Annotated in this window: 50 protein-coding genes and 1 tRNA gene (1 of these 51 running past the window's edge); 41 read left to right on the top strand and 10 right to left on the bottom strand. The window is 59.9% G+C overall.

The window, feature by feature from the left end; genetic code table 11:
* The 5 genes from KDL09_RS01170 to nadB form a co-directional block, all read left to right on the top strand.
* A partial coding sequence (locus tag KDL09_RS01170; RefSeq protein ID WP_294380483.1) for a LysM peptidoglycan-binding domain-containing protein occupies positions 1-428 on the top strand: 428 nt, incomplete at its 5' end.
* An 18-nt stretch (positions 429-446) separates the two neighbouring features.
* Positions 447-1607, top strand: a complete 1161-nt coding sequence (locus KDL09_RS01175; RefSeq protein ID WP_294380486.1) for a putative peptidoglycan glycosyltransferase FtsW — start codon at positions 447-449, stop codon at positions 1605-1607.
* 14 nt (positions 1608-1621) lie between these two features.
* Positions 1622-2734, top strand: a complete 1113-nt coding sequence (gene murG, locus KDL09_RS01180; RefSeq protein WP_294380488.1) for an undecaprenyldiphospho-muramoylpentapeptide beta-N-acetylglucosaminyltransferase — start codon at positions 1622-1624, stop codon at positions 2732-2734.
* 130 nt (positions 2735-2864) lie between these two features.
* Entirely contained in the window at positions 2865-3983 is a 1119-nt protein-coding gene (locus KDL09_RS01185; RefSeq protein ID WP_294380490.1) for an aldo/keto reductase, read from the top strand.
* Positions 3984-4031: 48 nt separating this feature from the next.
* Positions 4032-5636 (top strand): L-aspartate oxidase, encoded by a 1605-nt coding sequence (gene nadB, locus KDL09_RS01190; protein WP_294380493.1) that lies wholly within the window; start codon positions 4032-4034, stop codon positions 5634-5636.
* Positions 5637-5728: 92 nt separating this feature from the next.
* On the opposite strand, the gene KDL09_RS01195 is transcribed toward nadB, so the two are convergent.
* Positions 5729-5935: a hypothetical protein gene (locus KDL09_RS01195; RefSeq protein ID WP_294380495.1), complete on the bottom strand. Its 207-nt coding sequence runs from the start codon at positions 5933-5935 to the stop codon at positions 5729-5731.
* Between the two features lie 145 nt (positions 5936-6080).
* On the opposite strand from KDL09_RS01195, the gene KDL09_RS01200 reads away from it, so the two are divergent.
* Entirely contained in the window at positions 6081-6806 is a 726-nt protein-coding gene (locus KDL09_RS01200; RefSeq protein ID WP_294380497.1) for a hypothetical protein, read from the top strand.
* On the opposite strand, the gene KDL09_RS01205 is transcribed toward KDL09_RS01200, so the two are convergent.
* On the bottom strand, positions 6807-8576 hold the full coding sequence (locus KDL09_RS01205) for an Hsp70 family protein (RefSeq protein ID WP_294380499.1): 1770 nt from the start codon (positions 8574-8576) through the stop codon (positions 6807-6809).
* 23 nt (positions 8577-8599) lie between these two features.
* Here KDL09_RS01205 and trpD point away from each other — a divergent pair, with 23 nt between their 5' ends.
* The 5 genes from trpD to KDL09_RS01230 all read left to right on the top strand — a co-directional run bounded on the left by trpD (position 8600) and on the right by KDL09_RS01230 (position 13334).
* On the top strand, positions 8600-9637 hold the full coding sequence (gene trpD / locus KDL09_RS01210) for an anthranilate phosphoribosyltransferase (protein WP_294380502.1): 1038 nt from the start codon (positions 8600-8602) through the stop codon (positions 9635-9637).
* A 60-nt stretch (positions 9638-9697) separates the two neighbouring features.
* Entirely contained in the window at positions 9698-10579 is an 882-nt protein-coding gene (locus KDL09_RS01215) for a hypothetical protein (RefSeq protein ID WP_294380504.1), read from the top strand.
* 38 nt (positions 10580-10617) lie between these two features.
* On the top strand, positions 10618-12087 hold the full coding sequence (gatB, locus tag KDL09_RS01220) for an Asp-tRNA(Asn)/Glu-tRNA(Gln) amidotransferase subunit GatB (RefSeq protein ID WP_294380506.1): 1470 nt from the start codon (positions 10618-10620) through the stop codon (positions 12085-12087).
* A 100-nt stretch (positions 12088-12187) separates the two neighbouring features.
* On the top strand, positions 12188-12340 hold the full coding sequence (locus KDL09_RS01225) for a small basic protein (protein WP_294380508.1): 153 nt from the start codon (positions 12188-12190) through the stop codon (positions 12338-12340).
* A 10-nt stretch (positions 12341-12350) separates the two neighbouring features.
* Positions 12351-13334, top strand: coding sequence for a pseudouridine synthase (locus KDL09_RS01230; RefSeq protein ID WP_294380510.1), 984 nt, complete (start codon positions 12351-12353; stop codon positions 13332-13334).
* Here KDL09_RS01230 and KDL09_RS01235 read toward each other — a convergent pair.
* A complete protein-coding gene (locus tag KDL09_RS01235) occupies positions 13216-14106 on the bottom strand; it encodes a diacylglycerol kinase family protein (protein WP_294380512.1) in 891 nt (296 codons plus the stop codon). The genes KDL09_RS01230 and KDL09_RS01235 overlap by 119 nt on opposite strands.
* Before the next feature lie 139 nt (positions 14107-14245).
* On the opposite strand from KDL09_RS01235, the gene KDL09_RS01240 reads away from it, so the two are divergent.
* From KDL09_RS01240 to KDL09_RS01250, 3 genes are read left to right on the top strand one after another with little or no spacing between them, the layout of a single operon-like run.
* The gene (locus KDL09_RS01240; RefSeq protein ID WP_294380513.1) at positions 14246-15982 is read left to right on the top strand and encodes a molybdopterin-dependent oxidoreductase; all 1737 of its coding nucleotides are present in this window, start codon (positions 14246-14248) and stop codon (positions 15980-15982) included.
* A 33-nt stretch (positions 15983-16015) separates the two neighbouring features.
* Positions 16016-18457, top strand: a complete 2442-nt coding sequence (locus KDL09_RS01245) for a U32 family peptidase (protein WP_294380516.1) — start codon at positions 16016-16018, stop codon at positions 18455-18457.
* Between the two features lie 33 nt (positions 18458-18490).
* The gene (locus KDL09_RS01250) at positions 18491-20110 is read left to right on the top strand and encodes a hypothetical protein (protein ID WP_294380518.1); all 1620 of its coding nucleotides are present in this window, start codon (positions 18491-18493) and stop codon (positions 20108-20110) included.
* A gap of 2 nt (positions 20111-20112) precedes the next feature.
* Here KDL09_RS01250 and KDL09_RS01255 read toward each other — a convergent pair whose 3' ends face one another.
* On the bottom strand, positions 20113-20682 hold the full coding sequence (locus KDL09_RS01255; RefSeq protein WP_294380521.1) for a Maf family protein: 570 nt from the start codon (positions 20680-20682) through the stop codon (positions 20113-20115).
* Positions 20679-20924 carry a YgdI/YgdR family lipoprotein gene (locus tag KDL09_RS01260; protein WP_294380523.1) on the bottom strand — a complete coding sequence of 82 codons (246 nt, stop codon included), beginning with the start codon at positions 20922-20924 and terminating at the stop codon, positions 20679-20681. The genes KDL09_RS01255 and KDL09_RS01260 overlap by 4 nt, the downstream gene beginning before the upstream one ends.
* A 134-nt stretch (positions 20925-21058) precedes the next feature.
* On the opposite strand from KDL09_RS01260, the gene mtnP reads away from it, so the two are divergent.
* Positions 21059-21931, top strand: a complete 873-nt coding sequence (gene mtnP, locus KDL09_RS01265; RefSeq protein ID WP_294380526.1) for an S-methyl-5'-thioadenosine phosphorylase — start codon at positions 21059-21061, stop codon at positions 21929-21931.
* A 111-nt stretch (positions 21932-22042) separates the two neighbouring features.
* Positions 22043-23332 carry a hypothetical protein gene (locus KDL09_RS01270; RefSeq protein WP_294380527.1) on the top strand — a complete coding sequence of 430 codons (1290 nt, stop codon included), beginning with the start codon at positions 22043-22045 and terminating at the stop codon, positions 23330-23332.
* On the opposite strand, the gene KDL09_RS01275 is transcribed toward KDL09_RS01270, so the two are convergent.
* Positions 23329-24171, bottom strand: coding sequence for a transglutaminase-like domain-containing protein (locus KDL09_RS01275; protein ID WP_294380529.1), 843 nt, complete (start codon positions 24169-24171; stop codon positions 23329-23331). The genes KDL09_RS01270 and KDL09_RS01275 overlap by 4 nt on opposite strands.
* 231 nt (positions 24172-24402) lie before the next feature.
* Between KDL09_RS01275 and KDL09_RS01280 the strand changes: the two genes are divergently transcribed.
* Entirely contained in the window at positions 24403-25578 is a 1176-nt protein-coding gene (locus KDL09_RS01280) for a glycosyltransferase family 4 protein (RefSeq protein ID WP_345781061.1), read from the top strand.
* Here KDL09_RS01280 and purT read toward each other — a convergent pair whose 3' ends face one another.
* A complete protein-coding gene (purT, locus tag KDL09_RS01285; protein ID WP_294380533.1) occupies positions 25579-26760 on the bottom strand; it encodes a formate-dependent phosphoribosylglycinamide formyltransferase in 1182 nt (393 codons plus the stop codon). It lies immediately after the preceding gene.
* Between the two features lie 50 nt (positions 26761-26810).
* Here purT and KDL09_RS01290 point away from each other — a divergent pair, with 50 nt between their 5' ends.
* The 14 genes from KDL09_RS01290 to KDL09_RS01355 all read left to right on the top strand — a co-directional run bounded on the left by KDL09_RS01290 (position 26811) and on the right by KDL09_RS01355 (position 41250).
* Positions 26811-27602 carry a ComF family protein gene (locus tag KDL09_RS01290; RefSeq protein WP_294380535.1) on the top strand — a complete coding sequence of 264 codons (792 nt, stop codon included), beginning with the start codon at positions 26811-26813 and terminating at the stop codon, positions 27600-27602.
* A gap of 144 nt (positions 27603-27746) precedes the next feature.
* Positions 27747-28583 (top strand): acetyl-CoA carboxylase, carboxyltransferase subunit beta, encoded by an 837-nt coding sequence (accD, locus tag KDL09_RS01295; RefSeq protein ID WP_294380537.1) that lies wholly within the window; start codon positions 27747-27749, stop codon positions 28581-28583.
* Between the two features lie 105 nt (positions 28584-28688).
* Complete coding sequence (locus KDL09_RS01300) at positions 28689-31454, top strand: 2-oxoglutarate dehydrogenase E1 component (RefSeq protein WP_294380538.1); 2766 nt, start codon at positions 28689-28691, stop codon at positions 31452-31454.
* Between the two features lie 41 nt (positions 31455-31495).
* Positions 31496-32596 carry a dihydrolipoyllysine-residue succinyltransferase gene (sucB, locus tag KDL09_RS01305; RefSeq protein WP_294380540.1) on the top strand — a complete coding sequence of 367 codons (1101 nt, stop codon included), beginning with the start codon at positions 31496-31498 and terminating at the stop codon, positions 32594-32596.
* A gap of 73 nt (positions 32597-32669) precedes the next feature.
* Complete coding sequence (locus KDL09_RS01310; RefSeq protein ID WP_294380541.1) at positions 32670-33569, top strand: DUF502 domain-containing protein; 900 nt, start codon at positions 32670-32672, stop codon at positions 33567-33569.
* Positions 33570-33576: 7 nt separating this feature from the next.
* A complete protein-coding gene (locus KDL09_RS01315) occupies positions 33577-34062 on the top strand; it encodes an 8-oxo-dGTP diphosphatase (protein ID WP_294380543.1) in 486 nt (161 codons plus the stop codon).
* Between the two features lie 44 nt (positions 34063-34106).
* The gene (locus tag KDL09_RS01320; RefSeq protein ID WP_294380544.1) at positions 34107-35528 is read left to right on the top strand and encodes a sulfatase-like hydrolase/transferase; all 1422 of its coding nucleotides are present in this window, start codon (positions 34107-34109) and stop codon (positions 35526-35528) included.
* 270 nt (positions 35529-35798) lie between these two features.
* Positions 35799-35869: transfer RNA gene (locus KDL09_RS01325), tRNA-Gly, on the top strand.
* Positions 35870-36032: 163 nt separating this feature from the next.
* On the top strand, positions 36033-36467 hold the full coding sequence (locus tag KDL09_RS01330) for a hypothetical protein (protein WP_294380546.1): 435 nt from the start codon (positions 36033-36035) through the stop codon (positions 36465-36467).
* A gap of 52 nt (positions 36468-36519) precedes the next feature.
* Positions 36520-37722 (top strand): outer membrane beta-barrel protein, encoded by a 1203-nt coding sequence (locus KDL09_RS01335; protein WP_294380548.1) that lies wholly within the window; start codon positions 36520-36522, stop codon positions 37720-37722.
* A 120-nt stretch (positions 37723-37842) separates the two neighbouring features.
* Positions 37843-40041: a polysaccharide biosynthesis tyrosine autokinase gene (locus KDL09_RS01340; RefSeq protein ID WP_294380550.1), complete on the top strand. Its 2199-nt coding sequence runs from the start codon at positions 37843-37845 to the stop codon at positions 40039-40041.
* Between the two features lie 20 nt (positions 40042-40061).
* On the top strand, positions 40062-40625 hold the full coding sequence (locus KDL09_RS01345; RefSeq protein ID WP_294380552.1) for a polysaccharide biosynthesis/export family protein: 564 nt from the start codon (positions 40062-40064) through the stop codon (positions 40623-40625).
* 63 nt (positions 40626-40688) lie between these two features.
* The gene (locus KDL09_RS01350) at positions 40689-40943 is read left to right on the top strand and encodes a polysaccharide biosynthesis/export family protein (RefSeq protein ID WP_345781062.1); all 255 of its coding nucleotides are present in this window, start codon (positions 40689-40691) and stop codon (positions 40941-40943) included.
* Between the two features lie 55 nt (positions 40944-40998).
* Positions 40999-41250: a hypothetical protein gene (locus KDL09_RS01355; protein WP_294380555.1), complete on the top strand. Its 252-nt coding sequence runs from the start codon at positions 40999-41001 to the stop codon at positions 41248-41250.
* Here the strand turns inward: KDL09_RS01355 and KDL09_RS01360 are convergent.
* Together KDL09_RS01360 and ilvD are read right to left on the bottom strand one after the other, a co-directional pair.
* A complete protein-coding gene (locus tag KDL09_RS01360) occupies positions 41227-42501 on the bottom strand; it encodes a GDSL-type esterase/lipase family protein (RefSeq protein WP_294380557.1) in 1275 nt (424 codons plus the stop codon). The genes KDL09_RS01355 and KDL09_RS01360 overlap by 24 nt on opposite strands.
* 78 nt (positions 42502-42579) lie before the next feature.
* Positions 42580-44295, bottom strand: coding sequence for a dihydroxy-acid dehydratase (ilvD, locus tag KDL09_RS01365; RefSeq protein WP_294380559.1), 1716 nt, complete (start codon positions 44293-44295; stop codon positions 42580-42582).
* Positions 44296-44455: 160 nt separating this feature from the next.
* On the opposite strand from ilvD, the gene KDL09_RS01370 reads away from it, so the two are divergent.
* The 7 genes from KDL09_RS01370 to KDL09_RS01400 all read left to right on the top strand — a co-directional run bounded on the left by KDL09_RS01370 (position 44456) and on the right by KDL09_RS01400 (position 52430).
* Entirely contained in the window at positions 44456-45199 is a 744-nt protein-coding gene (locus KDL09_RS01370; protein WP_294380561.1) for a cytochrome c, read from the top strand.
* A gap of 80 nt (positions 45200-45279) precedes the next feature.
* A complete protein-coding gene (locus KDL09_RS01375; protein WP_345781063.1) occupies positions 45280-46728 on the top strand; it encodes a sulfatase in 1449 nt (482 codons plus the stop codon).
* A gap of 31 nt (positions 46729-46759) precedes the next feature.
* On the top strand, positions 46760-47773 hold the full coding sequence (locus tag KDL09_RS01380; RefSeq protein ID WP_294380565.1) for a DUF1593 domain-containing protein: 1014 nt from the start codon (positions 46760-46762) through the stop codon (positions 47771-47773).
* A gap of 13 nt (positions 47774-47786) precedes the next feature.
* The gene (locus tag KDL09_RS01385; protein WP_294380567.1) at positions 47787-48740 is read left to right on the top strand and encodes a DUF1080 domain-containing protein; all 954 of its coding nucleotides are present in this window, start codon (positions 47787-47789) and stop codon (positions 48738-48740) included.
* On the top strand, positions 48737-49606 hold the full coding sequence (locus KDL09_RS01390) for a hypothetical protein (protein WP_294380568.1): 870 nt from the start codon (positions 48737-48739) through the stop codon (positions 49604-49606). The genes KDL09_RS01385 and KDL09_RS01390 overlap by 4 nt, the downstream gene beginning before the upstream one ends.
* 46 nt (positions 49607-49652) lie before the next feature.
* Complete coding sequence (locus KDL09_RS01395; RefSeq protein ID WP_294380570.1) at positions 49653-51110, top strand: alkaline phosphatase D family protein; 1458 nt, start codon at positions 49653-49655, stop codon at positions 51108-51110.
* 48 nt (positions 51111-51158) lie between these two features.
* Positions 51159-52430, top strand: a complete 1272-nt coding sequence (locus KDL09_RS01400; RefSeq protein ID WP_294380572.1) for a DUF1552 domain-containing protein — start codon at positions 51159-51161, stop codon at positions 52428-52430.
* Positions 52431-52441: 11 nt separating this feature from the next.
* Here the strand turns inward: KDL09_RS01400 and KDL09_RS01405 are convergent, their stop codons facing one another.
* Complete coding sequence (locus tag KDL09_RS01405) at positions 52442-53878, bottom strand: DUF1501 domain-containing protein (RefSeq protein ID WP_294380574.1); 1437 nt, start codon at positions 53876-53878, stop codon at positions 52442-52444.
* Between the two features lie 145 nt (positions 53879-54023).
* On the opposite strand from KDL09_RS01405, the gene KDL09_RS01410 reads away from it, so the two are divergent.
* The 3 genes in view from KDL09_RS01410 to KDL09_RS01420 are tightly spaced (at most 33 nt apart) and all read left to right on the top strand, a layout consistent with a single transcriptional unit that may run on beyond the window.
* Complete coding sequence (locus tag KDL09_RS01410; protein ID WP_294380576.1) at positions 54024-56213, top strand: DUF1549 domain-containing protein; 2190 nt, start codon at positions 54024-54026, stop codon at positions 56211-56213.
* A gap of 32 nt (positions 56214-56245) precedes the next feature.
* Positions 56246-57517, top strand: a complete 1272-nt coding sequence (locus KDL09_RS01415) for a DUF1501 domain-containing protein (protein WP_294380578.1) — start codon at positions 56246-56248, stop codon at positions 57515-57517.
* Between the two features lie 33 nt (positions 57518-57550).
* Positions 57551-57671, top strand: the start of a protein-coding gene (locus KDL09_RS01420) for a hypothetical protein (RefSeq protein WP_294380580.1). It continues 677 nt past the right edge of the window; only the first 121 of its 798 coding nucleotides appear in the window; its start codon is at positions 57551-57553; its stop codon lies off the right edge, out of view.

Genomic DNA, 57671 nt, shown 5'->3' on the forward strand with positions numbered 1-57671 from the left:
CCGCAGCTTTGCCGCCACCCTCCAATCCACGTGTGGTGTCCCTGCTGCAGGAGAAGGCGCCGGCGGCGGCAACCGAGAAACCCGTCGTTTCCAAATCTCGGGAAGAACCCAAGCCCATCGTCAAAGCGGAGCCCAAGCCGCTCGCGAAACCGACTCCGGTGCCACCTCCGACACAGATGCTGAAGAAGATCGCCGAGACTCCTCCTGCACCCAAGAAGGCCGAACCTGCGAAAAAGGCTGCGGACACGCCCCCCAAGACCGTGGCCAAAACAACTCCGGCGCGCACGCATGTGCTGAAGTCGGGCGAGACGCTTTACCGTCTCTCGACGAAGTATGGAGTTTCCGTCGCAGCGATTCAAAAGGCCAACAACATCAAAAACCCCAACGCTATGCGTGAGGGAATGAAACTGACGATTCCAGCCAAGTAATTTCGCCATCGCAGTCCCATGGCCAGGCACTCTGTCATTCTGCTGATCCTTTCGGTTTTGTCGTTGATCGCACTGGGAGTCACCATGCTCGCGAGCACGACTTTCGAAATCGCACAGGAGGGTGGAGAGGACTATGTGACGCTGTGGCGGCAGCTTGGCTGGCTTGCGGTTTCGATGGTCGCTTGTGTGGTCATGGCGCTGATCGACTACAATGTGTGGATGCGCTGGCGCTGGCACATTCTGATCGCCTGCACGGTTCTTCTGGTGCTGTGCTACGTGCCGATGATTGGCGTGAAGATCAATGGATCGAAACGCTGGATCGGCCTGCAGGCGCTCGGCGTCTCGGGCTTTCGTCTGCAGCCTTCCGAGTTCGCCAAAATCGCGTTGATCATCGCCCTGGCGGGATGGTTCGGGACACATGAGGCTCTTACCCGCACGTTCTGGCGCGGCTTTGTGCTGCCGGGTTTGATTTTGCTGGGCGTCGTGGCACTGATCGGCTGCGAGTTTGATCTTGGCAGCGCTCTGCTGGCTTCGGCGGTGGGTCTTGGGGTGATGTTTGTGGCGGGAACCAAGATGCGGTATCTCGCGATCATTGTCGTGCTCTGCGGCGGCGGACTCGCGGCGGGCATCAAGTTCCTACCAAACCGGTTTGAGCGCATCATGGTCACATTTGACCTCGAAAATCACAAGGAGGACCTGGGACTGCAGCAATGGGTGTCGAAGCTGGCCTTCGGTTCCGGCGGTCTCGAAGGGCGCGGTTTGGGTGAAGGGCGCATGAAGCTGTCCTACCTGCCGGAGGCGCACACGGATTTCATTTTCCCCATGGTCGGCGAGGAACTGGGCATGCGAGGCACGGCCGCCGTGGTGCTGGCCTTTGCGGTGCTGGTGATGGCCGGGATGGTCGTCTCCGCGTACGCACCGAATCGATTTGGCAAGCTTTTAGGTGCCGGAGTGACTTTTTTGCTCGGAATGGAAGCGCTCTTGAACATGGGCGTGACCACTGCTTTGCTGCCCAACAAGGGGTTGCCGCTGCCTTTCGTAAGTTACGGAGGGTCCAGTCTCGTCGCCGCGATGGTCGCGGTGGGCATCCTGATCAACATCCATCGCCAGGGCGTGCATCTGACGTGGGATCAACTTCCGGTGATCCGCAGAAAGCGCCGCTGGACTCCACAGCTTTAGCCTTTTGAATCTTAGTGAAACAGAAAAATTTGAAGTCCATCCACGTGCTTATCGCGTGTGGTGGCACCGGGGGGCATTTGTTCCCCGGCATTGCCGTCGGTGAGGTTCTGGCCTCACGCGGTCACGACGTGACCCTTCTGATCAGCGAAAAAAAAATCGACACCCTGGCCGCCTCCGGGCATCCGGAACTGCGGTTTGAGAAAATGCCATTCCTCGCCATGCCGAAGCCATGGTCGCCGAAGATGATCGGCTTTCTCAAAGGACTCTGGAAAGGGACGAAGGCCTGCCGGAAAATCATTCGTGACCACGAGGTCGATGTGGTGCTCGGCATGGGTGGCTTCACTTCGTTTGCGCCGTTGTATGCCGGGCGCAAGGAAGGCTGCACCACGCTCATCCACGAGAGCAACGCCATCCCGGGCAAGGCCAACAAACTCAACGCACGCTACAGTGACATCGTCCTTTGCGGGCTTGAAGCCTGCAAGCAGCACTTCCAGAAGCACGATGATGTGCGCGTGGTTGGCACGCCGATCCGCAGCAGCATGCGCAAGCAGAACGGCGATGATCCGCGGGCCTTCTTCAAGCTGGACAAGGACAAACGCACCCTGCTCGTGATGGGAGGCAGCCAGGGCGCGCGTGGTGTGAACCGTGCCGTGGGCCAGGCGCTCGAACAGTTTGAAAAGATGGGCATTCAAGTGCTGCACATCGCCGGACCGACCGACTACGAGGAAGTGCGCGATGTTTACGCGAAGATCCCGCTGCTCAAGCAACACGTCGCCGCGTTCTGCCATCGCATGGACCTCGCTTACCGCGTGGCCGATCTTGCCATTGCACGTTCTGGAGCCTCGTCGATGTCGGAACTGGCCTACTTTGGTGTGCCGAGCCTGTTGGTGCCGTATCCGTATGCCGCAGAGGATCATCAGACACGCAACGCCGAGATTTTTGACAAGGCCGGTGCGGCGAAAATGATGAGGGAAAGCGACTTGAACGCCGACACGCTCGCCGATGCCGTTCGCAGTGTCTTCAACGACTCGCGCAAGGCGGGTGAAATGAAGAAGGCCGCTCAGAAACTCGCCGTGAAGAACTCCGCCGAGAAGATCGCGGATCTGTTGGTCAAAGCAGTTGCCTGATAGCCTGTTTTCCCACGACTCCGCCAATTTTGCCAAATCTTGTGCCCCGCGTCCGGGACCAGTGATCCCTGTTTGAAAGGCCCGGCGTACTCGGTATGTATCCGCCCCTCAAAACCCAACTAGACATCTTATGAACCTGACACGGACGGCCTACGGAACCTGGAGCGGCGGACGCTTCATGCACTATGGAGAGCAGCTCACCGAGGAGCACTACATGCAGCTCATGCGCGATTCGTTTGAGAAGGGTGTCCGTACCTTTGTCACGGCCGATGTCTACGGCGTCGGGCGCGCCGATGCGCTGTTGGGAGAGGCTCTTAAAGGCATTCCGCGTGAAGAATACTGCCTCGCGGGGATCGTCGGACATGACATTTACGACGGCATTCGCCAAGGATCACGTGGTTACCCGCGGTTCACTGATCCAACGCTGCGCGGGCCGGACAAGTATTACGACTACCTCAAAATGGCGGCGGAGAAGAGCCTGGAGCGCTGCCAGACCTCGAAGTTTGACCTGCTCATGCTGCACAATCCGGACAGCATCGCCTACACGAGTGAGAAAGTGTGGGATGCTTTCACCGCGTTGAAGACGGAAGGCCTGACCGACCGCCTCGGCATCGCCCCCGGACCTGCGAATGGTTTCACGCTCGACATGATCGAGTGCTTCGAACGTTTCGGCGATCGCATGGACTGGGCGATGATCATTTTGAATCCGTTCGAGCCCTGGCCCGGCCAGCATGTGCTCGGAGCGGCGGAGAAGAACGGCATCGATATCCTCGCGCGGGTGGTGGACTACGGCGGCCTGTTCCACGATGACGTCAAACCCGGTCATAAATTCCGCGACGGCGACCACCGCACCCATCGTCCGGGAGACTGGATCGAGCACGGAGTCGAGAAGCTCGAAAAAGTACGGCCTTTCGCCGAGAAGCATGGTCTCACCATGCTCCAGCTTGCCTGTCAGTGGACTTTGGGAAACAAGGCGGTCAAGAGCGTGGTTCCCACGCTCATCCAGGAGCACGGAGAAGGTGCGCGCACCATCGAGAGCAAGCTCGACGAGCTTGCCGCCCTGCCCGAACAGCGTCTCAGCGCCGAGGAAATCGAAGCCATCCGTCAGATCGGCGATAACACCGGCTGCATGGCCCTCAAAGGCGCCAGCCAGCGCCACGAAGGCCAGGAACCGCGCGCCGATGAATGGCCGATGCGCCCGGATCTGCTCGACCTTGCGACGCGCTGGAGTTTGGGCACTTCGTGGTAGTGCATTTGCATCTTGGCGGTTCCGCGCTGAAAGAGTCACCCATCACTCATGATCGAGGCAGACTTTATCATTGTCGGAACCGGAGCGGGCGGACTGGTCGCGGCGTTGCATGCTTCGGAGCATGGCCGGGTGGTGATGATCACGAAGCGCGGTGTGCTCGATTCCAATTCGAACTGGGCGCAGGGCGGCATTGCCTGTGTCACGGCAGAGGATGATTCGATCGAGAAGCATGTGAGCGACACGCTCATCGCCGGTGCCGGTTTGTGCAAAGAGCAGGCCGTGCGGATGATCGTGAGCGAAGGTCCCGCGCGGATCGCGGACCTCGTGAAATGGGGGGTGCATTTCGACCAACGCGAGGCGGTGGACGGCCATCTGGAGTTTGATCTGACTCGTGAGGGCGGCCACACGGCGAGACGCGTGCTTCATGCAGCGGATGCCACCGGACGTGAAATCACGGAGAAACTGCTCGCCGCCGTTCGTGCCAACCCGAACATCACGATCTACGAGAATCATTATGCCATCGATATTCTGACCACGGCCAAACTGGGGCTGGTCTCGGAGGATCGCGTGCTCGGGCTGTATGTGCTCGATGAAAACAGCGGCGAGGTTCACACCTTCCGCTCGGACCGTGTCATTCTCGCCACCGGCGGCTGCGGGCGCGTTTATTTATACACGACCAATCCACGTGTGGCGACGGGCGACGGTGTGGCGATGGCCTGGCGTGCGGGTGCAACGATTTCGGACATGGAGTTCATCCAGTTTCATCCGACGTGTCTCTACCATCCCCAGAAGCGCTCTTTTCTCATCACCGAAGCGATGCGCGGCGAAGGTGCGCGGCTCATTGACAAGGACGGTGAAGAATTCATGCAGCGCTATGACTCCCGTGGATCGCTGGCGCCGCGCGACATTGTCGCACGGGCGATCGACCACGAGATCAAGCGCACCGGTGGTCCCTGCGTGTACCTCGACATCAGCCACCGGCCTGCTGAATTCATCGCTCATCACTTCCCGAACATTCAGAGGGCCTGCCTGGAGGTCGGCATCGACATTACGAAGGAACCGATTCCTGTCGTGCCGGCGGCGCATTATCAGTGCGGCGGTGTGCTCACCGATGTGAATGGGGCCACCAGCGTGCGTGGCTTGTGCGCCGTGGGCGAGGTCGGCTGCACCGGCCTGCATGGAGCGAACCGTCTGGCGAGCAACTCGTTGCTCGAGTGCTGCGTCACCGCTCAGCGCGCCGTGGCGCATCTGCTCAAAAAGATGCCTCTCGGAAAGAAGGCCGAGCAAACCTACGAGCTGCGGCCCTGGCAGGTCAGTGGTGTGGTCGAAAATGATGAACTTGTGGTCATCTACCACAACTGGGACGAAATCCGTCGTCTGATGTGGGACTACGTCTCCATTGTGCGCACGAACAAGCGCCTCCAGCGTGCCGCCGCCCGTTTGCGCAATCTCAAGCGAGAAGTGCAGGAGTTTTACTGGAATAACCGTGTCACTAGCGAGATTCTCGAGCTGCGCAATCTCGTCGAGACAGCCTCCCTCATCGTCGAGTGCGCCATCCGCCGTCATGAGAGCCGGGGCTTGCATTACACGCTGGACTATCCGCAAACCGATGACACGAGGCCGCCGCAGGTCTCCACCTTGCGCCGCTATTAGATTTATGATCAGCGCCGCTGATTCTGTGCTGGTCGCGGTTCCTCGTCTGTTTTGAACGGCAGCGTTGGGTTTCTGTCCACCTTTTTGTGCCGTCATTTGGGATTTGAGACAATCTGTCCCGCCTGGCGGTGTGCGCGGCGAATTACATATTGCCGTTTACCATGTAAATCTGCTACAATTCCGTTCAATCGCGTTACCCCCATGTCTGTCGAACGTTCCATCAGCTCCTTGATCGTCGTCGCGTCGCTTGCGACGGTGGTTTCGGTATTTGGCCAAGGGGCGTCATCGGTGTCGGCCACGGGAGCTGTGGCGGCTCTCAAAAAGGGGGATGCGGGCGTGGCAGCCTCAAAAAATCAGTCCGCGGCGCCGGCGGCGAAACCTAGTTCCCAGCCTCCGCCCCCCCGCAGCATTGCTGCCTCTTTGCCCAATTTCAACAGCTCCTCCATGCCGCGCCTCGGTTATGCGAAGTATCCTTGGAAGGTGGACATTGTCGCCACGGTCTTCTGGGTTGGGGAGCAGCCGACGGAGAACAATCCGACACCCAATGACAAAAGCTCCTGGGACACGAAGTGGATGGAGAACTTTGGGGGCTACGACGACCCTGATCCAACGAAGCGCACGGACAGTTTTACCCCGATCGGATTCACGCCGAAGCAAAACCCGTTTTACATCGCGCTGCCGTACAACGACTGCGTTGATTACAACTCGCACAAGCCGGAGGCGTCTAGGGTCATTCCTTGGTTCAAGCAGCGCTTCGTTCGTTCCGGCAGGACCGTGCTGAAAGGCCAGTGGATTGCCATTCGCTACGGCAACCGTGTCTGCTATGCGCAATGGGAGGACTGCGGTCCCTTCGTCACGGATGATCATGAGTATGTCTTTGGCAACGCACGGCCGAAGAACACCAACAACCGTGGTGCAGGACTCGACATCTCACCGGCGGTTCGTGATTATCTTGGCATGTCCAGCAGCGGGCGGTGCGACTGGCGCTTTGTCGATGTCAGCGAGGTTCCTGCGGGTCCGTGGCGCAGCTTGGGCAGCAACAACCATTTCGTCACCCAGCAGAAGGTGGAGCAAGCACGCGAACACACTGAAATCTCCTCCCGCCTCGAAGAGCTTCGCCGCATGCGCGACGCCTACTTCCAGCAGAACGGGACGGGCGCTGCTCGTTGATCAAACCAGTCCGCGACGAGCGAGTGATTCTTCCATCGCGCGGTCGATGAGCATCACTGCGAGAGACTGCGTGGCATCGTCTAGCTGCTGCGTGGCGGATTTGAGGGCTTTGGCGTCGTGATTGACTGATTCGAGCAGCTTTTTGACCTGGGCGGCCTGGTCGCGGACGTTTTGGGACTCGTCCTGACTGATCACGTCACCGAGTTGCGCGAGCGCGGCATCGACGGCGGGCAGCAGTTCTTCGGCTTTGAGCATCGCCTCGGTCCAAATGCGTTCGTTCATGTCCTCGAAGGCGAAATCGACACTTTCGGCGATCATCTGCTCCACGCGTTCGTCTTCGACATCGATGGCGGTGCCGCGGATTTCGAGCGTGATGTCCTGATTCGTGGCCGTGTCGCGGGCGAGGACATGGAGAATGCCGTTCGCGTCGAGACTGAACTGCACACCGACGCGAGCGCTGCCTTTCGGTCCGGCAGGAAAGGGGACCTCGATGCGGCCGAGCTCCCAGTTGTCCTTGGCCAGTTCGCGTTCGCCCTGAAGGATGCGAATGAGCATGCTGTCCTGGTTGGCGACTGCGTTGGTGAACATTTCTCCGGCTTTGGCAGGAATCGTGGTGTTGCGCGGAATGATGATGTTCATCAGGCCGCCGAAGGTTTCGATGCCGAGCGAGAGCGGAGTGACATCGAGGAGGAGCACCTGGCGCAGACTGCCGCTGAGAATGCCCGCCTGAATGGTCGCGCCGAGCGCGATGGCTTCGTCGGGATTCTGTGAGGTGTTGGGCTCGCGTCCGAAGATTTCACGAACGTAGTCACGCACCAGCGGCATGCGCGTGCTGCCGCCGACGAGGATGACCTCGTCGAGCTCCTCGGCTTTGACACCCGCATCGCTCAACGCACGCAGACAGTGCATGCGCGTGCGCTCGATCCACGGGCGGGCGATTTTTTCGAGTTCGGCGCGGGTGATGTCCAATCCGTGGAAGGAGGTCGTGTCGTCGGTGGAGAGGCGTTTTTTGACCACCTCGGCGCCTTCGAGCACGCGGATGTCATGTGAAGGCAGGTTCAGCCGTTCAGCGATAAACTGAGCGAGCGAACGATCAAGGTCGTCGCCGCCAAGTTGTGTGTCGCCAGCGGTTGAGAGCACCTGAAAGACGCCATCGCGCATTTCGAGTACGGAAACATCGAAGGTGCCGCCACCAAGGTCATAAACGGCCACCTTTTGATGCTCGCTGAGTTTATCGAGCCCGTAGGCGAGTGCGGCGGCGGTCGGCTCGCTCAGAATGCGCACCACTTCGAGGTCGGCGAGCTCTCCGGCGCGTTTGGTGGCGGTGCGTTGCGCGTCATTGAAGTAGGCGGGCACCGTGATGACGGCCTTCGACACGCTTTGCTCCAATGCTCGTTCCGCGACGGCTTTGAGATGCTTCAAGATTTCTGCCGACACTTCGACAGGGGTCGTGTTCAGCTCATTGAGCGAATAAGGCGGAGCCCATCCAGCCTCTCCGGCACGACGACCTATGAGGCGCTTCACCGAAGTGATGGTGCGCGTGGGATGCAATGCGCGTTGTCGCAAAGCAGGGGCACCAACGGTGATCGTTCCGTCCTCGGCGATGCAGACGGCGCTCGGAGTGCTGCGACTGCCGTTCTCATCGGCGAGCAGAATCGGAAACCCGCTGTCCACGACGCCAACGAGAGAGTTCGTCGTGCCGAGGTCGATGCCGAGGATGGGGTCCGGGTTCAAAGTTTCAGGTTTCAAGTTCGAGGGTTGCTTAAACACGGGGCGGCATTCAAAATCAAATCATGGAATTGCTCACCAACCAGCTTCTCTCCAAAACCAACCTCAATGATGCCCAGATTGCCGAGGCGGCTGCGGCGTTGGTGAACCCGGAGGTTTCATCGGCGGTGAAGGCGGATTTTTTGCGCGCTTTGGCGAAAAAGGGTGAGACCCCGACGGAGATCGCGGCGTTCGTGCAGGCGTTTTTGAAGCTGGCGGTCGATCCGGGCATTGATCGAGCGAAACTGCCGGGGCCGATGCTGGATGTGGTCGGAACAGGAGGTGACCAACTGCATCTCTTCAATGTATCGAGCACGGCGATGTTCATTCTCGCCGCCGGTGGTGTGTGCGTGACGAAGCATGGCAACCGCGGCATCACGTCGAAGGCGGGTGGAGCGGATGTGCTGGAGGCGCTGGGCATCAAGATCGATCTGCCGAAGGAGCGTGTGGTTGTGGGCATCGAGAGCATCGGTCTCGGGTTCTTTTTCGCTCCGCTTTATCATCCTGCGTTCAAGGCGGTGGCGGAGGCGCGGAAGCTCCTCGCGGCGGAGGGCCAGCGATCCATTTTTAACGTACTGGGTCCTTTGCTGAATCCCGGCCGGCCGGATTACCAGCTCATCGGCGTGTTTGATCCGAAGCTGACGCGTGCCTTCGGCGAGATCCTGGTCGAACTCGGACGCAAAGGCGCCTGGGTGGTGCATGGAAGCGCAGGCGCGGGACGCGGGATGGACGAACTCTCCACCCTTGGGGTCAACGACGTGTGCCAGCTTGCTGGCGGGAAAATCAGTGAGACGAAAGTGGATCCCAAGGAGCTTGGGTTTGGCAGGTCGACGATCGAGGAATTGACGGGCGGTGACGCCTCGGAGAATGCGATCATTCTCGAAGGGGTGCTGGCGGGAACGATCAAAGGGGGGAAACGCGACATCGCGGTGCTGAACGCCGCGGCGGGCTTTGTGATCACCGGCACAGCTCCGGATCTTGCTGCCGGAAAGGACATGGCGGAGGAGCTTCTCAATCGCGGCGCTGCCCATGCCAAGCTGCGCGCGATGCAGGATTTGTGCTGAGCAATTTTTCCTGCGAGACAGCGCGGCAGGAGATGTTACGATGCATACACCCCTTTCACCGTGCCCCTGCCCTCGACCACCGAAGTTCTCGACACCGTTCAAAAGGTTCCCTCCAGCACCTGGGTGACCTGGGGCACGATCGGCTTCATGTGCTTCGCGGCGGGTATTGCCTTTGTGCGTGGCGTGATGAAGCAGATCATGGGGGTGCTGACGCTGGCCGTGTCTGTGGGCGCGGCGTTTTACGTGTTTCGGCATCGCGTGCAGTTCTTCGGAGCGGCAAACATGAACACGGACCATCTGCTGCTGCTGTGTGCGGCCGCCGGACTGCTGACGTATTTTGTACTGAAGGGAGGGCTGTATCTGCTCGCCGGCTTTGGCTTCATGAAGCTCGCCGGAGGCATGGACGGTTGGAAGGGCATGCTCATGAGCTTTGTGCCCTCGGGAGCGTTGCTGTGGATCCTCACATTGGTGTTGCGATTGCTCGGCAATCTCGAAGGCATGGAAAGTGCCGCCGAGGTGATGAAAAAAGGCGGCGCGTTGGAAAGCCAGGCCAAATCCATCTGGCACAGCCTCAGCCAGCGAATGGACGGCACGCCCATCGGGAAACTCGCCACGAGCCTCGACCCCTACGACATCAAGGCGACCGCCAATCTCGCCCGCCTGCTCATTCTCTGGCCTGAAGGCAGCATGTGGCAGCATCTTGCCGCACAGAGTCCTTCTACCGCCCAGGCACTCAATCATTCCCGCATCGTCGAGCTTGGTTACGACCCGGGGGTGCGAAAAGCCATCGAGAACCGTGACTTTGCCGGGCTGATGCAGATGAAGAAGGTCGAGGAGGCTGCCAATCACCCCGATCTGGCGCCTGTGTTGAGCGGATTGGCGCTTGAACAAGCGATGGATTCCGTCGTTTATCAGCGCCCGCAACCGGTGCGTTTGAATTGATAGCCCGGCGCGCATCCGTTCATCTTTTCGCACTGCACATGCCCAAATACATCGTCACCATCGGCCTCGAAGTTCACGCGCAGCTCACCACGCGCAGCAAAATGTTCTGCGCCTGTCCTGTCGAGTATGGAGTGGAGCCGAACACTCACACCTGCCCGACCTGTCTCGGGCTGCCAGGCGCTCTGCCGGTGCTGAACGAGGCGGCGATCGAGAAGACCATTCTGACCGGCATGATGCTCGGCTGCGAGACGCCGCCGGTGGTGAAGTGGGACCGCACAAACTACTTCTATCCGGACATGCCGAAGAACTACCAGATCACGCAGTTCGACATGCCGCTCTGCCTCGGCGGCGGCGTGCCGCTGTATGATCTCGCCTATCCGAAGGATGCGCAGAAGAGCATCGCCAATCCCGGCAAGGTGGTGAAGCTCACGCGCATCCATCTGGAGGAAGATGTGGGCAAATCGACCCACCATGAGAAATTTACCACGCTCGACTTCAACCGCGCCGGCACGCCGCTGATGGAGATTGTCAGCGACCCGGACATCGACAGTGCGGAGGAGGCGTTTGCGTATCTCACGAGCCTGCGCCAGATCCTGATCTACGGCGGCGTGAGTGATGCCGACATGGAAAAGGGCAACCTGCGCTGCGACGTGAACATCTCCGTGCGTCCTGAAGGACAGAAAGAACTCGGCGTGAAGATCGAGCTGAAGAACATCAATTCGATGTCCGCCGTGCGCCGTGCCATCAAGGCCGAGACCGAGCGCCAGATCGACATTCTGGAAGGACGCAACTCAGAAAAACTTGTGCAGAGCACGCGCCGCTGGGACGACGATCTCGGCGAGACGACGCTCATGCGCTCCAAGGAAGATGCGCACGACTACCGCTACTTCCCCGATCCCGATTTGCTGCCCGTGCGCACGGCGGCACTAATCGCCAAGGTGAAGCCTCAGGTTCCCGAACTGCCGCACGAAAAGCGTGCCCGTTTTGAGGCGGACTATGGCTGCAGCGCTTACGACGCCGGAGTGCTGGCGAGCGAGAAGGAACTCGCTGCATGGTATGAGGCTGCCGTGGCCGCCGACACCAAGGTTCCTGCCAAAAAGATCGCCAACTGGGTCATCAACGACCTGCTCGGCGTGCTGAACGACCGTTCGCTCACGATCCACGACTGTCCTGTGAAACCCGAGGCGCTCAGCGCGCTTGTTGCGACTGTGGAGGCCGGAAAAATCTCCAACAACCAGGCCAAGGAGGTTTTTGCCGAGATGTTCGAGACTGGCAAACCCGCCGCTGAGATCATCAAGGCCAAAGGCTTCGAGCAGGTCAGCGACACCGGTGCCCTCGAGGCCATCGTGGATCAAATCCTCGCCGCGAATCCCGAAAAAGTGGCTGAAGTCAAAGGTGGCAACGAGAAGGCCATGAACTGGTTCACCGGTCAGGCCATGAAGGCCAGCCAGGGCAAGGCCAACCCCAAGATGGTCACCGAGATCGTGCGGCGGAAGGTGCTGGGTTAGCCCTTCCAGCCGCGGTGATGCGACAAACCCCTTGCACCTCGGGTGGAGGCGGCTATTCTCCGCGCCCTTTTTCTGACCACCCCCAGCCCCGTATCACACCATGTCCCAGCATCGCAGCCTCAAGACCGCCGGTTCCGTCGGCACCAAGCGCAGTGTTCTGAAGCGCGGAGAGCGCATCAAGCTGCTTAAATCGCGTGGTCAGTGGCAGGAAGGCCGTCTCCCGACGAATCTGCCGAAGACCAAGCCGGAATAAGGCTTCTCCTGTGCGCCTGAACCGATATTTGAGCCAGTGTGGCGTGGCCTCACGGCGTGGCGCGGAGGAAATCATCCTCGGCGGACGTGTGTCGATCAATGGACATGTCATCACCGAGCTCGCCACGCAGGTGCAGCCCGATGACAAGGTGGTCGTAGATGGTTCCCCGGTGCGCGCGGAGATGCCGGTTGTCATCGCATTGAACAAGCCGAAAGGCTATCTCTGCTCCCGTGGTGACAAGCATGAGCGCATGACGATCTATGATCTCCTGCCGCTGAAGTATCAGAACCTTCACCACGTGGGCCGGCTCGACAAAGAGAGCGAGGGGCTCCTGCTGCTGACAAATCGCGGTGACCTTTCCCATCGGATCATCCATCCGAGCCAGGGCGCCGAAAAGGAATACGAAGTCATCGTTGATCAGCCGCTGAATGCGGAGGTGATGGCCAAACTCGTCAAAGGCATGATGACGGAGGAAGGTTTTGCCCGTGCTGAGCGTGCATGGATGGACACCGACTATCGGGCGCACATCGTCCTGAAGATGGGACTCAAGCGTCAGATCCGCATGATGTTTTACTACCTCGGTTACGAGGTCACACGCCTTACTCGCATCCGTATCGGCTGGCTGAAACTCCATGGGCTGGCCAAAGGCGCCTACAAAGAACTCACGCCCACCGAGGTCGAACGCTTCTTCAAGGAAGAGCCCGCCAAGCCGCGTCTCACGCGTAAACCCGCCGCCGAGGGTGACGAAGAGAGCGAAGGTCTTCCCGTTCGCAAACCTTCAGCACGCTCCAAACCGGCGCACGGCAAGAAAAGCGGACCCTCGGGCCGGTTTGCCGAGGAAAAACCCTCTCGTTTCAAACCCCGTCCGGGTTCTTTCAGTCAGCGATCACATTCAGGCGAAACGGGGCGGGACGAACGACCACGGGGCCGTTCAGGTCCGCCAGCTCGCCGTCCAGCTCCACGGGGACCTCGCCGTGGTCCGAAGTCACGGTGAACTCGCTCGTCTGGAGGTAGTCCAGGTATTCGCAGGCTTGGTAGCCGTCGAGCAGCATGCCGCGCAGCAGTTGCAGAAACTCCATGCCTCCCAGGCCGCGGAAGATGATCAAATCGAGTTTTCCGTCGGTGTTTGAAGCCTCGCGAAACAACGGGAATGGCCCGCCGTAATGCCTGCCATTGCCGATCAGGACCACGGTTCCCATGAGCGGCGCTTTGCCGTCGATTTGAATATTGAGCGCGGGCGGCGGGCGCATCAGCACGTTCACGGCGCTGATGACGTAGCTCAGCGGCCCGTATTTTTTCTTCTGCTCCCAGGAGGTTTCCTTCACGATCTGGGCGTCGAGTCCCACACCGCCCAACTGGACAAAATAATGTTCGTTGGCCATCCACAGGTCGATTTCGCGACGCTGGCCGGAGGTGATCTTTTCCCAGCAGCCTTCAATATCCCGCCCCGGCAGCTTCAGTTCCACCGAGAACACGTTCATCGTTCCCAGTGGCAGCACGCCCAGCGCGGTGTGTGTTTCGCCTGGATTACGGCGTGCGTTTGCCCGGCAGAGGCCCTGCAGCACTTCGTTCATTGTGCCGTCGCCTCCTGCGGCCACGATCAACTCGTGGCCCTCGGTGGCGAGGCTTTCCGCGATCGCCGTCGCATCGCCCGGACCGGTGGTCAGATGCAGTTCCGGAGCCGGGGAAAGGCTGCGGAGCACCTGCTCGAGGCTGGCGGCCTTGGTGCTGCGGGCGGCGGGATTCAGAATGACCGGGATGGGCATGAGGGCGGCATTCTTGGCACGTTGCGATGACTTCGCAAAGCCTCATGCCCGTCCGCTTGTGAAACTTTTCACAAAATCGGGTTGCCCCTCCCCATGCGGCTCCGATAATCGCACCCAGCCCCCTTTTTTCCCTTCGCTCATGCCTGCCCCCGCTGAAGCCCCCGCCACCCCTGCCGCTCCGCCGCCGGTCGATCTCGTGAATGTGCAGATCGACGGTGTCTGGCACAAGTTCCCCAAAGGCACGCGCATGATCGAAGCGTGCAAGCAGGCCAAGGCCGAAGTCCCGCACTACTGCTATCACCCGAAGCTCAGCTCTCCCGGCAACTGCCGCATGTGTCTCGTGGAGATGGGCATGCCGCCGCGTCCTGCACCCGGCACGGAACCGGAAAAGGATGAGCATGGCATGCCGAAGATCGGCTGGATGCCGCGCCCGGTCATCGCCTGTGCAAACACTGTTGCTGAAGGGATGGGCATCCGCACGGACAGCCTGCTCACGCAGGAGTGCCGCAAAGGCGTGATGGAGTTCCTCCTCATCAATCATCCGCTCGACTGCCCGATCTGCGACCAGGCCGGCGAGTGCCGCCTGCAGGAGTTCAGTGTCGAGCACGGCAAAGGCGAAAGCCGCTTCCGTGAAGACAAAGTTAAGAAGCCGAAGAACGTCGATATCGGCCCGCGTGTGCGTCTCGACGACGAACGCTGCATCATGTGCAGCCGCTGCATCCGCTTCACCGCCGAGATCGCTGACGAGCCGGTGCTTGGTTTCACCGAGCGCGGCAGTTTCACCACCCTCGCCGTGCATCCTGGCAAGCGCCTGGAGCACAACTACTCGCTCAACACGGTCGACATCTGCCCCGTGGGCGCATTGACGAGCACCGACTTCCGCTTCCAGCAGCGCGTGTGGTTCCTCACGGAAACGCCGAGCATCTGCACCAAGTGCGGCCGCGGCTGCAACATGGAGATCGGTGCCCGTGGTGACACGATCTACCGCCAGACACCGCGCGACAACAACGACGTCAACTCCACTTGGATGTGTGACAGCGGACGTCTCGACTTCCACTTCGTGAACAGCGAGTTCCGTCTCACCGACCCGATGGTGAAGACCGGCGGCAAGCACGAGATCGCGAGCTGGAAAACCGCGCTCAATAACATCGCCACCGCGCTCGCCGGCAAAAAGGGCGAGGAGATCGCCATCATCGCCAGCGCGCGCATGACGAACGAGGAACTCTTCTTCGTGAAACACCTCGCCGCGCAACTCGGCACCACGAATGTCGATGTCATCCCACGCACCGGCGGTGCCGATGAGTACCTCCGTGCCGACGACCTCAATCCCAACACCACGGGCGCGAAGCTCATCCTCGGCATCGAACCCGGCGCCAAGATCGCCGGGATCACCGAACTCATGAGCCGCGGCCGCCTTCGCGCCGTGCTCGCTTTCGGCGAAAACCTCCTCAAGGCCGGCTTCGAGCAAAAAGATCTCGAGAAGGTGCCCTTCATCGCGTCCTTGCACATCCTCGCGAATGCGAGTGCTGAACTCAGCGACGTCGTCCTGCCCGGCACGTCCTACGCCGAGAAGCGCGGCAGCATGATCAACGTCACAGGTCGTCTGCAACGCCTCAACAAGGCCGTCAAAGCTCCCGGCAACGCCCGCGACACGTGGGAAATCCTGCGTGACCTCATCGTCGCCTGCGGCGGCAGCAACGGCATCCACACCATCGAAGACGTTTTCAAACGTCTCGCCGCCGAAGTCCCCGCCCTCGCCAACCTCACCTTCTCCAAGATCGGTGACCACGGCGTGCAGGTGCTCGAAACGTCCGAGAAGATCCCGCTGCTGGAGCGCGAGAAAGAGCGCAAAGCGAAGGGCATCATCGTCGGTTGAGTGCGTGTTCGCGTGCCTGTAACCTAAGGCCGCATGGCACCCTCTTCTTCATTACGCCCGGAACTCCTTTCCCCTGCCGGGAACTGGGAGTGCGCGCGTGCTGCGGTCGCGAACGGAGCGGATGCGATCTACTTCGGCATGCCGCGTTTCAATGCGCGTCTGCGGGCGGACAATTTCACCGAAGAGGATCTGCCGGAGCTGATGAAGTTTCTGCACGAGCATGGCGTGAAGGGCTACGTGGCGTTCAACACGCTCATCTTCACCAAGGAACTGCCCGATGCTGAAACGCAGCTTCGTTTGCTTGAAGACAGCGGCGTCGATGCGGTGATCGTGCAGGACCTCGGCCTGGCGCGCATGGTGAAGGCGCTCACGCCGAACCTGCGCCTGCACGCGAGCACGCAGATGACGATCACTTCGCCGGAAGGACTGGAATTTGCGAAGCAGCTCAACATCGACCAGGCGGTCCTTGCGCGTGAACTTTCGTTGCGCGAGCTGGAACGCTTCAAGGACGCGCACGTGCCATTGGAAGTGTTTGTTCATGGCGCTTTGTGCGTTGCTTACTCGGGTCAATGTCTCACCAGCGAGTCGCTGGGCCGTCGCAGTGCGAATCGTGGCGAATGCGCGCAAGCCTGTCGCATGCCGTATGAAATGTTTGTTGATGGCGAACCGCGTGATCTGGGCGACAAACGCTATCTCCTTTCGCCACAGGATCTCGCCGCCGTGGATGAAATCCCACGCTTGATTGAACTCGGCATCCGCAGCTTCAAAATCGAAGGCCGACTCAAGACGCCGGAATACGTCGCCGGTGTCACTCAGGTCTATCGCGCAGCGATTGATCGTGCGCTGGCAGGCAAACCGGCTCCTGCAACGGATGCGGACCGCTACGCGCTCGAGATGACCTTCTCCCGCGGTCTCTTCAGCGGCTGGATGCACGGCGTGAATCATCAGGAACTCGTTGGTGCCTACTACGGCAAGAAACGCGGCCCGTATGTCGGTGAAGTCACGCGCATCCTCGGTGCGGACACGGTGGAACTCGATTCGCTGCACATCGCAATGAAGCCGGGCGACGGCGTGGTGTTTGAAAACCTAGCGGACACCAACCACGAGCAAGGCGGCAGCGTGTATCAGATGCGCGGCAGCGTGCTGAGCTTTCGCCACGGACATCTGCGCATGGAGGACATCCCGCCCGGAACGCGTGTGTTCAAAACGAGCGACCCGGCGCTGAATCGAGCACTGCGGCAATCGTTTGAAGGCGACATTCCGATCCGCAAGCAGCGCAAACTCGATCTCCATATCACCGGCAAGGTCGGCGAGCCTTTGCGTGTTCAATCCGGCGCGAACGTTGTGACTTCCACGATGCCGCTGCAGGCGGCGATGAAACGTCCTCTCACACCGGCGGCGTTCATCGAGCAGTTTTCGCGGCTTGGCGGCACGGAGTTTGAGCTTGGTGTAGTGCAGTTTGATGTCGAAGGCGAGGTCATGCTGCCGATCAGCGAGCTGAATCGCATGCGGCGTGATCTGATTGCGTCATGGAGCGGTGACGATTCGTTGCCAAAAGTGGGGGAACACAGCGCGACGACGCTCGAATCACTCATGCCTTCACGCGGGAAGGGCGACGAGTCGTCGCCACTCCATATCCATGCCTTGTGTCGCACGCAGGCGCACATTGACGCGGCGCTGGTGCTCGGCATTCCGCGCCTCTACCTCGACTTCGAAGACATCCGTCTCTACGCGGATCTCGTGAAGCAGATCAAGGAGCGCAGCGACACGGCGCAGGTCTGGCTGGCGACGCCACGCATTCAGAAGTCGGGCGAGGTGGGATTCTTTAAGCTCATCCAGCGTGCGGAGCCGCATGGCGTGCTCATTCGCAATCTGGGAGCCATGTCATTCTTCAAGAACGCCGGCATCCCTATGACGGGCGATTTTTCGCTCAATGTCGCCAATCCGCTGACCGCTGAGATTTTAAAGAAGACCGGTCTGGAGCGCCTGACGATCAGCTATGACCTGAACATCGAGCAGGTGGTGGATTTGCTCGCTGCCGCACCGCCGTCGTGGTTCGAACTGACGCTGCATCAGCACATGCCGATGTTTCACATGGAGCACTGCGCGTTCGCCGCGTTCCTGAGCAATGGAACCGATTTCACCAACTGCGGCCGGCCCTGTGACCGGCATCGCGTGCATCTGCGCGATCGCGTTGGGATGATGCATCCGCTCAAAGCCGACGTCGGCTGCCGCAACACGCTGTTCAACGCCGTGGCGCAGACTGGAGCCCAATTCTTCGACGAACTCCGCGAGCATGGCCTGCGCTGCTTCCGCGTCGAACTGCTCGAAGAGGATGCCGATGAGGCAATGATCGTCCTTCGCACCTACCAGGAGCTTTTGGCCGGAGAACGCGACGGTGACGAGATCTGGCGGGATTTGAAGGCCCAGAGCCAGCTCGGGGTGACGCGAGGAACGTTGACGGAACTTTCTTGAACAGCGCACGTTTACCACGAGAATCCCATTCCCATGGCCCGGCACGTTCCTGATGACTTTAGCTTCCTTCCGACCGTCGATTCGACGGACGAGGATCATGTGATCAAGGAGGAACTGTGGCCGGTCAAACCGCCACCTGCGCCGGAGGAGCCTGAGCCCCCGCATGAGGAAGTGGTGGAACCGGCTTATGAGCCGCCGGCTTACGAAGCTCCGCCGCAGGAAGATCCCGAGCCTCCAGTGAGGTCGCCGTCTGTTCAGAAGAAAGTCCGTGTTTTTGAGCCCGATGTCTCGGATCACGATCATGCGCCTCCCGGTCAGGGCGGCCGCGAGCTTTGGGAAGCGTTCCAGCAGGAGCACGGGGATGCCCCCACGATTATTGCTCCTAAAACGGCCCTTCCGCCTGAGGAAGTGGAGCCCGTGGTGCCCCGTCGTGCGACACCGAAAGTTTCATTCTCGGACAAAGAGGAAAAGAAGTTTACTCCTGCGGCGCCTGCGCCGTTGAACATGCCGCCAGTCCATGAGGCGAAGGCTTCACCCCCGCCCCTGCCGCAGGACCCGGCACCGGTTCCGGAAGCCGGGCACGTGGAGGAACCAGTCCTCAACACCGGGGTGGCTGCTGATCCCGAAGCGGAACCTGCCGACAACGCGGACCAGATCAAAAACGCCAAGAAGCGTGCGCTGTTCATGACCTTGGGCGTGCATGTGGCCGTCATCCTCATCATGCTGCTGATGCATGTGCCGATGATGGACTTCACGCGTCCGGAAATCGTGGCGACAAGTGCGGTGGAGGAGCTGGAGAATGAGTCGTGGAAGAAAGTCACCACAGCGGCACCACAGACGAGCCCTATGGCGGCCTCGATTTCGCCGCTGTTGTCCACGGGAATCAGTGACATCGCGATGCCGGAAGTCGATTTCTCGGCGACGACGAGCGATTTGAACCTGGGAACCTCGTTCGGCTCGTTCGGTTCGGGAGTCACCACCGGCGGCGCGGGCGGAAAAGTGTCCTTCCTGGGAAACACGGCCACGGCGAAACATGTTGTGTTCGTGGTGGATGTGTCGGGCTCCATGTCCGCCTCCATGAATGTGAGCGGCAGCGGTATGATGACCCGGTTTGACCTGCTCAAGAAGGAGCTGAACAAGAGCATCAGCGCACTGGCGGCAGGCACGGCGTATCAGGTGATTTTTTTCTCCGACTTCGCGTGGCCGCATGACGTGGTGGACAGCAACGACATGCGGGCTCTGAACGCCTACGACTGGAAGATCACACCGCAGAGCAAGAATGTCAGCATCCCGCGCTTCAGCTACCTCGCCTCTAATCCGTCCAACATCAGCAAGAGCAAAAAGATCATCACGGAGGCGAACAATCCCGGAGGTACCAACTGGGGCAGCGGTCTTATGATGGCTCTGAAGGCCAACCCCAGGCCGGACGTGATCTTTTTCATGACAGATGGCAATCGCAGCGACGAGCAGGGCTGGATCGACGTGGTGACCACGGAAAACAGCCGTGGCAAGCGCACGATCATTCACACCACGGCCATGGGAACGCCAGATGCCGCCCGGGACCTTGACGCGATGGCCAAGCGCAACGGTGGCAAGTTCACCGCCGTGATGGCAGACGGCAAGATCGTGCAGGGCAAGGATCTTCTGCGCTGAGGTCAGCCTTGCAGCATGCGCAGCGCCGCGGTCACCTCGTCCACAGGCAGGCCGACGACGTTCGTGAAAGAACCTTCCATGTGATCGAGAATCATGTCCGTGCACGCCTGGATGCCATAGGCGCCTGCTTTGTCGAGCGGGTTTACCTTGGAGTGGTATTCCCGAATCAGGCCATCGGTCAGCGTCTTAAAGGTCACGTGCGTGATCGCATGCAGCGTGTGCTGAATCTTTCCCTCGCAGGCAAACGCCACACCGGTGCAGACTTCGTGGGTGCGCCCGGAGAGACGCCTCACCATTTGCAGCGCTTCGTCGAGGTTCGCAGGTTTGGCCAGGGGATCGCCGTCCACATAGACCAGGGTGTCGGCTCCGAGCACGAGCGCCTCAGGCCTGAGCTGGCTTCCCGCGAGGGCTTTGCGCCGGGCGTTTTCGATCGTGAGCTGCTCGGGCGTCAGGGCGGCGTCATGCGCCTCCTCGACCTGCGGCACAATGATTTCAAAGTCGCAGCCTGCGTCACGCAGCAGTTCGACACGACGTGGTGAGGCGGAGGCCAGCACCAAGGGGCGCGGGCTCACGCGCGCTGCTCCACGATTTTCACCACATCGTCAGCACGGATCAATCCGTCGCGTTTTTCCGGTGTGCGATAGCGGTAGTAACCGGTTTTCGCCTGATACTCGGGCTGCCCGTTGCAGAGAACCTCACTGCCGTCCTTCAATTTGATTTTATGGGGAGCGGAGGAGACCAGCAGATTGGGCATCGAGCAGGAGACGAGCAGGACGGCTGGCAAATAAAGCAGTGAGCGGCACATGGCATTCATGGCGGAGGTAAAGATCAAACGACATGTCTGAGACCGGCCTTTCGATCATTCTGTTCATCATTCATTCAAGTGACATTTTCGAGCGGGTGAGTGTTGCTGGTTGAAGCAGACTCCGTGCCTTTTAACCTGACCGCATGAGTCAAAATCTTCCCCCGGCCATCGGCATCATCGGCGGTTCCGGATTATACGATCTCGAAGGCTTCGAAAACCGTGAGGAAATCAGCGTGGAAACACCGTTTGGCCGTCCGTCGGATGCGCTTGTGACGGGCACCCTCGCAGGTCGTCGCGTGTATTTCCTCCCACGTCATGCTAAAGGTCATCGCATCCTGCCCACGGAGTTGAATCATCGGGCCAATATCTGGGCGCTGCGCAGCGTGAACGTGCGCTGGATCATTGCCGTCACCGCTGTGGGCAGTCTGCAGGCGCAGTATGAGCCGCGTGACATCGTCCTGCCGGACCAGTTCTTTGACCGCACCAGCCGTCGCGACCAGCACACTTTCTTTGGTCGTGGCATCGTCGCCCACGTGGCGTTTGGCGATCCCATTTCGGACAACCTGCGTTCGCTGCTGCATGATGCGGTGGTTGCGCAGGGACGACGTGTGCACAATGGCGGCACCTATGTCTGCATGGACGGTCCGGCGTTTTCGACGAGGGCGGAATCAAACGCGCATCGGCAGCTCGGCTTTGATGTCATCGGCATGACCAACCTGCCGGAGGCCAAGCTCGCCCGCGAAGCTGAAATCGCCCTCGCCACGCTGGCGATGGTGACGGACTACGACTGCTGGAAGGTGGAGGAGGAGGCGGTGACCGCTGAATCCGTCATCGGCCATCTTCATGCGAATGTGGCCGCCGCCAAGGCCGTCCTGGCGCACGTCATTCCGAACATTCCCGCCGAACCGAACTGGCCGGAGCATCGTTCCTTGGATTCCGCCTTGATGACAGATCGGAAGCTCTGGCCTGAGCAGACGGTCGAGGATCTGCTGCCGCTGCTGCAGCGGTTTCTCTGAGTTTTTTTGAGGGTGGGCTCGCTGACGGGCTTGCCAAAGTGATGAACGAACCTGCAAGCTGCGAAAATGAACCCACCGGACCTGCCTCCCCCGATTCCGAATCTTCCTCCCGTGCCGGCTCCTCCTCGCAAAGGCATGGGTGCAGGCATGATCGTGCTAATCGTCGTCGTCATCGTGGTGCTGCTGGTCGCGGTGCTCGCCGCTCTGGCGATTCCTGGCTATCAGCGGATTCAGAAGATGGCTGAGGAGATCAAGCATCAGCAGTCGGCGGCGTTCACCTCTCCGCCGCCCCTGACAGCGCCGCAAAAGGAAGCGCTGGGACGCTTCGGGAACGAACTGGCCGAGGCGCTGGGAAAAAAGGACATGGCCAAAGTGATGGCATTGCAGAACGGCGAAGCGCTTGCCGCGCGTGTGTTTGGAAAACTACCCGCCGGAATTCCCAATAGCGCCGAAATGCGGCGAGGATTCCTGGAGGGCATCAAGAAGCGTGATGGCGGCTGGATGTGGAGCGTGATCGGCAACGAGGTAAAATTCCTCCGAATCCGGGAACGCAACGGATTCCCCGCCGTGCTGTTGCGGGTGAAGTCGGCGGAGGGCGCGGTGAATTACGTGGATGTCCTGGCCATGCCTGAAGGTGGCAGCTTCCGTGCGGTGGACATGTTCAACTACGTTTTTGCCACGATGGTTTCCGAGGAGTCGCGCAATGCGCTTGCGGCCATGGTTTCCAAGTCGGTGGGCGGAGGTTTTGCGGCCATGCTGGGCATCCCGAAGATGGATGAGAGCGCGGTGGACTATCTTTCGCGCATCAATGACGCGACACGGGCGGGAAATATGATGGAGGTGCTGCGGATCTGCGACGGCATGCCGCAGGCGCTCAAAACTCAGCGAATTTTTTTCATTCTCCGCCTGCAGGCGCTGATGGTTCTGAGCTCTTCGGCCGAGCTTGAGCCGCAGTACAAGGAGGCTCTGCGTGCTGCTCCGGACATTCTGGGCAAGGACAGCACCACGGATCTTCTCATGGTGGACCTGCTGTTCATGGAGAACGATCTGAAGGGCGCGGAAGAGTGTCTCAAGCGCGTGGATGCCGTCGTTGGGGGAGATCCGTACCTGAAGTTCCTGCGCGGCGGAGCGAGGTTGCAGATGAAGGATTACGCAGGGGCTTTGGAACTCGCTAGTCAGGTCGCACGGGAAGATCCCAAAATGGTCGACGTCATCGATCTGCGCCTCTCCGTGCATCTTGCACTCAAGGATTTCAAAGGGGTGGCGGACGATTTGCGTGTCTTCAAGCGCGACTTCGGTCATGTGCTGGACCGCAACGCCCTCGCCGGAGATCCTGCGTATGCCGAGTTTCTAGCTTCGCCGGAGTTTGCAGCGTGGGAGAAGGAGATTGCCGTGCCCTAGTCTTCCATCAGCTTCACCGCGAGGCGGCGCATGAACTGTCGCTCCTGAAGAAGGCCGAGTCTCTCATAGGCCTCGTCAAGATTGCGCAGGATGCGCAGCAGAGTCGCCTCGGCGGTGGCAGGTTCATGGATGAGATCCTCCATGCCGGGATTGGCGGCAGGATGATGTTTGGCCACGTCGTCAGCCAGCATGAAACGACCGCGGTTGAAGCAGTCGACCAACCAGGTCTTCTCTCGGTGGGTGACACGGGAGAGGAAGTGGCCGGGGAAGTTGCAGCCTTCGATTTCGAGACCGAAGCGATGTCCTAGGAGACGGTAGAGGCAGCAGAGGCTGATCGGATTCCCCAGTCCGGTGTCCAGCACCCAGAACAAATTGCTGTTCATGGGGGAGTAGTAGTCCTTGCTGTTGCCGCGAAAGCGCGTGATGCCGCCGTGCGAGGCGAAGAGCCACTGGGCGAGCTCGTGCGCGTCCATGCGGCCTTTTTCGGCAAAGGCCTGCTCAGCCATGGTGTCGAGGCGTTTTGCCAGATCGGCCGACTGTGTCTTCCAGCCGTTGAGAAAGGCGGAAAGCTGGCTCAGGCCCTCTTCGAGCTGCGCATCCGGCCCGTCCATCCAGCGCCAGCGCATCCAGGTTTCCTCGAGTTCCATCCGTCGTGCCGGTTCGAGCATTTGCGCCACCAGCCTTTCTTCGTCAGCGGACAGCGGCGTTTCCAGCGTCTCGATATGCTGCGGCAGTTCGCGTCGCATTCCGGTCAGTTGCTGGCACACTGCCTGACGGACCACTTCGGACTCATCGTCCAGCAGTTTGATCAGATGGCTCAGATGACCGGCGGCAGGCATGTGCTGGTGTTAACATGGACCCGCTTTTGGATGCAATCACGATTTTGCACCTCTGCCGGATTTGGAGTGCCGGACCATGCCCGGAATCAGCGGCCGATTCTCCTGCGAAGGTTGCGTCGTCAGCGGGCTGGTTCAGAGTGCGCGATTATGCGTGTTTTATGGCTTCGGCCTGGTCCCTGTCTGCCGCTTCATCATGGCGGCAGGGTTTATTCTTATCATCTCATCACCAGCTTGGCGGACCTCTGCCATTTGCATGTGCTGGAGGCGGGGGCTGACAAAGAGGAAACGCTGGACGGACCAGGGATGCCATACGGGCATGTGATCGAAAGGATTCGCGCGGACAATCGCATGCCAGAGTGGTCGCCGAGCCGCTTTTTTACCTACTTGTGGCCGATTGTGCGAAATCTGTTTGCCTCGCGCGAGCCTCTCTGCCTCACTCTCTTTGTTGAGAGGAGATTTGCTCAAAGGGCCAGAGAACTGGTTCAAAGCGGGCGGTTCGACGTCGTTGTCGCGGACGGCATCTACCTCGCGTCGATTTTTGAAGGCTGGGAAAATGAACGGCGAATTCCCGCAGTGCTGATCCAGCACACGGTGGAATCTGTCTTGTGGCGTCGGGTTGCGGAAGTACAGCGCAACCCGGTCACCTGGCTGTTCTATCACGAGATGGCACGGCGTTTGCGGCGGCGAGAACCCGCGCTGTGCCGGCTCTTTGATGGAGTGACCGCCATTTCCGAGGTTGACGCGGAGCACATGCGCCGGGTCTATGGACTGACCACTGTGCTTGGAGTCGTGCCCATCGGCGCATCGTCGATTCCGGAAGGGGTGCCTGAATCAGTGATCAAGGTGCCATCTTCTCCGATCGTCACCTTCGTCGGCAGCATGAACTACCAGCCAAACGCTGACGCAGCGTTCTGGTTCATCAGGGAAGTTCTCCCTCTGATCCGCCAGACACTGCCGGACGTGAAGTTCAGGGTGATCGGCCGTGACCCGCCCCGCTCGCTCGTCGATGACGCGAAGGTCAATCCGGCCTTGGAAGTCACCGGCACGGTCAAAGAGGTGCTGCCTCTGCTGCGTGAATGCGCGACAATGGTCGTCCCCTTGAGGGCTGGCAGCGGGGTCCGCTTGAAGATCATGGAAAGTCTTTCCGCAGGTCTGCCCATCGTGAGCACCAGCGTCGGAGCAGAAGGACTGGCTCTGGAAAACGGCAGGGACATTCTGCTGGCGGACGATGCCGCATCCTTCGCCCAAGCCGTCCTTCGGCTGCTTCAGGACGATGTCCTGCGGCGTGAGATGGCGGAAAGAGGGATTCAGCGTGTCCGGTCTGAATTCTCCTGGAAACAAAGCGGCGTTCGTTTGTTCGAGATGCTCGCCTCGATTCTCAAGGCGAGGGCTCAATCCCAGAACTGATCACAGCCGGATCTGCATCGCTTTGGCGGCGCGATGGGCCTTGGCGCGGGCTTCGTTGATGGTCTTGGCGCGGGCAAGGGTCACCGCCATGCGGCGCTGGCCACTGACATTGGGTTTACCGAAGAGACGGATCTGCGTGTCGGGCTCGGCGAGAACCTTGTCGAGTTTGCCGAACTGCACCCGGGATGATTCGCCCGCCACAAGCACGGCGCAGCTCGCGCTGGGGCCGTGCTGATGGATGTTTGGAATTGGCAGGCCGAGAATGGCGCGCACGTGCAGCGCGAACTCGCTCAAGTCCTGCGAGATGAGCGTGACGAGGCCGGTGTCATGCGGGCGCGGCGACACTTCGCTGAAGATGACGTTGTCGCCCTTGATGAACATTTCGACGCCGAAGAGCCCGCGGCCTCCGAGCGCCTCCGTGATCGCACCGGCCATCTGCTGCGCTGCCTTGAGCGCCTTCTTTGACATCGGATGCGGCTGCCAGGACTCGCGATAGTCGCCCTTGATCTGCGTGTGGCCCACGGGCGCGCAGAACGACGTGCCGCCGACATGGCGCACGGTGAGCATGGTGATTTCGTAATCGAACTCGACGAAGCCTTCGACGATGACCTTGCCCTTGCCGGCGCGGCCGCCTTCCTGCGCGTATTTCCACGACTTCGCGATGTCGGATTTCTTCTTCACGACGCTCTGGCCCTTGCCGGAGCTGCTCATGATGGGCTTCACCACGCAGGGCATGCCGATCTTTTCAATGGCGGCGCGGAACTCGGCTTCAGTGGAGGCGAAGACATATGGCGACGTTTTGAGTCCCAGCTCTTCAGCGGCGAGACGGCGGATGCCCTCGCGGTTCATCGTGAGTTTCGCGGCGCGGGCGGTGGGAACGACGCGATAACCTTCCTTCTCGAGCGCGAGCAGCGTATCGGTGGCAATCGCTTCGATCTCAGGAACGATGCAGGTCGGTTTTTCGACTTCGACGAGACGGCGCAGCGCCTCGCCATCGAGCATGGAGACGACATGGCTGCGATGTGCGACCTGCATGGCAGGGGCGTTCGCGTAACGATCCACGGCGATCACTTCGCAGCCGAGGCGCTGGAGTTCGATGACCACCTCCTTCCCCAGCTCGCCGGAGCCGAGGAGCATGACTTTGGTTGCGGTGGAGGAGAGGGGAGTGCCGATGCGTGCCATGCGCGCATTTAGGCTTGCAGTTCGCGCGCTTCAAATTGCATTTATCGGGCATGTCCTTTCCTGGCCCTCCAGCTCCATCGCGTGTGCAGCGGATGCTGCAGCCGGCGTGGTCGGCGCTCGTGGATCTGGTCTATCCCCGCCTGTGCTGCGTCTGCCATGTGCCGCTGGGTGACGCGGCCTCCCGCTGGTTCTGCCGGGGCTGCGAAGAAGCACTGCCGCTGGTGGAGCCGCCGTATTGCGAGGTCTGCGGCGAGGTTTACGACGGCGCTTTCACGAATGAATTCCGCTGCGCGAACTGCAGCGGGCGAAGGCTGGAGTTTGAGTTCGCCGTCGCCGCCTGCCGTGCGGAGGAAGGAGCGCGCGAACTCATCCATCAGTTCAAATACGAGCGTCGTCTGCAGCTGCGCGGAGCGCTCGCGGCATTGATGCTGCGCACGCTTGAGGAGCCCCGGCTTGCCCGGGAAAACCTCGCGGAGTGGCTGCTTGTGCCGGTACCGCTTCATCGCACCCGGGAGCTGGACCGCGAGTTCAATCAAAGCTGGGAGCTCTGCCTGCGGCTCTCGCAGCTGACGGGCATTCCCGCTACGAAGGCGCTGGTGCGTGTGCGCGCTACGGATACACAGGCGAGTTTGGACCGCGACGAGCGCCTGCGGAATCTGCGCGGGGCGTTTTCACTGCTAAAGTCGCGCCCTTGGAGGCCCAGGATTGACCTCCATGGCCGCCGCATCCTCCTGGTCGATGACGTCTTCACCACGGGAGCGACGACCAGTGAGTGTGCCCGTGTCCTGCGACGTGAGGGCGGGGCAGAAAAAGTGGTGGTCATCACCGCAGCACGCGGCTAGGATCGCCCCCGCGTCCGGCTCTGGCCGGGCCTGACAGTGCGAAACGCCGGGCGGTTTTCCCTCCGGCAACTCCTGCGACATGCCACTCGGGGAGACGCTCCATCAGGCCCGCCGCTGCAGGACCCCTACACTGACTGACCTACCATGGGATTTTTCAAAAAACGCTCCGTTGACGATTTAGGCGAAAAGAAACGCGACATGCCGGAAGGCCTTTGGACGAAGTGCCCTTCGTGCAACGAAAGCCTCTTCGAGCAGGCGCTCGCCAAGAACCTCCGCGTCTGCACGAACTGCGGCTATCACTTCACCATCGGTTCGGACGAGCGCATCGCCAGCCTCGTGGACGAAGGCACCTTCGTCGAGATGGACAAGGATCTCGATTCCGTGAACGCCCTCGGCTTTAAAGGCTATCTGGACAAGGTGAAGGCCTATCAGGCCAAGACCGGGCTTACCGAGGCGGTCGTCACCGGCCGTGCCATGATCGAAGGGGCGCCCGTGCTCCTCGCGATCATGGACTTCCGTTTCCTCGGCGCCAGCATGGGCAGTGTCGTCGGTGAGAAAATCACCCGCGCCATCGAGGCCGCCACCGCCGAGTGCAAGCCCGTCATCGTTTTCTCCGCCTCCGGCGGCGCCCGCATGCACGAGGGCATTTTGAGCCTTATGCAGATGGCCAAGACCAGCGGCGCGCTCGCCCGTCATGCCGAGGCGCGACTGCCTTACATTTCCGTGCTCACGCATCCGACGACGGGTGGTGTCACCGCCAGCTTCGCCACGCTCGGAGATCTCATCATTGCCGAGCCGAAGTGCATGATTGGATTCGCTGGTCCGCGCGTCGTCAAGGAAACCACCCACGCCGACCTGCCCCCTGGATTCCAGACCGCCGAGTTTATGATGCAGCACGGCCTCGTTGACATGATCGTCGACCGCAAGGACATGCGCGCCACGCTCGCGAAGGTTCTGCGCTACATGGTCGGGTCCAAGTGACGTAGCCCGGGCAGGGGAGGGCATTTCTCCCATGAAAATGGCTGCAAAATCCGCCATTCAGCATTGCACTCGCATCGATTGGGCGCATTCTCTTCGCCCCCCCTCATGAGTGCTACATTGCCGTACCGCGCCAACGCGGATTTCCTCGAGTCCAAATACGTGGACTGGAAAAAAGACCCCGGTTCCGTCGAACCCCTTTGGTCTTCCTTTTTTGAAGGTTTCGAACTGGGCATGGCCCGTCTCGCCATAAAAGGTGCGGAAACGGCCGGTGGAGACGGGGCCACACTTTCAGAGAAGACGCTGAACTTCCGCATGCGCGTCTCGAATGCGCTGCACAACTTCCGCGCGCTCGGCCACACCGCCTCCCATCTGGATCCGCTCGACAAGGAAGGGCCGGAAATTCCCGCGCTCACGCTCGCTGGTCTCGGTTTCACCGAGGACGAGCTCGAGGAGGAGGTGCAGACGCACATGTTCCGCAATGGAGCCCCGATGAAGCTCAAGACGATGCTGGCGGAACTCCGCCGCATCTACTGCGGACGCACGGGATTCGAGTTCATGCACATCCATCATCCGGAAGTGCGTGCGTGGCTGCTGGAGCGCATCGAGGCGCGTGATCTCGACGCCAAGCTGCCGGTCAAAGATCAGATCGATGCGCTGCGCTGGCTGCTGGAGGCGGAAACCTTCGAGCGCTTCCTGCACCGTCGCTTTGTCGGCCAGAAACGTTTCTCCGTCGAAGGTGGCGAGTCGATGCTGGTGGCACTCGAGACCATCCTCGAATGCATGCCAACATCCGGCGGCAAAGAAATCGTGATGGGCATGGCGCATCGCGGCCGCCTCAGCGTGCTGGCGAATTTCCTGCGCAAGCCGCTGGAGTACCTCTTCTACGAGTTCAGCGAGAACTACGTGCCGAACATGGTCGCCGGTGATGGTGACGTGAAGTATCACCTCGGTTTTGAAACCGTGCGCCAGACGAGCAGCGGTGATTCCGTGAGCATCATGCTCGCGCCGAATCCGAGCCATCTCGAAGCCGTCGATCCGGTGGTCGAAGGCATGGCGCGCGCGCGCCAGCGGTTCCTCGAAGACACGAAGGACCGCAAGCAGGTCATTCCGGTGCTGATCCACGGTGACGCGGCCTTCGCAGGGCAGGGGATCGTGGCCGAAGTGCTCAATCTCTCACAGCTTCCCGGCTACCGCACCGGCGGCACGATTCACATCATCGTGAACAACCAGATCGGCTTCACCACGATGCCCGAGGACGCCCGCTCGTCCGACAACTGCACAGACGTGGCGAAGATGATCGAAGCGCCGGTCTTCCATGTGAACGGCGACTGCCCGATGGAAGTGATGAACGCGACAAGGCTCGCGTTCGAATTCCGCCAGACTTTCGGACGCGACGTCATTCTCGACATCGTCTGCTACCGCCGTCACGGCCACAACGAAACAGACGAGCCCGGATTCACACAGCCGAACATGGCGCGTGCGATCGCCGAGCATCCGTCCACGGCCACGCTGTTCCGGCTCGACCTCGCCGCGAACGGCGTGCTCGACGAAGCCGGCGCGGCTGCGCTGCAGCGCGAGCTCGAAGATGATCTCGAGCAGGGCCTGAGCAGTCTCGCGGACCGCGACAAAAACGCGGACGGTGGCAATCCCTTTGAAGGCAGCATGGCGACGCCGCAGGCCGAGTACGATTACAATCCGATTCCGACGGGTGTCGAACTCGACAAGCTCAAGACGGTGGGTGAGCGTCTGCTTGAAGTGCCGGAGGGGTTCCGTCTGCATCCCACGATTTCCAAACGCTTCCTTGCGGCGCGCAGGAAGGCTCTTGCGGCCGGTGAAGGCATCGACTGGGCCTATGCCGAGTCTCTCGCCTTCGGAACGCTGCTCACGGAAAACCATGGCGTGCGTCTCAGCGGCCAGGACTGCCGACGCGGCACCTTCAGCCAGCGTCACTCCGTGCTTTACGACACCGAAACACGTGAACGTCACATCCCGCTGAACAATCTCTCCGCCGACCAGGGGCGCTACTGCGTTTACAACAGCCTGCTTTCTGAAGCGGCGGTGCTCGGCTTTGACTACGGTTACTCGCTGCTGACCAGCAACCTGCTGGTGTGCTGGGAGGCGCAGTTTGGCGACTTCGTGAACGGCGCGCAGGTCATCATTGATCAGTTCATCGCCAGTGCGGAGAGCAAGTGGCAGCGCCCGAGCCACATCACGCTGCTGCTGCCGCATGGTTACGAAGGCCAGGGGCCTGAGCACTCCAGCGCGCGTCTGGAGCGGTTCCTGCAGCTCTGCGCCGGCGGCAACATGCAGGTGTGCAATTTCACCACACCCGCGCAGTACTTCCACGCGCTGCGCCGCCAGATCAAACGCAGCACGCGCAAGCCGCTGATAGTCATGACGCCGAAGAGCCTGCTGCGTCATCCGAAATGCGTCTCCAAGCTCAGTGACATGGCCGAAGGCACCACCTTCAAAGAGGTGCTCGACGACGATCAGCTCACGGTGTCACCCGACCGCGTCACGCGTCTCATTCTTTGCAGCGGCAAAGTGTATTACGACCTGCTCGCCTTCCGCGAAGAGCACAAAATCAAAAACGCCGCCATCATCCGCATCGAGCAGCTTTACCCGCTGAACTACGAAATGCTGAAGGAGATCGTCGCCAAGTATCCGCGGGCGCAGAAGAAATGGATCTGGTGCCAGGAGGAGCCGCGCAACATGGGCGCCTTCTACTACATTCGTCCGCGCCTCGAGGAGCTCTCCAATCACAAGCTGCGTTACGCAGGCCGTGAGCGCAGCTCCAGCCCTGCGGCCGGCTCGAAGGCCATCCATACCCTCGAACAGGAGAACCTGGTCGAGTCGGCGTTCAGCGTGTGATGTGACTCCTGCGCCCCAAGATTTCCCCCAATACCCCCGTCATGCCCTCAGACATCAAAATCCCCGCTCAAGGCGAATCAGTCACCGGAGGCCAGATCTCCAAATGGAACTTCAAAGATGGCGACTACGTCAAAGCCGGTGACGTTCTGCTCGTTTTGGAAACGGACAAAGTGGCAGCTGAAATTACAGCCGAGGCCAGCGGCGTCCTTACCATCAGCAAGCAGGTGGATGAGGAAGTCGAAATCGGAGCGGTCGTCGGCCAGATCGACGAAAGCGCCGCCCCGCCTGTCGCGAAAGCCGAGGCCCCGGCGCCGAAGCCTGCTGAACCCGCGCCCGCACCGAAAGCCGCACCGGAAAAGCCCGCGAACGTCACCGAATTCAAAGTCGTTCCAAAGCCTGAGCCGGCAGCCGCACCGGCGGCGAAGTCTCCTGCCGCCCCTGAAGGCCGCGTGACGCGAAAGAAGATGAGCCCGCTGCGCAAAAAGATCGCCGACCAGCTCGTGAGCGCCCAGCGCACCGCGGCGATCCTGACAACGTTCAACGAATGCGACATGAGCAATGTCATGGCGCTGCGTTCGAAGCTGCAGGACAGTTTTGTTGCGAAGAACGGCGTGAAGCTAGGCTTCATGAGTTTCTTCATCAAGGCCGTGGTCGAGGCGCTCAAGGCCGTGCCACAGGTCAACGTGCGTGTCGAAGGTGACGAGCTCGTGCAGCAGCATTTTTTCGACATCGGCGTCGCCGTCGGAACGGAGCGCGGATTGATCGTGCCCGTGCTACGTGATGCGGATCAGAAGACCTTTGCCGAGCTCGAAAAAGACATCCTCGCCTACGCCGCGAAAGCCAAGGAGGGAAAAATTCAGGTCAGTGATCTCACCGGCGGCGTCTTCACCATCTCCAATGGCGGCGTTTACGGTTCCCTGCTCAGCACTCCGATCATCAACCCGCCGCAGAGCGCGATCCTCGGCATGCACAGCATTCAGCAGCGTCCGGTGGCGGTGAACGGCCAGGTGGTGATCCGCCCGATGATGTACCTCGCCCTGAGCTATGACCATCGTGTGGTCGATGGCAAGGAAGCGGTGTCTTTCCTGATTCGCGTCAAAGACTGCATCGAAAATCCTGCGAGGATGCTGGTGGGAGCGTAAATTTGTGTGACTGCAGATTATTGCTGAACAAAGCGATTTCTGTGCGTTCTCATTTACACACCGAAGCGATTTCATGGCACCCGAAATACCTACTGCAAACCCACTTCACGAGGCGCATGCGCCGAAGGGATGGGGTGTGTGGTTGCGCAACAAGTTCCTGGCCGGAATCGCACTGGCGCTGCCGCTGATCATCACGTTTTGGATTCTGTATTCGATCTATGACCTCCTGCATGGCTGGAGCAAGCCGGTGCTGGCTCAGGTCGTGAATCTCGTCAACGAGCTCTCCGACAGGACGGTGTTGAACATTGAGGATCCGAAAGTGGAGAATTTCACCAACTTCGTCGGGTTCCTGTTCTCGCTGCTTGCGATCCTGGGGCTCGGGTTCATGGCCACAAACGTCATCGGCGTGCATGTCGTCGCCGCCGTCGACAAACTGCTGCTGCGCATTCCTTTGGTGGCGGTGATCTATAAGCCGCTCAAGCAGGTGATCGATGCATTCCGCGGCCTGGGCGGGGCCAAGCAAAGCAACTTCAAGCGGGTAGTTTTTGTCGATTATCCTGTGACAGGCATGCGCATGCTCGGCTTCGCCACCGGACAGTTTTGTGACTCACAAAATGGCAAGGCCATGACCTGTGTGCTGCTGCCAACCGCCCCCAGCCCGATGACTGGCTTTCTGCTCGTCGTGGACTCCGAAAAAGTCACTGATGCGCCGATCACACTCGAAGAGGCGATGAAGATGATCATTTCCGGCGGTCTGGTGGTGCCCTCAGGTTCAGTGGCGCCCTTGAACAAAAAGAATGCCGGCGCAGCTCTGCCGGAGTCCGCCGAAGAATCCGAAGAGGCGCTGGACATTCCCGCCGGTCTGCCGCGTGCCGAGGATTTCGATGCAGGTGACACGGAAATCCTGGCCCAGTCCATGGACATCAAGAGCGGCAAACGCTGGCTGCGTGCCCTGCCATGGAAAAAACGCTGATTTCACGGTGACCGTCGACTGGAAATCCTGGCAACCCGGTGTCCGTGCGACACTGATGTTTGTCATCAACGAAGACCGGCGTGAGGTCCTGCTGATTCGCAAGAAGCGCGGCCTGGGTGCGGGTAAAATCAACGGACCCGGCGGCAAACGGGATCCGGGTGAAACGTCCGTCCAATGTGCCGTTCGTGAGACGCAGGAAGAATTGGGTGTGACAGCCCTGAACCCTGTTCACCATGGCGAACTTTGGTTTCAGTTCGTGGATGGTTTACGCATGCACGTCGATGTCTTTGTTGCCACACAGCACGATGGAGAGGCGGTGGAAACTCCGGAGGCGGTTCCTCTCTGGACTTCGCTGGACACTCTGCCCTTCGATGAGATGTGGGAAGACGACATCCACTGGCTGGCGCAGACTTTGATCGAGCGCCGCCGGTTCATCGGGCGATTTGCGTTCGATGATGACCGGATGCTGTCCCACGAAGTGACGTGGCTGTAACTTTTTGATTCCAGGCCGGTACGGATCCTGGTTATCATGCGAGCATGAAATGCCATTGGATCTTCTGCGGTTGTTTTTTGCTCCATTTCAGCTCGATGGCCGCGCCGGCTGATCCGCCCAACATCGTACTTGTCATGGCGGATGATCAGGGCTGGGGGGACATGGCATACAACGGGCATCCGCACCTGAAGACGCCGAATTTTGACGCTTTGGCGAAGGAGGGGATCCGCTTTGATGAGTTTCATGCTGCCGCGCCTGTTTGTTCGCCGACGCGAGGCAGCGTGATGACGGGACGCACACCGAACCGTTTCGGGTGCTTCTCTTGGGGGCATTCTTTGCGCCCTCAGGAAATCACGATCGCGGAGGCGCTCAAAACGGCGGGGTATGCGACCGGGCATTTTGGCAAATGGCATCTGGGCTCTGTCCAAAAGGCCAGCCCGGTTAGTCCGGGGGTGAGCGGTTTCGATGAATGGGTCTCTTCCCCCAACTTTTTTGATCTCGATCCTGTGCTCAGTGTGAATGGCAAAGCCGTGCCGTTCCACGGTGACAGCTCTGACGTCACGGTGGACGAAGCCTTGAAGTTCATCAGACGTTGCGCCGAGAAGAAGCAGCGTTTCCTCGCGGTCGTCTGGTTTGGATCGCCTCACGACCCCCATCAGGCCTTGGATTCGGACCGGGCGTTGTATGCGGATCTGCCCGTGAAGCAGCAAAACTTTTATGGCGAGATCACCGCCATGGACCGTGCCTTCGGAAAGCTGAGAACCGAACTGCGGAACCTAGATCTCCGTGAAAACACCTTGGTCTGGTATTGCAGCGACAATGGTGCGCTGCCGAAGGTGGGTTCCAACGGTGGTCGTCGTGGGTTCAAGGGCCAGATCTACGAAGGGGGACTGGCGGTGCCTGCACTGCTTGAATGGCCGGCCGTCTTCCACGAACCCAAAGTCATTAAGGCTCCCTGTGTCACCTCCGACATCTATCCCACTGTGCTTGAGGTTGTTGGAGTGACCATGGAAAAGCAGCCGCCGTTGGACGGGATTGACATCATGCCTCTGCTCACCGGACAGGAAAAGAAGCGCTCCAAGCCCATTGGCTTCTGGGACTCGGGCAACAAGGGCATAAGCACCCCCTCGAAGGCGTGGATGGACGAATTGCTTGCTGCTCAGGCTCGGGGAGAGGAGCCCAATGATCCCGTTCGGCTTCGCCCTGATGCGGCCAAGATCGGAGAGCCTGTCTCACTTACCGAGTTTCCTGGGCACTCGGCTTGGTTGGACTGGCCGTGGAAACTCCACCGGATCGAGAATCGAAAGAGCCATGACGTAACTTGGGAACTCTATAATCTGGCCACCGATCCCGACGAGAGCACGCTCTTATTGGCCGAGCAGCCCGAGCGAGTGCCTGAGATGCAGAGAAGCCTCGAAGATTGGCTCGAGAGCGTGGCTCGGAGCCTGAATGGGGAAGACTACTGAGGGGAGTTTACCGCTATTTGGCAAAAAAACCGAGGCGTCATATCCCTTGCTCGGCGCCTTGTTCATGTGGGTTTGAACATTGTTGTCCATTTTGAGTACCCACTTGCCAGCTCGTTCAAGAGTGCTAAATAATCGGTCGAGTTGAAGAGCGAAGGTTCTGAAAATTCCGATTTCTGAATCCATCAGATATTCTGAAATTTCAAAAAATTCCTTTAAATTCTAAAAATATCTTGCGGCAGTAGGATGTTTCGTGTTACTATAACTTTAATTGCGGGTATAGCTTAATGGTAAAGTTCCAGCCTTCCACGCTGGCCATGTGGGTTCGATTCCCACTACCCGCTCTGAGAACGCGTAAACACCCGAAAATCTATAAAAGCACTGCCGTTTATGAAAACCGTACTCATTTCTCGCTTTGCGAGTTTCTCTGCCTGCATGCTCATGCTGGCGTGCGCTTCGGTTAGTTCAGCTCAGTCAACGGGGAGCTGCTCTGAGATCTCCAACGATGTGCGAGTCGCTGTCGAGAAGGATCCGTCGAAGGTCCTGATGGTTGTTGAAGATGCGCTCGTCATCAATGAAGGCTGCGCGGCCGATATCGTGACAGCGGCGATCACCGCGTCGAAAGCCGACTCGGCTTTGGCCGGGCAAATCGTTCAGACCGCCGTCTCGGTGGCACCCAAAATGGCTGGCGTCATCAACGATGCGGCGAACACGCTGGTTCCCGGTCTTGCTGCGGTGGCACCCGCTCCTGAAATCGTACGTCCCGTGACAGTGGCGGAAAAAAACCCTGGCAAAAACCCGGTGGTGCCTCCAGCCAAGGAGGAGATCTTTTTCGTCCCGTCCACGATCCGCGGAGTGTTTCTCATTCAGCCGCCTGCTTCGGGGCCGCTGCCGCCACGTTGCGATGACTGCCCGGTGTCTCCGTCGAAGGCAGTTCCTTGAGTTTTGCGCACAGGCTGCCTTTCCACTCCAGCTTTAAATCTCTCCGACTATCATGCGCTCGAAACTTGCAATGCTGATTCTGGCCGTCGCTGTGCTCAGCCCTGCCGTGTTGCATGCGCAGGGGCTGGTGGCCATTCAAAACTATTCGGCTGACTTCAGAACCGAACAACCGCTGACGTTTTCGGTCACCGGACAAGGCGGATATGACTTTCTCAAATACAAGGTGAACTCGCCGTTGGTTCAGGACATCGAGTCCTGGTATGTCCAAGGAGGCTTTGGAGCTGCATACACCAACCTCGACCGCACCACCCCGTGGAGCTTCAATCTCGACACCAGTGTCATTCACTACATTGACGGTGTTCCTCGTTTCGGCGGCACGTTTTACAATGCACGTGGTGCGTTCAACTTCGAACACCGGTTTTCGGAACGACTGAAGGTCAGCAATAACTTCTATCTTACCTACGGAGTCGATCCGAGCACCGCATTCGGCTACGGTGCGTCCACCACGCTGTGGAATGGACAGTACCTTTACGGTTACAACAACTTCAACGTCAGCTACGCTTGGTCACCCCGTCTCTCCACGACGACTTCATACACGTTCGACGGCATCGGTTATCAGGACGATCTGATCGCCAACCCAGAAGACCGTTACACTCACCTCTTCGCCCATCAGTTTTCGTATGCGATCTCCAAGCGGACAAGCCTGACGGCTGAATACCGCTATCGTATGGCCACCTACGTCACTCGTGCTGATAAAAACTACACTTCGCAGTTTGCCCTGCTGGGGGTGGACCACGCTTGGAGTGAACGCATGTCGGGGTCGGTTCGCGGCGGTGCGGAGTTTTATGACTCCGACCGTGTGACCAAGACAGCTCCTTATGCGGAAGCGGCCCTTAATTACGCCGTGGCCCAGCAGACGATGGTGCGTTGGTTTGCAGCGCTTGGATTCAACGGTGCCGAACTTGCTGCTTTCAACAGCCGCTATGGCCTGAATACCGGCCTGCAGTTGAATCACAACGTCACCAAGCGCTTCAGCGTCAACAGCGGTGCTTCCTACGCTTACAGCCAGTTTGACGGCGGCGCTGGATCTGATGTGACGGAGCATTCGGTGCTGCTCAACGCGGGCATCGGCTACCAGCTTCTCGAAAACGTCAATCTGAACGCCAACTACTCGTTCTCGACTTTGCAATCTACCAACGCCTTGCGGGAGTTTGATCGCCATCGCGTGTCAATCGGCGCCACCGCCTCGTTCTAAATTTTCAACAGCCAGACACCAATCCGCCGGCGGGCAAGTTTCGAACACCACGAATCTCCCGCTGGCGGCATTTTCAGACACCTTTCTTAACATCTCCAAACCATTTTTATCCCAGCAGGCATGAACGAGTCCGGCACAGAACTGCAAAAGCATGCGATGGACACCTGGCAGGTGGTCAAAAATCGCCTCGGGCTCATCTCGCTCTCCTTCATTCTCATTTTCGCCGCTGCCGCGGTCCTAACCTACATCATGCCTCGCAAGTACCGAGGGCATGTCGAAATGACAATCGAGCGCATTACGCAGGACATCAATGTCTTCGACCGCAACCGTGGCGACAGCCTCGCGTTCACCCAAGAGTACATCAAAACGCAGTTCGAGACGATCACCAAGCCCACAACGCTTTACCCGGTGATCGAAAAACTCGAACTTACCAAGCGCTGGGAACTGCCCAATCGCCAGGCCGCGTTATCCAAACTACGCACGAACCTCGAAACGCAGTCCATGCTTCGTTCGGACTTTGTTATCATCGACTATTACGATCAGGATGCGCAGCTCGCGGCCACGATTGCCAACGAGATCGCCAAAAGCTACATGGCACAGCGCAACAATATCGAGACCGAGAAGAAGCAGAAGGCGCTCACGGTGTTGCAGCAGCAGATTTCAGATCAGGAAGACCTTCGTCGTCAGGCACAGCTGCGATCACAGGAAGCCAAGCGCAAGGCAGGCATCGTGGGCGACTGGATTGTCGGCGGAGGCAGTTCGCTCAATCCCGGCAGCGATATTCGCACCTCGGAAGAGAACATGCAGATGTCTCGTGAGCAGTTGTTGATGCAATCCGACCAGGACATTCTGACGCTGCAGTCTGAGATCGACCAAGTGGCCAAATTGAGCGCTGATGAACTCATTGCGCAGGCATCAGGTCTCAAGCTGGAGAACCAAAACATCGCGATGATGACCTCGAAGCTTCAAGAGCTTCAAGTGGCCCGCGAGGGGCTGGTTAACGAAGGCCGGGGCCGCATGCATCCTCAAGTATTGAGTGTGGACAGCCAGGTGACGGAGTACAAGCGACTCATTCTTGCTGCGGCTGAGGCACACGTGAAAGGCCTTCAGAACCGCCTGGATGCCGCCAAGAAGAAGCGTGAATCTCTTCAGACTTACAACGATGAGGCCAAGGAGGAGATCATGAACATGCAGTCTCTTTACAACGAGTACAAGACTGCCAAGGACGAAGTCACCTACCTCGAAGATCTTTTGGTGAAAATGCGGTCGCGTTTCTTTGAGGAAAAGGCGGGCATCGAGCTCGTGAAGTCTCCTGCCACCATCTACTCCGAGGCGGAGCCCGAAGGGAAGCCATCGAAGCCGAATGTGCCGTTGCATCTCGCTCTGGGAGGCGTGCTGGGGCTCATGTTCGGCCTCGGTCTCGCCTTCTTCCTCGAATACATGGACACCACGGTGAAGAATCTCGACGATGTCGAGCGCTACCTTGGTGTGCCGGTTCTGGCGGTGGTGCCGAAGGGAGTGGGAGTTCTGCATCGCTCCAGCGGTTTCAATCCCGATGCTGAAGCCTATCGCATCCTGCGCACGAACATCGAGTTCAACCGTAGGTCGCCGGATGCGAACTGCCTGAGCGTCGTCAGCGGCGGAGCAGGGGAGGGCAAGTCCACCACCATGGTAAACCTCGCCTATGTTTGCGCTCAGGGCGGCTACAATGTCCTGCTCATCGACGCCGATTTGCGCCGACCGAGCTTGCACAACCATTTCGACGTCAGCCACGCGACTGGCCTGACCAACTACCTTACTACCGACATCCGTCTTGAGGATGTGGTCATGCGCACCCAGGTGGAGAATCTTTTTTTCCTCCCCAGCGGTCTTCTTCCTGCCGACAGTGCAGGTCTGCTTAACTCTCAGCGCATGGTCGATCTGATCGCCGAGGTGAAAAGTCGCTTTGACCTCGTGTTGATCGATTCACCACCGATCCTCGGCGTAAGCGACGCCTCCGTGCTCGCCAACGAGGCCGACATGACGATGATCGTGGTGCAGCATCGCAAACTGCCGCGTCACATGCTCATGCGGGTGAAGCAGAGCGTCGAAAACGTTGGTGGCAAAGTCGTCGGCGTTGTTCTGAACAACGTCGATCTGCGCAGCGACGCGCAGTATCAGTACTACACCAGCTACTACACCTATTACTCGCCGACCAACTCGCCCAATGGCGACAAGGGAGGGAAATCCCGCCGTCGCAAAATCAAGACCGAGACAACCGCCGCAGCAATTGGCACGGGGCATCAGGCCGCGCGTTCGGATGGCGATGATGTTTTTTAACCTCAGTCAATCATTCTGCTATGAACACTCGCATTCTTCTTTGCATTGGCGCCTGCGCCTCCTTCCTGGCGCCGGCATTCGGTCAAAACGGTGAACTGGCGCTCAAGGCCAACGACCGTGTCACCATCTCCATCGGTGGCATTCCCGACAACGAAGTGCCGCAGATCAGCAAGGTGTACACCATCAGTGACAGCGGCACGGTCAATCTTCTCCATATTGGCGAGGTTCGCGCGGCCGGCTTGAAACCGTCTTCGCTGCAACGCAGCATCGAGCAGACTTATGTCGCTCGCGAGATTTACACCCGTCCGACGGTTACCGTCAGCATTGATGGCGACGCCGCCACGGCTCGCACGATCTACGTCATCAGCGGCGCCGTCAGAAACGGCCCTGTTCCTTACAGCAACGGCATGACCATCCTTAAGGCCATCGGTGTGGCTGGTGGCTTTAATCCTTTTGCCAAGCCCAGCAAAACGAAGCTCATCCGCAACGGCGTGACTACGGAAATTGACCTCAAAAACATCAGCGCCAACCCCTCTCGCGATATCCCGCTCCAGCCCGAAGACCAGATCATCGTTCCCGAGTAAATCGAATCTACCCCAGATGATGAACTCAATACTGGTCCTGCGGATTGTTCTAGCCGCAGCGTGATGGTGGTTGGCGGCATTGCTCAAAATACCCAACTGCCGTTGAAGGCGGGAGATCTCATCGCGCTTTCCATCGGTGGAGTCGGAGAAACTGATGCTGCGCAGATCAACAAGGTTTGCAGCATCAGTGACGGAGGCACGATCAACCTTGTTCACGTGGGTGAACTCAAAGCCGTGGGTCTCAAACGTTCGCATCTTCAGCGCGCCGTTGAGCAGGCATATATCAAGCCGGAGATTCTCACCCGCCGCCCACAGTGACTGTCACCATCGGCAGCGGGAGCACGCCCGATCGGCTGGTTTACGTCGTGAAGGGATGCAAAAGCAACGGCCCGTGCCCTACAATGCCAGGATGACCATCTTGAAGGCCGTCAGCGTGGCCAAAGGCTTCTCGCCCTTCGTCAAGCCTGGAAAAACCACGCTTATTCGGAATGGCAAAACGATACCGCTGGATCTGCGAGACGTGGAATCCGACGCTCCGAAGAATGTTTCTCTACAGCCGGAGGACCAGATCCTAATCTCGGAGGAGGTGTTGCATCTCGGCTCATGGGGACGCCTGAAGCCTTAGAAAGCCGTGGGTCGAGAAGGGGACGGTGGCGGTGAGCGACCCGTCCGGGTTCTGGGTGATCTGACCGGCGGGCACGTCAGACCACGAGGCGAGATCGGGCGAAGAACGAGCCTTGAGCACGCCCCATTCAGTGAAGAGAGGACGCGGAAGCCAGGTGAGCGTGAGGGCGCCGTTTTGGAACATGGGAAGCGGCAGATTCACTGCGTCACCTTGTGTGGCACTGAATCCCTCTAGGGCGAATTCCAGCAGGTTGGGCACGCCATCACCATCGGCGTCATCATTGTAGCCGCCGGTCAGGTTTTGTGCCGCCAACCATTCGTTGAAAGGAATGTCGGGTTCGAGGCCGAGCACTTGGGTGACGAGGTAATCATCCGTCAGCGGCTCCATGTGCGTCCCGGGGTAGGCAGCATTGAAGGCTTCGATGACGAGTTGTGCGATCCGGGTGTGGGCGCAGGTATTCGGGTGAAAGCCGTCGCCTGAGAACAGGTAACGGGTGCGCGCATCGGCATCGGCGGCACGGTAAAACTCGATGCCCTTGATACGGAACGGTTCGGTGATGAGGGCCTTGGTGAATTCGTAAACCTCGGGCACGAAGCCAATGCCACGCGTCTGGGCGAAGGCGGCCAGGCTGGCATTGAGCGCATCCATGGCGGCGGTGACACGGGCGGTTTTCACAGGGTCCGTTGGATAACCCAGCTGCACCTGGGGCGTGCAGCCCACATGCGGCACGGAAACCAGCACGATCGGGACAGTGCCGTTTTGGTTGCGCACGTAGTCCACGAGCCACTCGAGATTGGCCAGGGTCAAATTGGTCACTTCCGGGCCGGCGAACCCGTTGTAGAGGTCGGCGTAGTAGCTGTCAGCGTCGTTCCCGCCGGCGAAGATGACCACGCGTTGTACATCGTTCCGCAACTGATCGTTCAACGTGCCGATCCACAGAAAGCTCAAGCCGCTCGTCATCTGGCTGCGGATCTCAGACGTGGTCGCGCCCGGAAAGGCCCAGTTGAAACGATGGCCCGTCAGGCGGGGGTCGGGGTAGGTGCTCCACGTGCCGGTATCAAACCAGCCGGTGCGGTGCTGGTGAAGGATCTCAATCCAGTTCCGCGCCTGCCACGCCGCCGGGTTGCTCGGATACAGCCCGGGAAACTCGGCTTCGTATTCCTTCGTCAGGCTGTCTCCGAACACCAGGCACTGCTCCGCCCGCAGCACGCCAGGCAGGCAGCACATGACAAGGCAGAGGAAAAAACGCATGAGATGCATTCAGACGAGATACGCGTCTGAAAGTTCACAGAAGAAAATTAATCCCTCTTTGTCGAATCCACGGGACGTCTACAATCCCAGATCTGTCACCGCACCTTGGCTCGCGTCACTTGTGAGTTTCGCGTATTTGGCAAGGACCCCGCGGGTGTAGCGCGGCTTCGGTTGTTTCCAGGCTTTGAGGCGCTTGTTCAGCTCAGCCGCAGGAATGCCGAGCGTAATCTCGCGCTTCACAGCGTCGATGGTGATGGGATCGCCGTTCTTGATGACGGCAATCGGGCCTCCCACGAAGGCTTCGGGAGTGACGTGGCCGACGACAAAGCCGTGGCTGCCGCCGCTGAAACGGCCGTCCGTGATGAAGGCGACGTCCTTACCCAGCCCCTTGCCCATGATGGCGCTGGTGGGGGAAAGCATCTCGCGCATGCCTGGGCCGCCCTTGGGGCCTTCTCGCCGCACGACAATGACGTGGCCCTTCTTGACCTTGTCGTTGAGGATCGCCTGCAGAGCAGTCTCCTCGGACTCGAACACGATGGCTTTGCCTTCGAACTTGAGACCTTCCTTGCCGCTGATTTTGCCGACAGCGCCTCCTGGGCAGAGATTGCCTTTGAAGATGACAAGGTGGCTGTCCTTCTTGATCGGATCGCTGAGCGGACGCACGATCGTCTGGCTTTTCGGCCACACGATCTTGGAGTTCCGCATGTTTTCCTTCATCGTCTTGCCGGTGACGGTGAGGCAGTCGCCATGCATCAGGCCTTCCTCGACCAGCAGGCGCATGAGCGGCACGGTGCCGCCGATTTTCACGAGGTCGTTCATGAAGTATTTGCCGCTCGGGCGCAAATCCGCGAGCACCGGCGTTTTCTTGCCGATGCGGACGAAATCCTCGATCCCAAGCTTCACGCCTGCGCTGTGAGCCGCGGCGATCAGGTGCAGCACGGCGTTCGTCGAACCGCCAAGCGTGATGATCAGCGTGATGGCGTTCTCAAAGGCTTCCTTCGTCATGATGTCGCGCGGCGTGATGCCGCGCTTGATCATGTTCATCACCGCCGCGCCGGCGTCGAAGCAGTCAATCAGCTTCTCATTCGAAACCGCCGCCTGCGCACCACTGTTTGGAAGACTCATGCCCATGGCCTCGATGGCGCTGGCCATCGTGTTGGCCGTGTACATGCCGCCGCAGGAACCTTCACCCGGGATGGAGTGCTCTTCGATATCGACGAGCTGCTTGTCTGAGATCTGGCAATTGGCGTGTTTGCCGATGGCTTCGAAGACCGTCACGATGTCCGCATCCTTCTTTTCAGGTCCGACGCAGCCTGGAAGGATCGTTCCGCCGTAAACAAACACGCTCGGACGATTCATGCGGCCCATGGCCATGATGCAGCCGGGCATGTTCTTATCGCAGCCGCCGATTGCGACGTAGCCGTCCATGCCTTCGCAGCCCACAACGGTTTCAATCGAGTCGGCGATGACCTCGCGGGATACCAGCGAGTACTTCATCCCCTCCGTACCCATCGAGATGCCGTCGGAGATGGTGATGGTGTTGAAGATCACACTCTTGCCGCCGGCGGCATCGACACCTTTCGCCGCTTCCTTCGCGAGCCGGTCAATGTGCATGTTGCAGGGCGTGACCATGCTCCAGGTGCTGGCGATGCCGACCTTGTTCTTCTTGAAGTCCTCACGCTTAAAACCCACCGCATGCAGCATCGCGCGGCTGGCGGCACGCTCCAAGCCATCGACGACGGCGGCGCTGTGCTTGCGGTGCAGGGAGGGTTTGGTGGAGGCTTTCTTGGACATGGCTCGGGAAGGATGGGCGCGCAAAGTGCCAGACACGCCTCCGCACGCAAGCGGCCTTTGCGTCAGATGCGGCACATCCTTTGACAAGAACGGCATGGCCCGGCCCGGTTTCTGGCACGATAAGTGACTTGTGAGGTTTCTCTCCCTACGCGCCGTCCTTTTGCCACTCTTCGCCACCTCGCTGGCGGCGGCTGATTCTGTCGCGCCGCTCGACTTCAACCTCTACATGCAGGGCAAATATGTCTATGAACGCAACTGCATCGTCTGTCACGGTCAGCGCGGGGATGGAAATGGTGAACTCAGCCCCACCTTGAAGCCGAAGCCGCGTTCGTTTCGCGAGGGCATGTTTAAATTCCGCACCACACCCCTCGGGGCGTTGCCAGCCGATGACGATTTGCGTCACACGATCCGTCACGGCCTCAGCGGCACGGCGATGGGCATGTTCACCCAGCTCACCGACGAGGAAGTCGATGCTGTGATCACTTACGTGAAGTCATTCTCCCGCCGCTGGCGCAAGCCGGAGAACTACGCCCAGCCGGTGACGCTCTCCCCGGCCCCGGAGTGGTTCAAAGCGTCCGATCAGGTGAAAACTCACGCCACGGAAGGCTCAAAGCTCTTCGCTGCGAACTGCGTTGCCTGTCATGGTGAGAAAGCGGATGGCAAAGGGCCTGCCGCCATCGCGCTGAAGGACATCTGGGGCATTCCGGCGGCCCCGTCTGACCTGCGCCAGCCGCATCTGCGCTGCGGCGACAATCCGGACGACATCTTCCGCGTGCTAGCAACCGGCTTGAATGGCACACCGATGGTGAGCTTTGAAAAGACGCTCACAGAGGTGCAGCGCTGGGACATCATCGCCTACCTCATGAGCATTCGCCTTCCATCAGGGCCGGTGCTGGGCGGTTAAGTCGGCGCATTCACAAAAATCACGCGCAATCGGCGGCGCATACGATTCGTTCCTGCCTCATGACGAATCCGACCCCGGCCATGTGTATCAGTGTTCTCTTTTGGCTCGTTGCGTCGCTGTCCATTGGCGCGGAGTCCCGAAAGCCGAACGTTCTCTTCATCGCTATCGATGATCTCGCCAACGCGCTAGGCTGTTACGGCGATCCGGTGGCCAAAACGCCGCACATGGACCGCCTCGCCGCCTCGGGCGTGCGTTTTGACCGCGCCTACAATCAGATCCCGCTCTGCAATCCCAGCCGCGCTTCGTTGATGACCGGTCGCCGGCCGGATGCGACGCAGGTCTACGACCTCGACCGACATTTCCGCGAGGCGTTGCCGGATGTCGTCACGCTGCCGCAGCTCTTCAAAAAGAACGGCTGGTTCACCGCCCGCGTCGGCAAGATTTATCATTACGATGTGCCCAAAGGCATCGGCACCGACGGACTTGATGACAAGCCTTCTTGGAATCAGGTCATCAATCCGAAGGGACGCGATGTGTTGGAAGAGGACAAGATCACCAATCCAATTCCCGAGAAACCTGTCAGTGCCGCATTGAGCTGGCTCGCCGCCGAAGGTGCCGACGACGAGCAAACCGACGGCATGATTGCCAGCGAGGCCATCAAGCTCCTCGAACTGCATCGCGACAAGCCCTTCTTCCTCGGTGTCGGCTTCTTTCGCCCGCACACGCCTTACGTCGCGCCGAAGAAGTATTTCGACATGTATCCGCTCGAATCCATGCGTCAGCCGTACGCGCCGCCGGATGATCGCGCGGACATCCCGGTTCCCGCGTTTGCACACAACAACCCGATTCCAAACTACGGGCTCGATGAACTGACCTGCCGCAAGGCCATGCAGGCTTATCACGCCTGCGTTTCGTTCGTCGACGCACAGGTCGGTCGTCTGCTCTATGCGTTGGCCCGGCTCAAGCTCGCCGACAACACCATTGTCGTGCTGTGGAGTGATCACGGCTATCACCTTGGCGAACACAACGGCGTCTGGCAGAAGCGCACGCTGTTTGAAGAAGGCGCCCGCGCTCCGCTGATCATTCGTGCGCCGATGGCGAAAGGCAACGGCCAGGAATGCTGCCGCATCGTCGAGTTCGTGGACATTTTTCCCACGGTCGCTGAATTCGCAGCGCTGCCGCTCCCGCCAGGACTCCATGGTCAAAGTCTGCTTCCGCTGTTGAATGATCCGCTGATGGACTGGGACGGTGCCGCCATCACGCAGATCCTGCGTCCTGCTGACGACCGTCTGCCGCAGCAGGTCATGGGCCGCAGCATCCGCATCGAACGCTGGCGCTACACCGAATGGAATGACGGCAAAGAGGGCGTTGAACTCTACGATCACGCCATCGACCCGCTCGAGTTTCACAATCTGGCACGCGAACCCGATTCGGAGGCCAAGGCCGTCATGCAGCAACTCCGCAGACGATTTGGCGGTAACGCATCGCCCAACCCGCCCGCATCTCCCGTCAATCCGAAGCGACTGTGATTCAAAGTTCAAACATCAGTCCATGTCCGTCATGATGGTTCGAGTGATCTTCAGCCTGCTTGCCCTGGCTTCCGTAACTTTCGGTGGTCAACCGCCGCGTCTTGCCATCCTCACGGACATCGGCGGCGATCCGGACGACCAGCAGTCGATGATCCGGTTGATGGTGTATGCGAACGAGTTCGACATCGAGTTGCTGCTGGCGAGCGCGTCTGGCACGCGGGGTGAATTGAAGAAGGCGGTGACGCGGCCAGATCTGATTCTTCAGATCATTGACGCTTATGATGCGGTGCTGCCGAACCTTCAGAGGCATGCAACGGGCTGGCCGGAGGCATCGAAGCTCCGGGCGTGCGTGAAGTCCGGCAATCCGCATCGCGAACGCGCATACATCGGCGACGGTCACGACACGGAAGGTTCTCGTGCCTTGATTGAACGCGTGGACGCGGGCAGTGCGGAGCGGCCGTTGAACATCGCGATCTGGGGCGGGCAAACGGATCTGGCGCAGGCACTCTGGCGCGTGAAGCAAGATCGCGGCGCGGAGGGATTCGCGGCGTTCGCGAAAAAGCTGCGCGTCTATGACATCAACGACCAAGACGGGATCGCCGACTGGATGCGCGGCGAGTTTCCCGGCCTGAACTACATCCTCGCCAAAGCGCCGCCGGGTCGTGACAAACGCGAGGGCACCTACCGCGGGGTGTATCTCACCGGCGACGAGTCGCTCACGAGCAAGGCGTGGATCGAGGCGAATGTGAGGTCGCGCGGACCGCTCGGCGCCTTGTATCCGATGAAAACCTCCACCGCGCCGAACAAGAATGGCTGCATGAAGGAAGGCGACACGCCCTCGTGGTTCTTCTTCCTCCCACTCGGAGGCAACGATCCAGGTGATCCGGCGAAACCCGGCTGGGGCGGCCAGTTTCAACGCGAGCCCGACGGCTGGTGGCGTGATCTGCCTGCGAAAGACGGCTTTGATCCGCGCAGCAACGTGACGCGCTGGCGCGCCGATTTTCAGGCGGACTTCGCGAAGCGGATGACTTGGTGCGTGGAATGAGCCATTCATCCGAATGATCCGATTCCTGCTCTCCTTCATCCTTGCCGGTTCCCTCGGCGCACAAGACGCTCTCACCGGTCAGTGGTCGCTTGATCTGCCCAATGACGAGAAAGGCTGGCTTTCGGTCGAGAGTGATAAGGTTGAACTCATGTGCGGCGTCGGTTCCGCGCGGCCGGTGGAGAAGTTCGAACGGCAAAACGGCGTGCTGAGCTTCGACAAGTCCATCAAACGACCACTCGCACCGAAGGAGGAGCCCACGGTGAAGTATCGCATCACGATGAGCGCTGAGGGCGAGACGTTGCGTGGCACGATGCAGCCTGAAACCGGCGCTGCGATCATCTTTTCGGGCAAAAAGCAGCCGCCGATGCCGTCGGCACCGGATTTATCAAAGGTCGTGTTTGGCGAACCGATCACGCTCATCAACGGCCGCGATCTCACCGGCTGGCGGGCGAGCAATCCGGCCAAGAAAAACGGCTGGAGCGTGCGTGACGGCATCCTTTGCAACGACACGCCGAAGACCGACTTCAGCGCCTACGGTGAACACACGAATCTGCGCAGCGATGCCGAGTTCGAGGACTTCCAGCTTCACATCGAGTATCGCCTGCCACCCGAGACAGGCGGCAACAGCGGCATCTACCTGCGTGGCATGTATGAGGTGCAGGTGACGCACCGCGACAGCAAGATGCAGGGTATCAACGGCCCCGGCGCGGTCTTTGGCCGCATCACCCCAACGCACAACGCGGGCAAACCGGCGGGTGAGTGGGACGTGCTCGACATCACGCTCGTGAATCGTCATATCACCGTCGTACTCAATGGCGACAAGGTCATCAACAACCAGCCTGTACCCGGTTGCACCGGCGGTGCGCTGAAAAGCGATGTCATCCAGCCCGGCCCCATCTACTTGCAAGGCGACCACACCAGCGTGCAATATCGCAACCTCCTCCTTCGTCCCGTCCGCCAGCCATGAAATCTCTACTCTGCGTCTTCGTTCTCTCAGCCCTGTCATCCTTTGCCGCCGATGTCGAAGCCCTCAAGAAACTCGGCGCCAAGGTCACGGAAACCGGCGCAGTCGTCACGCAGGTGCAGGTGAAGTGCGATGCGTTCACTGAGGCGGATTTCAAAACGCTCGGCAGCTTCACCACGATCAAGGATCTCTCGATCAGCGGCAAAATGATTACCGACAGCACCATCGCTCTGCTCACCGGACTCACGGAGCTTGAACGGCTCAGTACCGATGGCATCCAGCTCACCGATGCGGGCTACAAACACTTCGCCGCGTTTCATAAGCTCAAGACGCTCGCGTTCTTCCATCCGGCATTTCGTTCCGAGCAATTCACTGGCAGCGGATTGATTGAATTGAAGGCGCTGGCAAAGTTGGAAAACCTGACCTTCGCCGGATCGACCGCAGGCGATGTCGCGCTGGAGGCCATCGGGCAGCTCACCCAGTTAAAAGGATTCCGCACCTGGCACACGGCACAGACGCAGGCCGGTAACGCGCATCTTACCAAACTGGCTTTGACTTCCTTGCGCATGGGCCAGCGACTGCCGAGCGGCAAAGAGTCACCGATCAGCTTCGATGAATCGACGATGGAGACGCTCGCGCAGATCAAGACGCTCGAATCGCTCGAACTCACCGAGGCCCGTCTCAGCGCGAAGATCATCCCGCAGCTCAAGGCGCTGCCGAAGCTGACGAAACTCAAGATCGAGACCGTGGACATCTCCCAAGCCGATGTGGAGGCCATCAAGGCTGCGTTGCCGAACTGCAAGGTGGACTTCAAACCGATGACCGACGCCGAGAAAGAGGCCACGCTGGTGAAGAAGCTGCGTTTGTGAGTGGTGCGTGCCAGAAACGGCGGGCTGTGGCGTTCATGCCGGAACCATGAGCCCACGCCCTTCCCTCAACCGCCGTCGTTTCATTCAGAACACCACCGCTGCGGCGCTCGCCGCACCGCTTTTCGCGAAAGCCGCGGAATCAGATGCATTTCAAGCCACCGGCACACGTGTGGGCGAGGTGACGGACACGACGGCCATCGTCTGGACGCGTCTGACGCAGAACACGGTGCGCAACAACGACGGCGTTAAGTTCGGTCCGGCCAAGAAGAAGGTCAAAGGTGAGCAGCAAAAGCAACTGAAGGTGCCGCCCGTGGCGGAGATCGAAGGCGCATGCCCGGCGGCCTCCGGCCAGATGCGTGTGCGCTATGGGTTGAAGGCGGATTTGAGCGACGCGGTCGAGACGCCGTGGGCCGATTTGAGTGCGGAGAAGGATGGCATTCATCACTTCAAGCTCTCCGCCCTCAAGCCGGGCAGCACGTATCATTATGTGAGTGAGAGCAAGGGCGCGGATGGCAAGTCGCAGGCGGGCTTCACGGGCACCTTCCACACGGCGCCGGAGCAGGCGTCGCCATCGGCGCTGCGCTTCTGCGTGATGACTTGCCAAGGGTATCACGACCGCGATCACGAGGACGGGCATCCGATTTATCCGTCGATGACGGCGCTCGATCCGCGCTTCATCGTCATGACGGGCGACCTCGTGTATTACGACAGCAACATGCCGCGTGCGGTTTCACCGGCGCTCGCACGTCTGCACTGGGAGCGCATGTTCAGCCTGCCGCGTCTCATGGCCGCGACGCGCAGCACCTCCACCTACTGGCTGAAGGACGATCACGACACCGTAACGAACGACTGCTGGCCCGGCATGAACGCGGGCGAACTGACCTTTGACGAGGGCGTGCAGATTTTCCGCCAGCAGGCGCCGTTGGGTGAACGCGACTTCCGCACGGTTCGCTGGGGCCGTGATTTGCAGGTGTGGTTCACCGATGGACGCGATTATCGCTCGCCCAACAAGATGCCCGACGGACCAGACAAGACGATCTGGGGTGCGGAGCAGAAGGCGTGGTTCAAACGCACCGTCAAGGAGAGCACGGCCACGTGGAAGGTGCTCGTCAGCCCCACGCCGCTCGTTGGCCCGGATCGCGGCAACAAGAACGACAACCACAGCAACGCCGGCTTCACGCACGAGGGCGATGAAATCCGCTCCTGGCTCCAGGCGAACGTGCCGGACAATTTCTTCGTCGTGTGCGGCGACCGCCACTGGCAATATCACTCGGTGCATCCGACGAGCGGTGTGCAGGAGTTTAGCGTCGGCCCCGCGAGCAACTCGCACGCCAGCGGCTCGCCCGGAGAGGACAAGACCTATCACAGGTTCCACCGTATCAAGGGCGGCTTCCTCTGCGTCGAGTTGCGTCCGGACGGCAAGGAAAGCGAAATCACCTTCCAGCTTCGCGGCGTCGATGGCGCCGTCGGTTACGAGCAGACATTCAGGCGTGCCGTGGCGTAGGCTTTATGTCAGACTTTTCCTTGTTCACACGTTTCAGCCTCACCCATCATGTACACAGCCACCAAACGCCACCTCGACCGCCGCGCCTTTTTGCGCGGCACTGGAACCGTGCTCGCTCTGCCGTTCCTGGAGGCGATGGTGCCAGCGTTTGCCACGAAGGCGCAGGCGGCGGTTGGAAATCCACCGCCGCGTTTCCTCGCGATGTGCGCGACGCTTGGTTTTCACACGCCGTTCCTGTTTCCGAAGGAGACCGGCGCGGACTACACGCTCACGCCTTATCTGGAGCCGCTGAAGGACCTGCGGAAGGATTTTTCCGTCATCTCCGGCCTGCAGCACATGGAGCAGAACGGCGCGAACGGCCATACGTCGGAAATGACGTGGCTCACTTCGTCGAAGCATCCGGGACTCGCCGGATTCAAAAACACGATCAGCATCGACCAGCTCATCGCCGAGCACATCGGCTCGCAGACGCGTTTCCCGAGTCTGATCCTCGGCACGGGCAGCGAATCACTCTCATGGTCGTCCAGTGGCGTGCCGCTGCCGGCGGAAAGTTCGCCGTCGAAGGCGTTCACGCAGCTCTTCATCGACGGCACGCCAACGGAAGTCGCCGCGCAGGTGCGCAATCTCAAACGCGGTCGTAGCATTCTCGACACCGTGATGGGCCAGGCGAAGAAACTGCACGATGACCTCGGCAAGCGCGATCAGGAGAAGCTCGATGAGTACCTGAGCGCCGTGCGCGATCTCGAAGGCCGCCTCGTGCAGAACGAGGAATGGGTGCAGAGGCCGAAACCGAAGGTCGATGCGAAGCCGCCCACCGACATCCAGAGCCGCACGGACGCCATCGGCAAAATGAACCTCATGCAGGAACTCATCGTGCTCGCTCTGCAAACGGACAGCACCCGCACGGTGACCTTGCGTCTCAGCGGCATGAACGCTGTGCCGGAGATCGAGGGCGTGAAGAACGACTGGCACAACCTCTCCCATCACGGCCAGGATCCCGCGAAGATCGAGGAGCTGGAGATCATCGAAAAGGCCGAGTTCACCGCATTCGCCGGATTCCTCACGAAACTGAAGGCCGCGTCGCTGCTCGACACCACCGCAGTCATCTTCGGCTCCAATCTTGGCAACGCCAGCTCCCACAGCACTACGAACATTCCGCTTGTCCTCGCCGGCGGTGGCTACAAGCACGGCCGCCACATCGCCATCGACAAGGAAAAGCATGTCTTCTCAAATCTCTTCGTCAGCCTCGCCCAGCGTATGGGCGTCGAGACCGACAAGTTCGGCTTCAGCACCGGCGTGCTGGACATCAATCAGGCGTAAAGCGCGGGAGATTACGTAAACACCTCGCGGATCACCTCGCCGCCGAAGACGGTGGGGATTTCGTCGCGGTTGTTGTGGCTGTAAATGAGGCGGTGCTGGTCGAGACCGAGCGCGTGGAGCATCGTCGCGTGCAGGTCGGCGGGCGAGATGGGGCGCTCGACGGGGACGAAGCCGAGGTCGTCGGTGGTGCCGATGACCTGGCCGCCTTTGACACCGCCACCAGCCATCCAGACGGTGTAGCCAGCGGGTGAGTGATCGCGGCCGCGTTTCGCGCCGGTGGCGCTGCCTTCGGTGGTGGGCGTGCGGCCAAATTCACCGCCCCAGACGACCAGCGTGTCATCGAGCAAACCGCGCTGTTTGAGATCGGTGAGCAGGCCGGCGATGGGACGATCGACGGCGCGGGATTGCTTGCGGTGATTGCTTTCGAGGCTGCCATGCGCGTCCCAGCCGCCGTTGCGAAGTTGGATGCAGCGCACGCCTTTCTCAACGAGACGACGCGCGATGAGGCACTGCGTGCCAAACTCCTTCGTCGCAGGATCGTCGATGCCGTAGAGCTTGCGATTGGCTTCGGACTCGGTGGCAAGGTCGAAGGTTTCTGGCGCGGAGGTCTGCATGCGGAAGCCGAGCTCGTAGGAGGCGATGCGCGCTTCGAGTTCGGAGTCCTGGCCTTGCTTGGCGAGGTGCTGGCTGTTCATCCACTTGATGAACTCCAGCTGGCTGCGTCGCGATTTGTCGTCGTAAGCAGCGGGCATGGCGGTGTAGGGCACGCCGTTTTTCGCATCGACGACGGTGCCTTGATAACGCGACGGCAGGAAGCCGGGACCCCAGCCGGGACGTTGCGGCGCAGGGCCGGTGGAATTGGAGAGCATGACGACGAAGCCGGGCAGATCGCCGCTGAAACTGCCGAGACCGTAGGTCATCCAGGCGCCCATGCTCGGACGATCGCCGAGCGCCGTGCCGGTGAGAGCCACACATTCGCCCGGCCCATGCACGGGGATGCGATGATTCATGGAACGAATGACGCAGAGATCATCGACGAGTCGCGCGGTTTCTGGGAAGAGTTCGCTCACCGAGATGCCGCTCTCGCCGTATTGCTTGAAGCTGAAGGGCGAGGCCATGAGCGACGAATTCACTCCGGAGCGCGGAATCTTCGGCACGTTCACGGCGATGCTCTCCGGCACCGGCTGGCCTTCGAGTTTTTGCAGCAGCGGCTTGGGATCAAAGGTGTCCGTCTGGCCCGGACCACCGCTCATGAACAGGAAGATGATGCTCTTCGCCCGCGGACGCAGGTGCGGGCCGATGAGATGCGGGCGCGTGTGATCGCCCTCACGATTCGCCGCCAGCAGACCATCCTGCGCGAGCAGCGACGTCAACGCAACGGAGCCGAATCCCAGCGTGCTGCGTTCCAGCATGGCGCGGCGGGAGAAGGATGGCGGCGTTGGACTCATTGAGTGGGAACGTGAAAAAAAACAGAGATCACCCGGGCAATCGAAAGAGGTAAACGCAGTATCTTGCCGTGAACATTCTCACAATGCCCTTCACTGGAGGCCAGATGATTCGAATGCTCGCTTTCACCCGAAGATGACGATCAGAATGAAAACTCGAATTCAGGCCCTTTCCATCCATGTGCTCATTGCATTGACCTTGGCGGCTGGGCCGTCGTTTGTGTGCGCCAAAGATCCCGGCAAACCAAAGAAGGCTGTGGCAGCCGAGCCCACAACGGCAAATTCAGTCAATGCAGACGCCAAGGAGGCGGCCGTTGCTCGATACCGTGAAATGGCGAAGAGCGGCCAGTTCGATCGCGCGGCGATGGAGGAGTTGGCCGCGATCCTGGGTGCCCCGCGAGCAAAGGGGGGACAGCCGCTGTCAGACAACGCCTTGCAGACGGCTCTCGCCAAGGCGGTGGGCATGGTCGAACAACGGAAGAAGATGAACGCGACTGGGGATTTGGAGGCGATCCAGAAGGCGAAGCTCGCGTTTTTGAAAGAGAAGTCCGGGCCGTTTGTCGAGCAGACTCCCAGCCGCGAACTTCGAATGCCGCATGAGAGGATTGAGTGGGCAGCTACCAACTTGGACAAGCTGGTGGAATCGCGTTTGCATGAAACTGGCGGCGATTTCAATCCGCTGACGACGGACGAGCAGTTTGTGCGGCGGATCTATCTGGATGCGGCGGGTCGCATCCCGACTGCGGAGGAGGCGAAATCCTTTCTGACGGACAAAAGCACCACCAAGCGCCGCGACCTGATCGACAAGTTGCTGCTCAGCGAGGACTACCCCTCGCAGATGTACAACTGGCTGGCGGACATGCTCCGCGTGCAGGATCCCAAAGGCGCTGGCGAGGTCTATGAAGGGTACCAGGCTTGGCTAATGGATCAGGCGGCCGGCAATCGCCCGTGGAACGAGACCGTCTACAATCTGCTCACGGCCGAAGGCAACCTCGTGACCGAGCCGCAGATCGGATGGCTGAACCGTGACGGCGGCGTGATTACCAACACGATCTCCCAAACCCTGATGACCTTCCTCGGAGCAGATGTGTCATGCGCCGAGTGTCACGATCATCCGTTCGCCAATTGGACCCAGCGTCAATTCTATGAGCTGGCGGGATTTTTTGGCACCACCCACTGGCCGGGCGCGGCGGTCAAGAAAATCACCAAGGTGCAGCGGAGTCACATGCACGTGGTGAGGAACAATACCGAGAGGTTTCTGACCTTCCCGGAGGACTACAAGTATGAGGACGTGAAACCGGGCTCCAAGGTCTCGCCGACTTTTGCCGTGATGCGGGAACTGGCACCGAGAACCGAGGGCACTCCGGAGAAGCCCCTGGGCCGCCAGGATTTCGCCATGTGGCTGACCAACGCGAAGAACACGCAGTTCGCCGCGACGATCGCGAATCGTCTCTGGCACAAGGCCTTCGGGCGTGCGGTCATCGAACCGATGACGGTGATGGATGATCTCAACGCTGCGGATCATCCGAAACTGATCACCACCCTGGCGAGCCTGATGCAGTATCTGCAGTTCGACCTGATGGAGTTCCAACGCGTTGTTTACAACACCCGCGCTTATCAATCCCAATGCAGCCTGACGCAGGACGACGGCGAACCCGCACGCTTCGCCGGGCCGGTGCTTCGTCGGATGACGGCGGAGCAGGCCTGGGATTCACTCGGGACGCTGATCAGTGGCACCGCCATCAACGACTACAAAAAACCGCGCAAGCTGCACATGTGGGCGATGGATGTCTTCAAGGAGGACGCCTTTGAATTCCCCGACCGGGATCCCGTTCCGGGCAAACGCATCGCCATGGGTGCGAGCCTCCTCGAGAATGAGCTTTTGGTGGAGGAAGGAATGAAGCTGACCGCTGAACTGCTGAAGAGTCAGGGACGGAGTGACGCGGATGACAAGCGGGGCAGGAAGAAGAACAAGTCGCCGGCGATGGCGCGCGCGTCCGAGCTGGAGCAACCGGCACCGGATTCCCATTTTCTCCGCGGGTTCGGGCAGTCCGAGCGGGAATTTGTCGATGGCGCGATGTCTGAAGGCGGCATTCCCCAGGTGCTCATGCTGATGAACGGCAACGAGGCCGAACGGCTGGCCGAGCCACGCTCCCACCTGATGCAGCTGGCTAATGCCGCTGGTTCGGAAAGCGCGCAGATCGAGTCGATGTACCTCAGCTTTTTCAGCCGCCGTCCCACGCCGTCCGAACTGAGCCTGATCCGCAGCAAGAATCTCGACCCGCAAAAACTCAGCTGGATGCTGATGAACACCCGCGAGTTCATCTTTGTGCAGTAGCGCTTTTCCAAAACACCCAACACACGCCTCTCATGCACCTCATTTCCAAAGACACCAGCATCGCCCGCCGACAGTTTCTGGAGCGCTGCGCTGCCTCGGCCTTCGGCTTGTCGCTGCCGACGTTTCTAACGTCTTCTCCCGCATTGGCCGCGGCCGAATCCGCTCAGGGATTTGGCAAGGCGAAGCGTGTCATCTTCCTGATGATGGGCGGTGGCATGACCCATATCGACACGCTCGATCCCAAGGAGGAGACCAAGGGGCCGACGACCACGCTGCTGGGGAACAGTGCCGGAGGCCAGTTCACCAACCACATTCCGCAAACGGCCAAGATCGCCGACAAGATGTGCGTGATCCGCTCCATGACCGCCAAAATCGGAACTCACTTCGAGGCGCAGTACTTCATGCGGACGGCCTACAAAAAAATCAACACCATCGCGCATCCCATGCTCGGTGCGTGGGGCCAAAAGGTGCTGGGCCGCAGTCACGAGGTTCTGCCTTCGTCGGTCTCGGTTTGTCGTGACGCGGGGTTGGGCAATGGTTTCCTGCCCGCCTCAATGAGCCCGCTGGCGATCCTCGATCCGGATGCGGGGCTGCAGTATCTCAAGCCTGAGGCAGGCGTCAGCGAGATCCGCTCCCGGCTGGAGACGCTGAACGAACTGGATCGAGTCTTCCGGGAAGCGCATCCCGACCGCAACGTTCAAGCCTACACCGACTTCTACGAAGACTCGGTGCGCATGATGAGCGGCCAGGAGGGGGAGGCTTTCGATCTCTCCAAGGAGCCCGACTCCATGCGCGACGCCTACGGCAGGAGCAAGTTCGGCCAAGGGTGCCTGCTTGCCCGCCGTCTCGTCGAAGCCGGTGTGAGGTTTGTGGAAGTGCGCTCCTCCGGCTGGGACATGCACAAGAATCTGGTGACCGGGCTGGAAGAAGTCGCGCCCTCGGCCGACCAAGCCTACGCGCAGCTCATCCGCGATCTCGATGACCGCGGCATGCTTGCCGAGACCCTCGTGGTTCTGGCCTCAGAGTTCGGCCGTTCACCCAACTACAGCGGCGGCGGGCGCAATCATTACCCGGTGGCCTTCTCGACCGCCCTGGCGGGTGGCGGAGTCAAGGCGGGTCACATTCACGGTGCGACGGACAGCAGCGGTGGGAAGGTCGTGGACAAACCCATGACCGTGGAGGAGTTCCACGCCACCATCGGCTGGGCCATGGGTATCCGCCCCGACTTGGAAATCGCCGCGCCCAATGGGCGTCCCTTCAAAGTGGGCGCGGGCTCTGCACCGGTGCTCGATGTCTTCGCATAAGCTCTGAAAACACTCTTCCCTCACGCCTTTCCAATGAACACACACCTGATTTCAAAGCATCCGTTCCTCTGCTCGCTCGCGCCGATCGTCGCGCTGCTCACCCTCTCGACTACCGTGCGTGCGGCCACGGACGATGATGAGAAGGACCTCGCCA

Origin of the sequence: Prosthecobacter sp. (assembly GCF_020439865.1) — a bacterium.
Lineage (GTDB): Bacteria > Verrucomicrobiota > Verrucomicrobiia > Verrucomicrobiales > Verrucomicrobiaceae > Prosthecobacter.

What these genes read in the sequence shown, in the direction of transcription:
- mtnP (WP_294380526.1), top strand. Translation starts at nt 21,059, where the DNA reads ATGAGTCAAAATCTTCCCCCGGCCATCGGCATCATCGGCGGTTCCGGA.
- KDL09_RS01175 (WP_294380486.1), top strand. Translation starts at nt 447, where the DNA reads ATGGCCAGGCACTCTGTCATTCTGCTGATCCTTTCGGTTTTGTCGTTG.
- KDL09_RS01185 (WP_294380490.1), top strand. Translation starts at nt 2,865, where the DNA reads ATGAACCTGACACGGACGGCCTACGGAACCTGGAGCGGCGGACGCTTC.
- KDL09_RS01400 (WP_294380572.1), top strand. Translation starts at nt 51,159, where the DNA reads ATGTACACAGCCACCAAACGCCACCTCGACCGCCGCGCCTTTTTGCGC.
- purT (WP_294380533.1), bottom strand. Translation starts at nt 26,760, where the DNA reads ATGGCACGCATCGGCACTCCCCTCTCCTCCACCGCAACCAAAGTCATG.
- KDL09_RS01250 (WP_294380518.1), top strand. Translation starts at nt 18,491, where the DNA reads ATGGCCCGGCACGTTCCTGATGACTTTAGCTTCCTTCCGACCGTCGAT.
- ilvD (WP_294380559.1), bottom strand. Translation starts at nt 44,295, where the DNA reads ATGTCCAAGAAAGCCTCCACCAAACCCTCCCTGCACCGCAAGCACAGC.
- KDL09_RS01235 (WP_294380512.1), bottom strand. Translation starts at nt 14,106, where the DNA reads ATGCCCATCCCGGTCATTCTGAATCCCGCCGCCCGCAGCACCAAGGCC.
- KDL09_RS01375 (WP_345781063.1), top strand. Translation starts at nt 45,280, where the DNA reads ATGTGTATCAGTGTTCTCTTTTGGCTCGTTGCGTCGCTGTCCATTGGC.
- trpD (WP_294380502.1), top strand. Translation starts at nt 8,600, where the DNA reads ATGGAATTGCTCACCAACCAGCTTCTCTCCAAAACCAACCTCAATGAT.
- KDL09_RS01260 (WP_294380523.1), bottom strand. Translation starts at nt 20,924, where the DNA reads ATGAATGCCATGTGCCGCTCACTGCTTTATTTGCCAGCCGTCCTGCTC.
- KDL09_RS01390 (WP_294380568.1), top strand. Translation starts at nt 48,737, where the DNA reads ATGAAATCTCTACTCTGCGTCTTCGTTCTCTCAGCCCTGTCATCCTTT.
- KDL09_RS01405 (WP_294380574.1), bottom strand. Translation starts at nt 53,878, where the DNA reads ATGAGTCCAACGCCGCCATCCTTCTCCCGCCGCGCCATGCTGGAACGC.
- KDL09_RS01395 (WP_294380570.1), top strand. Translation starts at nt 49,653, where the DNA reads ATGAGCCCACGCCCTTCCCTCAACCGCCGTCGTTTCATTCAGAACACC.
- KDL09_RS01225 (WP_294380508.1), top strand. Translation starts at nt 12,188, where the DNA reads ATGTCCCAGCATCGCAGCCTCAAGACCGCCGGTTCCGTCGGCACCAAG.
- KDL09_RS01320 (WP_294380544.1), top strand. Translation starts at nt 34,107, where the DNA reads ATGAAATGCCATTGGATCTTCTGCGGTTGTTTTTTGCTCCATTTCAGC.
- KDL09_RS01310 (WP_294380541.1), top strand. Translation starts at nt 32,670, where the DNA reads ATGGCACCCGAAATACCTACTGCAAACCCACTTCACGAGGCGCATGCG.
- KDL09_RS01200 (WP_294380497.1), top strand. Translation starts at nt 6,081, where the DNA reads ATGCCGCGCCTCGGTTATGCGAAGTATCCTTGGAAGGTGGACATTGTC.
- KDL09_RS01240 (WP_294380513.1), top strand. Translation starts at nt 14,246, where the DNA reads ATGCCTGCCCCCGCTGAAGCCCCCGCCACCCCTGCCGCTCCGCCGCCG.
- KDL09_RS01355 (WP_294380555.1), top strand. Translation starts at nt 40,999, where the DNA reads ATGCAAAAGCAACGGCCCGTGCCCTACAATGCCAGGATGACCATCTTG.
- KDL09_RS01245 (WP_294380516.1), top strand. Translation starts at nt 16,016, where the DNA reads ATGGCACCCTCTTCTTCATTACGCCCGGAACTCCTTTCCCCTGCCGGG.
- KDL09_RS01385 (WP_294380567.1), top strand. Translation starts at nt 47,787, where the DNA reads ATGATCCGATTCCTGCTCTCCTTCATCCTTGCCGGTTCCCTCGGCGCA.
- gatB (WP_294380506.1), top strand. Translation starts at nt 10,618, where the DNA reads ATGCCCAAATACATCGTCACCATCGGCCTCGAAGTTCACGCGCAGCTC.
- KDL09_RS01300 (WP_294380538.1), top strand. Translation starts at nt 28,689, where the DNA reads ATGAGTGCTACATTGCCGTACCGCGCCAACGCGGATTTCCTCGAGTCC.
- nadB (WP_294380493.1), top strand. Translation starts at nt 4,032, where the DNA reads ATGATCGAGGCAGACTTTATCATTGTCGGAACCGGAGCGGGCGGACTG.
- KDL09_RS01345 (WP_294380552.1), top strand. Translation starts at nt 40,062, where the DNA reads ATGAACACTCGCATTCTTCTTTGCATTGGCGCCTGCGCCTCCTTCCTG.
- KDL09_RS01275 (WP_294380529.1), bottom strand. Translation starts at nt 24,171, where the DNA reads ATGCCTGCCGCCGGTCATCTGAGCCATCTGATCAAACTGCTGGACGAT.
- KDL09_RS01350 (WP_345781062.1), top strand. Translation starts at nt 40,689, where the DNA reads ATGGTGGTTGGCGGCATTGCTCAAAATACCCAACTGCCGTTGAAGGCG.
- KDL09_RS01415 (WP_294380578.1), top strand. Translation starts at nt 56,246, where the DNA reads ATGCACCTCATTTCCAAAGACACCAGCATCGCCCGCCGACAGTTTCTG.
- accD (WP_294380537.1), top strand. Translation starts at nt 27,747, where the DNA reads ATGGGATTTTTCAAAAAACGCTCCGTTGACGATTTAGGCGAAAAGAAA.
- KDL09_RS01335 (WP_294380548.1), top strand. Translation starts at nt 36,520, where the DNA reads ATGCGCTCGAAACTTGCAATGCTGATTCTGGCCGTCGCTGTGCTCAGC.
- sucB (WP_294380540.1), top strand. Translation starts at nt 31,496, where the DNA reads ATGCCCTCAGACATCAAAATCCCCGCTCAAGGCGAATCAGTCACCGGA.
- KDL09_RS01360 (WP_294380557.1), bottom strand. Translation starts at nt 42,501, where the DNA reads ATGCGTTTTTTCCTCTGCCTTGTCATGTGCTGCCTGCCTGGCGTGCTG.
- KDL09_RS01340 (WP_294380550.1), top strand. Translation starts at nt 37,843, where the DNA reads ATGAACGAGTCCGGCACAGAACTGCAAAAGCATGCGATGGACACCTGG.
- KDL09_RS01410 (WP_294380576.1), top strand. Translation starts at nt 54,024, where the DNA reads ATGAAAACTCGAATTCAGGCCCTTTCCATCCATGTGCTCATTGCATTG.
- KDL09_RS01380 (WP_294380565.1), top strand. Translation starts at nt 46,760, where the DNA reads ATGATGGTTCGAGTGATCTTCAGCCTGCTTGCCCTGGCTTCCGTAACT.
- KDL09_RS01290 (WP_294380535.1), top strand. Translation starts at nt 26,811, where the DNA reads ATGTCCTTTCCTGGCCCTCCAGCTCCATCGCGTGTGCAGCGGATGCTG.